Origin of the sequence: Alteromonas lipotrueae (assembly GCF_019249255.1) — a bacterium.
GTDB lineage: Bacteria > Pseudomonadota > Gammaproteobacteria > Enterobacterales > Alteromonadaceae > Alteromonas > Alteromonas lipotrueae.
Genome location: NZ_JAESDJ010000001.1, coordinates 1 through 57,671 on the forward strand (window position 1 = coordinate 1; position 57,671 = coordinate 57,671).

The window sequence follows — 57,671 nt, forward strand, 5'->3', positions numbered from 1 at the left end:
TCTGCATCAATAACCTAGTTCAGAGTCGTCAAGCATGCCACTTTTCCATTTCTTAAGGTGCCTGTCTTGTTACAGTACTCGAACAATGGCTAATTTTAACCACGCAATTTGAAACCTGCTTTAAACATGCCGCTGGCAAAGTGATACACCTTGAACAGTATGCCCACAATCAATATCAGCAACGGGTTCAGGGGCGACAAAGTGCTAGGCGGTTACTGGGGTAGCGTTGCGCCTGAGCAGCTAGATCTATTGCCACTTCACGCGAGTGAAGGAATAAATACCGTTAAGTTAAAATTAGACTTACGCTCACATCCAGATTTAATGACAATCTCCAAAACAGATAAATTTATCTGCATCAATAACCTAGTTCAGAGTCGTCAAGCATGCCACTTTTCCATTTCTTAAGGTGCCTGTCTTGTTACAGTAGTCTTGTTACAGTAGCATTCTGTATTCTACTGAGAGTGCGCCTTTTTGCATTTAATGAGGATGATTTTTACCCGATACTAGTCAATATGCTCAACTTGATAGCGGCCGGTGGATATATAGCGTTTAGTATCATCAGAAATATCACCAAAGCGAATAAGTGCAGGGCCTGTTGGATCAAATAGCACGTAAGTTTTACCTTCAATCTCTAATTTTTCATCGCTGTCGATGGCATTAATATCTACACCTAACAAGGCATGGTGAGGTAAAAATATCATGACTATATGAGCGGTTGGCAGAAATGCGCGCACTAACGCGCCAGTGAGTACAGCTTTGCTGTCACAGTCTCCCCTATTTTGCGTCAATAGCCCTAGAGGTGGCGCGAAACCCGAACCATTACTAGCCACTCGGTCTTCCAGTGTGTCGTAAGGGATAGTTTGTATCCATCCAAGTAATAATGTTAAGTATGCACGGTTATTTTCCACTCGACCGATTTTGTCGTAAAACGCTTCTGAGATAGGTCGCATTGCTTCGTAGGTTTGTGCAATATAGCGAAGATGGTCGGGTTTAACCGCTTGCTCGTTAAATAATGTAGTGAATCGAGTGTAGTAGTGTTTTTCGAGGTAGTCGTTATAGGCAGTTCGTTGCACGTCTTTTAATTGGCTAAGTATCTGGTCGCTCATGTTGGGCTTGGTCGATTTAACACTAATGGTGATGTCATCGTTTTTTTGCTTTACTGAAACAATCGCCTCGCGGGGATTTATCTTTTTTGCCTCTTTCATCAATGAGACAGTCACGTACCGCTGAGCTATGTCAGGTTTATAGTTAGCCTGTGTGGTAGGGGCTACATGTAATGCTTCGCTCGGCAACGAAAATTCAACGTTTTGCTCGGCCCCGTCAGCATCTAACCAGCGATACGTAAATTGAATATCACTAGGCGAAACCGATTTCTGAAAAGAGAGTTGTGACGCGTAAGTATTAATAGGGTAAATACAAAGCAGAAGCAAAATGAAAAGTAGTGGCAATATAAATGAAGTGAGAACAGTCCTAGTCAGCAATTGTGCTTGCTTACTAGCATTATTTATTTGCGTCTTTATTGGAAACGTACAGCTTAATGCTACTACCAATTTGCTAATGCCAATTTGTGGTCAACCGATTATTTCAGTATGCGTATGGATGAGCAAATTGCAACAAAATCGTTAAGACGTTTCATTGCTACTTTGGCTAGCTAGCTGGTTTAGTCCCCAAACCAATTCAGCTGTTTATGTAAACTCACCACAGTGCCTACGATGATTAACGTTGGTGGTTTTAATTCTGACGTAGCAGGCTTTAGCGTGATATCGCTTAGCGTGCCTGTCACCACTACTTGGTTTTCAGTGGTAGCCGACTGAATAAGGGCAATTGGCGTATCTGGGGTAAGGCCATTTTCAATCAGTTTTTCACAGATAATGGGTAAGCCAGTTAATCCCATATAAAACACGATGGTTTGGTTTTTATGCGCTAACGACTGCCAATTCAAATCAATCGTACCATCTTTTAAGTGGCCTGTAGCAAACACCACAGATTGAGCATGATCTCTATGGGTTAGAGGAATGCCTGCATAGCTTGAAGCGCCATTAGCTGCGGTAATACCTGGTACAACTTGAAACTCTATTCCATGTTGAATAAGGGTTTGAATTTCTTCGCCGCCACGACCAAAAATAAACGGGTCTCCGCCTTTTAAGCGCACCACTCGGTTACCTTTTTTCGCTTCATCAACCATTAACTGGTTTATGTCATCTTGCGGCAAGCTATGGTTGCTCTTCGCTTTACCAACGTAAATCTTTTCGGCATCGCGGCGAACGAGTTCTAAAATCTGTGGCGACACCAATCTATCGTAAACCACCACATCGGCTTTTTGCATTAGGCGCAATGCGCGAAAGGTTAATAAATCAGGATCGCCAGGGCCTGCGCCAACTAAATAAACTTGACCTTGAACTTGGTTATTTTCAGCCGCTGCCGTTAGCGCAGTCTCAAACGCCGCATCGGCTTTACTGTCTTGGCCTTTTTCAACCATTTCAGCTATATCACCGTCTAACACGTCTTCCCAGAAATATCGCCGAGCAGTAACACCATTCAAAGATTGCTTTACTTTTTCTCTGAATTTTTCAGAGAAGGCACCTAGTTTACTTAAATTAGCGGGCAATACGGTTTCTAGTTTTTGGCGTAAATAGCGCAATAATACGGGGGCTACGCCGCCACTGCTCATAGCAATTATGATGGGGGAACGGTCTACAATAGAAGGGGTGATGAATTGGCAAAGTGGCGTGTTATCAACCACATTTACGAGCACTTTTTGTTCGCGCGCTAAATCGTGAATAGCTTGATTGGTTTCAGATTTATCGGTGGCGATAAAAACCATGTCTTTATCGGTTAAATCGCTGTCGATAAATTCCCGTTCAATAAGCGTTACTTTCTCGTTTTTAGCCAAACGTTTTACGGTGTCGCAAGCCCACGGCGCCACCACAGTGATGGTGGCAGGAGTTTTCATGATGAGCTCAAGTTTGCGGGCAGCGACTTCTCCAGCGCCAACAATTAAACAGCGAAGAGAGCGAGCATCTAAAAATAGGGGAAAGTAATCCATTAAGGGGCACATAAAAAAAAAGAACTAACGCTATTTTGCGCTAATTCTTTTTATTTATAAACAACGAAATCAGCCTTTATATTCACTAATGTTATATAAAGGTGAAATTTGCTTGTTTTTCGTTCTTACGACTTGCGACGTGCGCGATTATCACGGCTACGGTTTTCACCGCGGTTGTCGCCTCGTTCACGCTTTGCTGGTGGTGTGTCTGACCATTCGCGAATAGACAAACGCTGACCCGCTACGCGAGTACCTTGAAGCTTGTCTTTAGTCTCTTTTGGCATGCCTTCCGGCAAATCAACAGTACTGAAGTTATCATAAATTTCGATAGCACCAATGTGCTTAGAATCCATGTTACCTTCGTTTGCGATTGCGCCAACGATATTACCAGGCTTAGCACCGTGTGTATGACCTACGTCGATACGGAAGCGCTGCATACCTGCTTCTGGCTTACGACCAGTGCGAGGTGCTCTAGGCTTACGTTCACGACCGTCACGGCCACCATCTCTGCGGTCGCCACGAGGTTCACGGCTGTCACGAGGTGGCTTGCTGTGAAGGTCAGGGCGGTCGCTTTCTTTTAAGATAAGCGGCTCATCACCTTGTGCAATCTTAAGCAATGCTGCCATTAGCACTTCAGGAGAAGCTTCAGCTTCTTCTTTAATCATCTCAACTAATGGAATAAGTGTTTCAATGCTGTCATCTTGCGTAGCTTCAATAACAGATTGCTTGAAACGGCTTAAACGCGTTTCGTTGATTTCACTAATTGAAGGAATTGGCATTGCTTCAATTGGCTGCTTAGTCGTTTTCTCGATAGAGAAAAGCATACGCTTTTCACGATGCGAGATGAAAAGGATTGCATCACCAGTACGACCTGCACGGCCTGTACGACCAATACGGTGAACATAAGATTCACTATCGTAAGGTACGTCGTAGTTGATAACGTGGCTAACACGTTCAACATCAAGACCACGTGCAACAACATCAGTTGCCACTAAAATATCGATGTTACCTTGCTTAAGTTTATCAACAGTGCGCTCACGAGCGTTCTGAGGAATGTCACCATTTAGCGGTTCAACATCGTATCCACGTGCAGAAAGTTTATCAGCAAGTTCAACAGTAGCTGTCTTAGTACGCACGAAAATAATCATGCCGTCAAAACGCTCTACTTCCATGATACGTGTAAGTGCTTCAAGCTTATGATGAGGCGCTACTTGGCAGTAACGTTGACGAATAGTACTTGCAGTACTTACCTTAGACGCAATTTTTACGTGCTTAGGATCTTTAAGATAACGCTGAGTAATCTTCTTGATTGGACCTGGCATGGTTGCCGAGAACAACGCCGTTTGGCGTTCAGCTGGCGCGTGGCTCAAAATAAGCTCAACGTCATCAATAAAGCCCATGCGTAGCATTTCGTCGGCTTCATCAAGTACGAGGAATTTAAGTTCACTTAAGTCCAACGTTTTGCGTTTGATATGGTCGATAACACGACCTGGTGTTCCTACTACAACTTGAACGCCGCGCTTAAGCTGGCGAATTTGGTTGTCGTAAGATTGACCGCCGTAAACAGGCAGTACTTTAATTTTATGGCTGAAACTAGCGTACACTTGGAACGCTTCTGCTACCTGAATCGCTAATTCGCGAGTAGGTGCTAGTACCAGTAATTGCGGCTTACGTTGCTCAGGATCGATATTTGCCAACATTGGAAGGGCAAACGCTGCGGTTTTTCCTGTCCCTGTCTGGGCCTGACCGAGTAAGTCGTGACCTTCAAGCAGTAATGGAATACTCTCGGCTTGAATAGGTGACGGTTTCTCGTAGCCAACTTTTTCAAGGGCTTGTAAGATAGGTTCTGGTAGTTTTAGATCTTTAAATGTCATGTCGACAGTTGTTGTCATTAAGGGTCCTGATGCTTTAAGTAAGGAGGGTGCGGCATACTGTAGGACGCCTTCAAACGTCGGAGTGTGCTCGCGGTATTGCAAAAAACGTTATTATATTCGAATAATGGTCAGGTTGCCACGAAATTGCACAATAATGACGAAAAAATGCACAATTGATAGTGTAAACTTCGGGTATACCTCGAAATTCAAATGATGTAGGGCAAAGGAACGACAATGAATAAGAATTACCCACAGCAGATTTTTAAGCGATCTACCATTGCTGTCCTGCTTTTGAGCAGTCTGTTAGGTGGATGCGGTGATAAGTCGATAGATGCTCACCTAGAGGACGCTCGTGCTTATGCACAAAATCAAAATAATGCTGCTGCAATCGTTGAATACAAAAATGCCATTCAGGTAGATCCTGATGCAGCGGTACCCCGTTTTGAGTTAGGTAAATTATACCTTCAAAATGATAATTATGTGTCAGCTGAAAAAGAATTAAATAAAGCGTTAGAGCTAGGACACCCAGCCAGTGATGTCATTCCTTTACTCTCTGTGGCCTATCAACAATCGGGAGCGGAAAACGCATTAGGGGAAGTTGATTACCGCGCAGAGGGCATGACCGCCGTAGAATCTGCCGAAGTGGGTTTTTATAAACTTCAAGCCTTAGTGCAGTTGGAAAAACTGACAGAGGCAGAAGCGCTACTCGGTGATTTGCTTACCCTCGATACCCAGTCTGTGTATAAGGGCTTAATCGAAAGTTACCAATTTGTGCTTGTAGAAGACTATGCACAAGCACTTATCGCCACGGAAACACTACGAGAGCAAGCACCAAGCAACAAAGATGTTTTACTACAGCTTGCCCGCCTTTATCTGCTAGAACAAAAGCAAACAGAGGCCATTGATGTTTACGAAGATTACACTAAAGCCTTTCCTAAAGACGTGACCAGTAAATTCGCTTACGCTGCTTTGCTAATAGAGCAACGCGATTTAGCACGTGCTGAGCCAGTGGTGGATGAACTATTAACGCTGAATGAAGCCCATCCATTGCTTAATACGTTTAAAGGCATAATTGAATCAGCTAATGGTAATCATGCAAAAGCCTTAGCGCATTTGGAAACCGCAGTGCAAAATGGTCGTAACGATCAAGTGGTGCGATTGGTTGCCGGTTTCAGCGCATATCAAATTCAAGATTTTGAAGCGGCCCAACGACACCTTACTATGGTGGCATCACGGTTACCTGAAAATCACCCAGGCTTAAGAATGCTGGCAGACAGCATGTTGCAACTGGGTGAAAATGACGAAGCCCTTGCCGTATTAAACCGAGTAGAAGGCGGTACGACCACAGACGCAGCGTTATTTTCAAAAGCGGGGTATCAATTACTTCGTGAAGGTAACGTGCTTGGTGCTAAACAAATGGTTGAAAAAACCGAAGCGGTTGTGGATACCTCTCCAGAAGACCTCGCCCGTTTAGGCGTGCTACAACTTTCATTAAACGATGTGACCGGGTTGGTAAATATTGAAGAAGCGGTTCAACGAGCACCAGAATCTACAGCCTCTCAAAATACTTTGCTGCGCGCTTACATCGCTACTGGGGAGCTTGAAAAAGCCAAAGTTGCTGCCAACGAATGGCGTGACCAAGCGCCAAACAACGCCTTGCCGTTGGTTTATCTAGCCAGCATTGCAATTGTTCAAGAAGAGTTTTCTAACGCGGATGAGTTACTTAATAGTGCCGAAAAACTAGACGGCGTTGAAAAAGAAGTCGCGTATGCAAAAGTTAAGTTATTAATTGCCCAGAAGCAGTTTGCAGATGCTATCACGCTTGTGAAGTCTCATATAAAAGACAACGCTTCTGACGTGCAAGCGTTAACGATGTGGTATGCCCTAGAAGCACGAGATAAAAATGATGCGGTAGTGGTTGATTACTTAGAGAAGCAACTTACAAAGCAATCAGACAATATTGATTTGCGTTTATTATTGGCGCGTATTTATTCGAGAATGGGTGAAGTAGCCAAGAACAATAGCTTGCTAGCCTCTGTGGATGGTGATGAAAGCACCCCAATGGCGTTTTGGAATTTAAAAGGCCAAGGGCTGATTCGTGCAAACGAAGTTGGAAAAGCTAAAGCGTTGTTTGAACGTTGGGTTGAGTTTTACCCCCAAGATAAAAACGCGGTATTGGGCATGCTGCTTATCCTAGATTCTCAGAACAACTACCGCGACGGTTTAGCGCTTACTGAAAAAGTATTGGCGAAACGTCCGGATGCCCAGATTAGTCTATTAAAAGCGTATTTCCATGCCATGATGGGGCAAAGTAAACCGGCATGGGAGGTTATCAATAATACCTCTGATGAGGTACAAGCACTGCCATTCGTACGCGGTATTCTCGCACGACTGTATGTTATCGATAAGCAACCAGAAGAAGCATTGGAGCATGCAGAGGTGGCTTATGATGCTACGCCTAACTCAGACATGGCCTTGTTGATGGTAGCCATTTATGAAATGACAGGTAAGCAAGCCGAAGCATTTTCATTTCTTGAAAAGCATGTGGATAACACGCCAAACGATGTACGCAGTGCCATGCTATTAGCTGAACGCCAAATTGGTATCGACAAGCAAAAAGCTATAGCAACCTACGAAACTATTTTGACTAAAACCCCAGATAATTTTGTGGTGTTGAATAACTTAGCGTTTTTAAGTTTTCAAAATGGAAACTTAGATAAAGCTGAAGCCATGGCGAGAAAGGCCGTATCTTTACAACCTGAAAATGCAGATTCAGTAGATACGCTCGCACAAATACTGATTGCCAAAGGTGATAAAGAAGCCGCCCTTACGCTGTATTCAGATATTGCAACTCGGCCTATATCGAACGAAGAGGTTTATCTTAATCACGTAGAGCTGTTATTGCAGATGGATAAAAGTGCGTTAGCTAAACGCCGCCTAGCAAGTAGAGCGTTCGAAAAAGAAGTATCACTTAAGCGTATAGAAACGCTAAAAGCGCGCTTCGGGTTATAAAAGGGTTTTCGTTACCATAAAAGCTAATAGCCAAACTAAAGCTAAGCTAATAAAAACGAAAAAAGCGCCTAGGTTATATCTTCCCTGGGCGCTTTTTTATTGGCTGTTAATTATTACTACAGGTTATTGTTTTTCGAACTTGGTTCGAGTTTGGCCTTAATAGCGGTGAGCTCTGCCATTACGTCTTGTAGTGTAGGTTCACAATGGCCTTCAGCTTCTAATTCTGCTCTTAGCAGTGCTTCCTTTTCTTCCCTGGCTTTTTCGTTCTCACGCTCCATCACGTTTACCACAATACCAATCACCATGTTCAAAAAGGCGAACGCAGTAAAGAAGATAAAGGTTAAGTAATACACCCAGCTTAGCGGATAAACCTCCATGGTTTCGTACATAACATCGGTCCAATCTTCGAACGTCATTACCCTGAACAGCGTAAGCAACGAAATAGTGATGTCGCCCCAAAGCGTTGGGTTGATATCGCCAAACAAAGTGCTGCCAACCGCGGCGTATATGTAGAAAATGATAAACATGAGCAACATAACGTAGCCCAGTTGAGGTAATGCTTTTACCAGCGATACTAACAGTATGCGAAGTTCTGGAATGATAGAAATCATCCGCAGCACTCTAAATACCCTAACTAATCGTGCAATCAAGGCAAGTTCAGCATCATCAGCAGGAATAAGGCTAATGATGACAATTAAGGTATCGAAAAGATTCCAGAAGCTTTTAAAGAAATCTCGTTTTCGTCGTTCGGCTAAAAAGCGAATAGTAATTTCAGTTAAGAAAAATGCGCTGATAAACCAATCTAGTAGCAGGGTAACACTGCCAAAACCGGCGGGCAGTTCATAGGTTTTGGCGCCAACTAATAACGCTGAGATGACGATAACGCTAACCACAAAGGCTTCAAACCATTTATTAGCGCGAATGCGTTCAAATCGACTTTGTAACTCAGAAGCTTGCATGTTTTTCTTTGCTCACATTACAAACAAATAAGCGCTGCCAATCATTTACGATAAATAGGCTTATTTAGGGATAATAAAAAAAGGGGCAACATCATGGACGGTGCATTGTGCTTGATGCAAGTAAAATTGTATTACCGGCTTAAAGTGCCTGCCATTATGTTCTGACATTATATCATTTACAAAGAAGGCGGCTAATGCCGCCTTCTTTAATCACACTGGTTAAATCGCCAAGTTTTATTCAGTTTGTGTTGCCGATGACTATTCAGTGTCTTCCAAGGGCTTTAAGCCGCGGTTGATAATCGCCACATCTTCACCGGTTAAGGTACCAGCCGCTTGCTTTAAGGTAACAACCGATTGAATAAAGTCGTAGCGCGCGCCAGATAAGTTGTTGCGTGCATCAAACAAATTACGGGTGCTATCAAGTACATCCACAATAGTACGCGTTCCTACATCAAAACCCGCTTCAGTTGCTTTTAATGCACTGTTAGCTGAAACCACAGACTGTTCAAGGGCGCGAATGGTTGATATTGACGCTTTTACGTTATTAAACGAGCTGCGAATAGACTGTACGGTTTCACGATACGTTTGTTCAGCCGCTTGGCTGGCAGAGACGTAAAGGTATTTCGCTTGGTCAGTTTGCGAGCTTACACGGTGGCCAGAGTAAATAGGTACTGACACTGATAGGCCAATTGACTGGCTATCAAGGTAAGGCGTTTCGTACTGAATAACTTGCGAGTCTACGTCATTTTTCGAGCGACCAACGCTTGCCGATAAATCAAGGGTCGGTAAGTGGCCTGAACGGGCAGCCGCGATATCTTCTTTAGCAATATCCATCGCTAAACGGTCAACCAACAATGCTAAGTTTTTATCTTGCGCTGTTTCTAACCAGTTATCGACTTTCGCAGGCACTGGCATAGTGGCAGAGAACGTTTCTTTATCTAAGCCAAACAAGCGGTCGTGGTATTTGCCGGTGATCACACGTAACGCTTCAAGGGCAAATTCTAGCTGGTTTTCAGCCTGAATCTCTTGGGCGACAGTACTATCATAATTAGCTTGTGCTTCGTGAACATCGGTAATAGCAGTTAGACCAACTTCAAAGCGCTGACGAGTTTGTTCTAACTGACGTTCAATGGCACGTTTTTCTGCATTAACAAATTCAACACTGTCTCGTGCACGCAATACATCAAAATAAGCAGTAACCGTACGTACAATTAGGTCTTGCATGCTAGCGGCTAATTGCGCATCGCTTTGTTCTGCCACTTTTTCGGCACGATCTAAGCCAACCCAGTTTGCGTGGTCGTACAACGACATAGACAACGAAATACCGTAATCGATATTGTCATTGTCTGTCTCAAAGGTGACTACTTGTAGGTCGTCTGCGTTAGTACCTAATGTCTGTGCACTCTCTGTGGTAGAGGTGGTGTATGACACGGAGCCAGAAATTTGAGGAAGAAGGTTTGCACGACTAATGCTGATCCCTTCAAATGCAGCATCACGCTGCGCTTTCGCTTGGTTTACCAAAGGGTCATTGGCCAGTGCTTGTTGATACACTTGCGTCAGATCATCGGCAAGGGCACCGGTTGTTACTGAGAAACCGATTGCCAGCGACAGAAGTTTTCGATTCATGCTTACGTCTTCCTGTTATGTCTAGATGAGTCTAAGTGACTGCTAATAATTATAAATAATATGTGAAGTGTATAAATTTTATTCGTAAACCGAAACAGTACAGTCGTAACAGTATTGCTTTAACTGTAACAGAATATGTGATCGACCTTGTTCATCGACAAGTATTCACATTTATCTCAGAAAATTCGGTGTTAACTTTTTATGCTTTCGTCCGCGGTTAGGGCGCGTATACAAAAGTTGTATGTCTATGTACTATGCATGATAAATCGTTTCAAACCAAAAGTGTCTGCAGATGAGCAAGAAAATCCTTTCATTTACCTCAAACGACGTTGAAATCACGAGTGTAAAACCGGTTTATCGTGGTTTTTTTACCATGCAAGAATATCTGTTTACGCACAAATGCTTCGACGGCACCCATAGCGGTACAGTGAAACGAGAGTTATTTGAACGCGGTCATGCTGTAGGCGTATTGCCCTACGATCCTGTATTGAAAGAATTTGTGCTTATTGAGCAATTTAGAATAGGGGCGTTGGCGACATCTTCAACCCCTTGGTTGATAGAAATAATTGCGGGCATGATTGACGAAGGGGAAACCGAAGTAGACGTATGTCATAGAGAGTCAATGGAAGAGGCCGGTATTGAGCTTGAAAATCTCACTAAAGCAATGAGTTATTTATCTAGCCCTGGGGGCACGACCGAACGTATTCACATCTTTATTGCAAAAACCAATGCAGAAAAAGCCCACGGCATTCACGGATTAGAAACCGAATCGGAAGATATTAAAGTTCATAGAGTGCCTGAAGCAACAGCCCTTGAATGGCTGGAAAACGGCCATATAGACAACGCTGCCGCAGTAATTGCGCTACAATGGTTCTTTATGAACAAATCCACGCTAATGGAGCAATGGAAGATATCGTGACACAACGTACCCACAGAAAATACGTCCCTCATCTACCCACAATGCAGGCATTGTGCGAGCTAAACTACGCGCACATTCTTCGTATTTTGCCAGATTGTGATACCGAGGAACTTAACTACGTATTTACCGTGGGCGACACGCTTACGTACGAAATTAAGATTATTGAGTCTGCACGTTACACCAGTACGTTAAGCCTTAAACAAACGTCCGACGATATGCCCAGTTATTTAACGCCATCAATGACGGTACGTTTGTACCACGATGCCCGAATGGCCGAAGTCATAAATAGCCAAAATACAGGGGCTCTACAACCCTCTTACGAATACCCTAACTTAAAAATGCGCCAGCGCAATGAAAAGCAAATGGTGAATATCTTCCTTGCTGAGTGGTTAGATTTTTGCCGCAAATTGCGTCCTAAGGTAACCTCGCTAGCGTGAGTACCCTGCTGCATATTAGCGACTGCCATTTATTTGGTGATACCACTCGCCAAGGCTACGGCGCAATTAACCCTTATTACAGCTTAAAACAAATATTGATTGAAGCTTTCGAGCACTGCGAAAATATTAGCGCGGTAATCGTAACCGGTGATATTAGCGGCGATGATTCCTTAGCAAGCTATCAGCATTTTACTACCTTGATGGAAAACCACGTCACAACACCGGTTTATGTGATTGCGGGCAATCATGATAATAACCCTCACTTTGATACATTATCTGCTTACCTCCTTGTTGCTGGCGTGCCTGTTGAATTAAATGGTTGGCAAATTCACGGCCTAGATACACGTTTTGAAGGTGCAAGGGGGCAAGTAGATATTCATGAGCTTAAGGCTATAGGCAAGCAGGTAGCTGAAAATTCTCATCGCCATCATTTACTTGCTATGCACCACCATGCTTCGCCATCAGAGAGTTGGATGGATAAACACGACGTGTCTAACGCCGGTGAGTTTTTAAACTGGGTAGAGGAGGGCATTTCATTAGCGGCGATTATTCATGGCCATGTTCATTCCCCCCTTCGTTATACGCTTGGTACAAATAATCCGGTACCAGTGATGGGCTGCCCTGCGAGTTGTTGGCAGTGGGAAATGACGCCTGAATTTGCGGTAAGTAATGAACAGCCCGGTTATCAACTAATTAGGTTACACGGCGATGGAACGTTAACCTGCGACATAAAGAGAATAAAAACAAAATGAAACACGTGTTATATCTTCATGGCTTTTTAAGCTCACCAAAGTCTGTAAAAGCGCAGGCCACCAAAGCCTATTTCAAGCAGCATCATCCCGATGTTACCTTGCATATTCCCGCGCTTTCGAATTACCCAAGCCAAGTAGAAAGCCAGTTAATGGCACTGATAAAAAGTAACCCCGCGTTAATTAATGATGGGCTGCGTGTTATTGGCAGTTCTATGGGCGGTTATTTATCTACGTTTTTGATTGAAAAGTTCTCGGGCAAAGCAGTATTGATAAACCCTGCTGTAAAACCTTATGAATTACTGCAAGGTTTTATTGGTGAACATACCAACCCGTATACGGGTGAAGTGTTCCACATCGTTGAAAGCGATATTGCTGTAATAGAAAAGCTAGACGCTAAAGAATTACGGCATGCACCTGCGTATAAAGTGTTATTGCAAACTGAAGACGAAACGTTAGATTATCGTTTAGCAGAAACCAAATACGCATCGAGCACGCTAGTCGTTGAAGAAGGCGGCGATCACAGCTTTATTGGCTTTGAAAATCACTTGCCCGCTATTGCAGACTTTCTACTTAACGATTAGAAGCCGTTAACGAAGTCGTGCTTCTCGTTGTTGCGTTACTACTTGTAGTATTAATTTTAGCAGTATTAGCGTCATATCGTACCCACCAAGCTTGCTGACTTTCGCCTTTTCATTGCGAGGGTAGGCTAGCCTTGGTAACATCAATTTATCTTGCGTTGCAGTTGTCTTCTGCGTACGTTAACCCTTGTTGCTGGCTTAAATAATAACCATAACTATGTCAAATCAATATAACTCTGATGCAATTGAAGTCTTAAACGGTCTCGACCCGGTTAAGCGCCGCCCAGGCATGTATACCGATACCACTCGACCCAACCATTTGGGCCAAGAGGTTATCGATAACAGTGTGGATGAAGCCCTAGCAGGTCATGCATCCAACATTAAAGTTATCTTGCATGAAGACCAATCTCTTGAAGTCATTGATGATGGCCGTGGCATGCCGGTGGATATCCACCCAGAAGAGAAAATCTCTGGTGTAGAACTTATTTTAAGTAAGCTACATGCTGGGGGAAAATTCTCCAACAAAAACTATGCGTTTTCTGGGGGGTTACACGGTGTGGGCATTTCAGTGGTTAACGCCCTCTCCACACGGGTAGAAGTCACTATTCGTCGTGACAGTAACGTGTATCAAATTGCCTTTGCCAATGGCGATAAAATTGAAGAACTCGCGGTAATAGATACGTGCGGCAAACGTAACACTGGTACCCGGGTACATTTTTGGCCCGATCCGCAATACTTCGATTCAGCAAAATTCTCAGCCAGCCGTCTTATTCATAATCTTCGTGCAAAGGCCGTACTAAGCCCAGGTTTACGTATTCGTTTTGACAATAAAATCGCCAAAGATTCACAAGAATGGTACTACGAAGATGGTTTGCAAGATTACTTGTATCAAGCGGTACAAGAATACGAAACACTGCCTACTGATGTCCCTTTTGTCGGTAGCTTTAAAGGTAACACTGAAGGCGCTGATTGGGCGGTAATGTGGCTGCCTGAAGGTGGTGAGTTAACTACCGAAAGTTACGTTAACCTTATCCCTACTGCCCAAGGCGGTACCCATGTAAATGGTATGCGCCAAGGCTTGTTAGAGTCTATGCGCGAGTTTTGTGAATTTAGAAACTTAATGCCTCGTGGGGTGAAGCTGTCACCGGATGATATCTGGGACCGATGTGCTTATATTTTGTCTACCAAAATGCAAGATCCACAATTTGCAGGGCAAACCAAAGAGCGCTTATCGTCACGCCAAGCGTCTGCCTTTGTATCTGGCGTGGTAAAAGACGCGTTTAGCTTGTGGTTAAACCAGCATACCGAAGTGGCAGAAGCCTTGGCAGATATGTGTATTAACAATGCACAACGCCGTTTACGCCAAAACAAAAAAGTGGCGCGTAAAAAGGTCACCCAAGGGCCAGCACTGCCAGGTAAATTAACCGATTGTTCCTCTCAAGACATTTCCTACTCTGAGCTTTTCCTAGTGGAAGGAGATTCAGCAGGTGGTTCTGCCAAGCAAGCTAGAGACCGAGAATTCCAAGCTATCATGCCCCTTCGCGGTAAAATCCTAAATAGCTGGGAAGTAGACTCTTCACAGGTATTAGCATCACAAGAAATTCACGATATATCAGTAGCGTTAGGTATCGATCCAGATTCTACCGATTTATCTGGCTTACGGTACGGTAAAATTTGTATATTAGCGGATGCCGACTCCGACGGACTGCATATTGCTACCTTGCTGTGTGCGTTGTTTGTGAAGCACTTTAGAACGCTAGTCGACCAAGGCCATGTTTATGTAGCCATGCCGCCTCTATTTCGTATCGATGTGGGCAAAGAAGTATATTACGCCCTCGATGAAGGTGAAAAACAAGGCATACTAGATCGTATAGAAGCCGAGAAGAAACGCGGTAAAGTAAACGTTCAACGCTTTAAAGGGCTAGGTGAAATGAACCCGTTGCAGCTTCGTGAAACTACGATGGATCCTAATACCCGTCGGTTGGTTCAACTCACTATAGAAGACTCGGCAGAAATGCTAGAGTTGATGGACATGCTGTTAGCTAAAAAGCGTTCTGGCGACAGAAAAGTCTGGCTTGAAAGTAAAGGAAACATGGCGGAAGTCGGGGTTTAACTCTTACTTGCCTGTTAGCCATATCGGTATCGATATGGCTTTACTCTGTCCAATACCCTTCGTTGTTCACGTATTAATTCCTCAAGCAATTCGCCTATCAATAAGTATGCATTTACCCATTACTTTCAAGCTTCTTTGCTGCTCCCCTTCACTAATATCTTCCTGTTTAGCGCCTCGAGTTCAAAACTATATTTAACGTGATGAAATAGTTATCAAATAATATTGATAAATTATTTATCTAAGACCAGCGAGTTATCGTGATTTTTACGTTAGTTTTCAGCATCAACATTGGGGTTTTTGAACCTTTTAGGCGCATAACACGTTTTATTTAACGTAATAATATTAGACTTTAGTATATTTCTGGAGTGCTAGTTACTGGTATAGTAAGCGTATTAGATGCGGTGAAGATGCCGCAATTACTGAGTGTTCGCATTGGCATTCAGTTAACTCAAACGGAGCTAAATGTAGTATGGAATCTTTACCGTCATCGCGGGTGACTAAGCCTGAGATAGCTCCTTTTATTGTTGGCGTAGGCTCTTCAGCGGGTGGAATAGAAGCATTAATCAACTTGGTAAGCGAATTACCAAAAGCCATCAATGCGTCTTTTATTATTGCTCAGCATTTATCTCCTACCCATAAAAGCCAAATGACGGAAATATTGGCGCGAGAAACTGAATACCCTGTGGTTGAGGCTACGCCGCATTGCAAAATTAAAGCAAACACCATTTATGTGGGCCCACCGGGTTACCACCTTAAATACAAAGAGGGGTATTTACACCTCGATAAATCACCGGATGAACTATCTCCTAAGCCCTCCGTAAACCTCTTGTTTGAATCATTAGCTGATGAAATTGGCGATCACGCAATTGGCGTTATCTTATCGGGTACTGGCAGCGATGGTGCCAGAGGGCTGAAAGCTATTAAAAGCGTGGGTGGATTTGCCTTTGTACAAGACCCTGCCTCAGCAAAGTATGATGGCATGCCCAAAGCAGCTCTCGAAAATGTGGCTCTGGATTCAATTCTTGAGCCCCAAGAAATGGGGCAAGAAATAGCACATATTTCTCAGAACATAGCACGCAATTTCTTAGCTGTGCAGGAAGACACTCGAAGTGAATTAATGAGTGAGCTCTACGGAAAGATAAGAACGGCTACAAAAATAGACTTCAGTTTTTATAAACAGTCGACCTTATTGCGCAGAGTGAACCGCCGTTTAATTGCCACACAAACTGAAGATTTGCCGTCTTATCTGGCTTATTTAGATAATAACGCTGACGAAGTCATTGCGTTGTCGAAAGAGCTACTGATTTCAGTTACCGACTTTTTCAGGGATAACACGGCATTTAAAGCTATCAATACACATATTGAGAGTATTGTAGAGCGTAAAAACAGTGGCGACGCTATTCGGTTATGGGTAGCAGGATGTGCTACAGGGGAAGAGGCATATTCATTAGCCATCTTGTTTCTAGAAGCTATTGAGAAGCAGGGTATTGATGCCAACTTACAGGTTTTTGCGACTGATATCGACGAAAATGCGCTCTCAGTTGCTCGTAAAGGTGCTTATTCTGTTCAAGCCATAGCGAGCCTTTCATCGGATTTAACCGACAAATACTTTCGATATGCAGACAATGCATATTATCCGCAAAAGCGACTGCGTGATGTGATCACCTTTTCTCGTCAGGACATCACTCGCGATCCGCCGTTCTTACACCTTGATATGGTGTCGTTTAGAAATGTACTTATCTACTTTAACAGCGAATTGCAGCAGCGGGTTTTATCGCTGTTTCGCTACTCGCTAACCAAAGAAGGTATTCTATTTCTAGGTAAGTCTGAATCGATTGGCTCAACAGAAGATATGTTTGTTGCCCTTGATAGGCGCAGTAGAGTTTTTAAAGTAAGCGAGGCGTCTAAGCCTCCCGCACTCCCGAAAATGTTAAAAAGCCATGTAGATATCACCAAAACGAAAACGGCTATCACTAACAGCTACGAAAATATTTTCACTCGTTCCGTTCTAGATAGTTTTGGCCCAAGTTTACTAATAAGTGAAAGATTTGCCATTTTGCACTCGCATGGCAACTTACAACGCTTTATTACTTTTCCATCTGGGGTGCCCGATCTTAACTTATCGAAACTGATTGCTGCGCCTTTTGCCGCAGACTTAATCTCTTGCGTAAATAAGGCAAGTCGAACAGGTGAAATAGCGACAAGCCGAGCTAAGCGATTGGCTGACGATGACAGTCAACTGTGGAAGTTACGGGTACTGCCTCTGGAAAATCAAAGTCCTCAGCATTACTTGGTTAATTTTTACGAAGACGACACTATTATTGATGTCGAGCCTAAAGAGGCAGTGGCAAACAATGAGGCTGATGTGGCTGAGTTGATTGCGGCCCGTGAGCAACTACAAACGCTTACCGAAGAAATGGCTGCCTCTGCAGAAGAAATGCAGGCACTTAATGAAGAAGTGCAGGCTGCTAATGAAGAGCTACAAGCGAATAACGAAGAACTTGAAGCTACTAATGAAGAGCTTCAGGCTACCAACGAAGAACTCATTAGCGTCAATGAAGAAAGCATGCGTAAGTCTGCTGATTTAGGGGCGATAAACAGTGAATTGATGAGCGTTTACAACACGTTAGATTTTCCAATTTTGGTATTTGATACTGATACCTGTTTAAGCCGAACTAATGACGCCGCCAATCGCCGTTTTCACTTGAATAACGGTTCGTTTAAAAAGCCGATGTACTCGCTAAATTTCCCTGACTATTTTGAAGACATTGAAAAGCGTTTAAGTAAAACCCTGCGCAATGGGGTAAATACCAGCATGGTGATCAAGCCATCTAGCCAAGAAACTTACAATGTGTTCATTACGCCAATTCTAAACAACCGAGACCGCATCACTGGGGCTATTTTAGTTATTATTGATAATTCAGAGTTGGTTATTGCCCACGAGCGAATTGAAAAAAGCCAAGAGCAGCTTCTATCTATCATGAATAACTCATTGGCGTTAATTGCACTTAAAGATAATGCGGGCCGATATGAGTTTGTTAACTCGCGGTTTGAGGACGTCTTTGGCGTAACCGCAGAGGATGTGATTGGCAAAACCGACCTTCAAATCTTTGAGCGAGATACGGCTCGTCAGTTCCGTGAAAAAGACTTAGATACTATGCGTAACTTGTCTCCGGTAGAAACCCTTGATGAGTTCACCTTACGGGCCGGTAAAGTTATTATAAAAAGTGTGCGATTCCCTATTTTTGATGCCGAAGGCACGATTAAATCAATTTGCACACAAGCAACTGATATTTCAAAAGAGCTACATGCCAATGAACAATTACGTTTAGCCGGCAAGATATTTGAACGTACCAGTGAAGCGATTCTTGTCACCGATGCAAACCAGCGCATTCTTACCACTAACGAAACGTTTGCTGAGTTGACGGGCTTTTCTCAGCAAGAGTTAACTGGCAAAACGCCAAAAATGCTGGAATCAGGGGAGCACTCCGAAGATTTCTTTGTAGCAATGAAAGCCTCGTTGAATGAACGAGGGTTTTGGCAAGGTGAGGTCATTAACAAAGTTAAAAATGGTAGCCACGTAAAAATGTGGTTAACGGTTAATGCGGTGAAAGGTGCCAATGGCGATATTGTTAACTACGTGGCGGCCTATAGTAATATTGACGAAATAAAGAATATGCAGCGCCGTATTGAATATCTCGCTACCCATGACGAGCTTACAGGGCTACCCAATAGAACCGTGTTGCTTGAACGCCTGGAATTAATGATTAGTGGGGCGAAGCGAAGCAAACAATTATGCGGTGTACTCTTTGTTGATTTAGATAACTTTAAGCCGGTTAACGATAACTTGGGCCATAAGGTAGGCGATTTGCTACTCAAGCAAGTCACGAAGCGTCTGCAACAATGTATTCGCGACACAGATATGTTGGCACGAATAGGTGGCGATGAGTTTGTAGCCCTAATATCGGCATCTCATATTGACGAGGTTGATGATATTGCAAAGCGTATTATCAGTCAGGTTCAAAACGAGTTTGATGTATCTACCCATTCTATTTCAGTTTCTGCGAGCATTGGTATCGCCGTTTACCCTGCTGATGGGATCAGCTCAGAAGTACTCTTGCAGCACGCAGATGAAGCCATGTATTTAGCAAAATCTTCTGGTCGCAACCAATATCAGTACTTTACTGCTAAGATGAAAGAACAGGCATTGGCGCGGTTAGAAGTTGAGAAACAGCTTAAAGTGGCGCTAGAAGGTAAACAGTTTTCTATGGTGTACCAGCCACAGTACGAGTCTACTTCGAACGTCATAGTTGGCGCCGAGGCATTGTTGCGCTATAAAAATAGCGACGGTGAAGTACTCAATGCTGAGTCATTTATTAATATTGCCGAGCGTGGAAAACTGATTGAAACAATTGGCTTTCATGCGGTTGAGTTGGTAGCGCGAGAAATTGCTCAATATATTCAGCTTGGTAGTAAACTGCCCGCCATAGCGATTAATTTATCTGGAGCGCAGTTGGTTACATCTGATTTTATTAAAAACTTTGTGGCAGTACTTGAGCGTTATGAACTAACCGCAGGCCTATTTAAATTCGAAGTATCAGAAAAAGATATTGAAAGTGGTGAAGAGCGAATTTTCCATCGGTTGAAGACTTTGGCCGCCATGGGCAGTATGATCAGTATAGATGACTATGGTCTGTACAACAGTGCGATATCTCAGCTTCAGCGAAGCGGTGCGAGTGAAATTAAGCTTTCCAGCCGATTAATGGCCGACGCTAGCGACAACAAAGACACATACAAACTCATCCAAGCATTGGTTAATGCAGGAAAAGCCCTAGGCCTTAAAATCATCGCGGATAAAGTTGAAACTCAACAACAACTCGAATACTTACGAGATATCGGGTGCGATGTGGTACAGGGGCTGGTTCTTTCACCTATGCTTACTTGCTTAGAGCTTAATAAAAAAATTAGCTAACAAGATTATGAACACTGATACGATTACCCTAAATAAACACGATGCTGAGATGGACACCTTGGTTGAAAATTGCGAAAAAGAGGCTTTGCACTTAAGTGGCAAGGTACAGCAATTTGGTGGTGCGTTTTTTATCGATAGTGAATCCCTACAGGTAACTGCGGCTAGCAGTAATTTGGCCCGTTTCATTCAACTTTCGCCCTCTGAACTGGTGGGCTGCCCGGTAAAATCACTCGACTGGTTGCCGTTAAGTTTACTGTATAACTTAGGGTCAAAGCCTGGCGACAGAGCTTATGCCTTTAACGAGCCCGTCAACGATGATGTGATGAATTTTAGAAGCCATCGTAGCGACGAAGGTATTTTAATTGAGATAGAATCTAGTATTACCAACGTCTCTCAGCGTCAGTACTTACAATTAAGATCCTCAATACTTCCGACTATCGAACAGCATTGGGAAGATAAAGATTTTTGGGAGCAACTTATCTCAACCCTTGATGAGTTTTTGCCCTGTGAGCGTATACTGCTTTATCGCTTTAATGAGCTTTGGAGCGGCGAAGTCGTGGCCGAAAAGGTGATTGAAGGGGCAGCGAAGTATCTCGGACTAAAATTTCCAGCATCGGACATACCTGCTATTGCCCGTCAAATGTATTATGAGAATCCGTCACGATATATTGCTAGCAGTGTTACACCGCCAGCTCACTTTCTGAATCAAGCAGAACAACCGCTAAACTTAACTTACTCAGACTTACGAAGTGTGTCGCCAATTCATGGCGAATACATGCAAAATATGGGGGTGGCTACGTCATTTTCTATTCCTATCATTCAAACCGGTAAGCTGTGGGGCATAGTGTCCTGTCACAATAGCACCGAATCGCACATTGATGCGCAATTGCGCCATCAAGCTGAAATGCTGGTTAAGTATTTTTCTATGGTGTACTCCACGCACAAATCGAAAAAGCGCCTGCAATTACTGACATCTTTGGACGAGAAGGTTGGCGCCATTACGCATAAGCTTCGCTTGAAAGATGCCCAAGCAACCCAAGCTTTCCTAGAAGACGTAAAGCGAGATTTCACCGCATGCGGGGCGGCCATTTTTATTAATGGGGAGTGGTTTTTCAGTAACGATGATGGTTATGATAAAAGGCAACTAAAGCGTATCGATAAAGTCTTTCAGTCAGACACCTCTGATGTGATTCTGCATACACAAGATATTCGCCAGTACACAGGGCTAGAGACATTAGACCCAGAAAATGTAAGAGGCGTGATGCTAATTCGTATGAACTACGAATTAGCCAAAGCACGATTGTATATTTTTAGACAGCCCGAAGCGCAAATAACACACTGGGCTGGTAAACCGGAAAAAGGCGTTAACGAACAAGGCATGCTATCGCCACGTGCGTCTTTTGAGCGGTGGAGTGAAGTTGATGGTGAGCAAAGCTTACCGTGGACTAAACGAGATATTTTGTTTTCCAAAAAACTGCGGGCATCGTTAATCCGAACGCTAACACGTTAGGTATTTAGTCTGACAATCTATCTAGAACCTCCTGATTGGAGGTTCTTTTTTTCAAGTACAGTTACCACTACATTTTTCAACAATCTTTCACGCAAGAAGTCGAAAAGTCGTTTTAATATTTGTTCATATTCGAGGTGAACCGATGGCAAATTCTTCCGTTTCCAATAACACTACCACGCTATTGTTTGATCACGATGGTACCTTGATTAATTCAGAACACGTCCACTTTGCACTGTGGCAAGAAATAGTGGCCAGTTATGGTGCAGAGCTAACAGATGAATTTTACTGCAAAGCAATGGCGGGTATACCGGTTAAGCAAAATGCCAAAGATGTCGTTGAGCATTTCTCATTAGACGAAACCCCTGAGCAATTGGCCAAAAAGAAACACGAAAAAATTGAAGCGTATCTTTCTCAGCAAGCTTTCCCACTTATGCCACACGCTGCTGAAACCATCAAGGCGTGCGCAAATGCAGGGTACACCATAGGGATAGTAACGGGGGGAAGTACATTATCAGTTGAAAAAACATTGACTGATTATGGCCTAGCTAACTACATTTCATGTGTGGTGGCGGTAGAAGATGTTACTCACAGTAAACCTGCACCCGATTGCTACCAGTTAGCAATGGAGAAGTTAGGTGTATCCCCAGCCCAGTGTATTGCCATTGAAGATACTCACACTGGCATGCAGTCGGCGTTGTCGGCTGAATTAGCGTGTGTAGTTATTCCTACTACGCAATCGGCTACCCACGATTTTACCAACGCCACTTCCCGTTACGAAAGCTTACAATTATGGGTGGAACAAGAGATCACAGGTCGCTAGTCATAAACACTAGATTTAGCTACTATTTCTATTCTTCACAACGTAGCGTGCTGGTAATGTCACGGTTGTATGTATTCATGGTGTTTGGGGAAGTGATTAAATCATGAGAAGTGTGGGTCGTTGGGTTCTTGGTGTTATCGTTACTGTATTCGTGGTTACTTTTATCATATTGATAGGGGTGAGCGTTGCTGTGGTTCAGCGTTCGCCGTTAGTGGTGGCTAGTGCACCAAACCAATTAGATGGCGCAGATAGCGTGAACGACTTACTGTCTCAGTTACAAAATGCGTTCACTGAGCGCAGTTCTAACCACGTTATTCATTTGACAGAAACCCAAATTGAAAGCTTAGTAGGCGTATTGCAGCGAGCCGTGCCTAATTTTAGTGGCGTAGTGAACGTTACCGAAGTGGGCAGTACTATTACCTTTACCTTTTCACCCAGTAGTGTTGATTTATATTTCAATGTATCAGCATTGATTTTACCCGGCGACAGCCTGCAAATTGATTATATTAGTGTGGGCGATTTGTCTTTGTCTGGGCCTCTCATGCTAGCATTTGCTGAAAAGGGTATAAATTATTGGACAAAGTCTGAAATTGCCACTATTGCCCTGACGCGGGTTGAAAAAGTGACGATGCGCCGCGGTGAGGTGTCTTTACATACTGCGCCACTGGCCTCTTTGTTAGAAGAGCTTACCGTGGTTTCTAACAATATGGGCGTAGAAGAAGAAACAGAGCTTCAAACCCTTGCGGCTTATTATTTGCGTTACATCTCAGGGCGAGATTTAGCGCTATCAAAGCAGCCAGTGCCTCTTATTGAGTACTTACGGGAAGGTATGGCCCGTGCAAGAGAGCAGAGTAATTCTGCACAACAGGCTGCTCTACATAACAAAGCGGTGATTTTGGCTCTTGCAGCGTATGTGGGGCACTATCGTATTGGTAGCTTAGTGGGCGACTTACAGCCCGATCCGACAAAAGCATTAAAGCCTCGTGCCCCTGCTATTTTACTAGAGCGTAACGACTTAGCCCGTCATTTCATTATTTCCGCCGCCCTAGAGTTACTTGCCGAGCAAGACATGTCGTGGGCAATTGGTGAATTTAAAGAGTTAATGGACAGAGGCACAGGTGGTTCAGGCTACAGTTTTGTGGATTTAGGTGCCGACATGTCGGGCTCACAATTTGCCCGAGTGGCGACCATGCCTGAGCATGCCGAAAGTACGCAAAATGCTGTGGCACGAATCCAATCTGATTCCGATATTGTTCCAGCGATAAAAGCCTTTCCTGAAGGATTAAGTAAGCAAGCGTTTACCGAGAAGTATGGACGTGTAGACAGTGAAGCTTATTTAAATGAAGTGGCTGAGATTAAGCGCCTTATCAAACAAGTGCCTATGTATCAGAAGGCGCATGCTGAAGGGAATTTAATAAATCAAATTGAAGCGGGTGAGGTCGGGGAACACTAATAGCTTGCGCTAGCCCCCAAACCTAAAAACAAGCATGCTAGTTTAGATGTGAGCCAAGACAGCATCGGTATTTTCAGCATTGAAATGCTCGTCTATTTACTTGCTAGCGACTGCTGAAATTGAGATACGGTAGTGAGTGCCAATTCAATCTTTTTAATCAGTGCGGGCAGAGCTGCTTTTGCTTCTTCCTCTGTCATGTCTTTCAAAGCTTGCCAATCTAACGCAATCTCTTCTACATAAGGGCCAAAGCGTTTTGCTTGTGTGGTGAACGGACTATCTTCAGCAAATATGGCGGCAAACTTGCCTTGACTGTCTTTTTGCAAACGATCCAATGCCTGATCCGCATCTACCGCCTTTCGGTAAAGGGTCTGGATAGTATCCTGAAGTTGCTGGTGAATAGCTTGCATATATATCCTCAAAAAGCGCCTCAAAAAGACGTCTCACAAATTTTGCCTAAAAAGCAGTGTAAAATTAGATTAAAGTTTCAGCATACTGAGCCGATAACCTCGAAGGTGGGCAATTTTGCCTATTTTTTTACTTTGCTTCAAGCAACAAAGGAAAACGGTATGGATCTACAAGGTGCTAGTGCCTCTGGAACGTCCGGTGCGTCACTTGAACTCGCTTCGCTTAAGTTGGCCAAAGGGCAACAAGAGCAAGAAGGAAAAGCGGCGCTTCAGCTATTAGAAAATTCAGCTGACGTACCAAAATCAACATCTTCTAACCCAGCGGTAGGCGCAAATATAGATACTTTCGCTTAAGGTCAGGGATGTAAATGTAAGTCGATAGGCGTTTTGCCAGGCTGAGCGCCTATCTCTCTAACGAGTTTAGGCACAAGGAAGCCTGGTAGGCGCTTTATCGCTTCTTGCATAATCTGTCTTGCCATGTCGTCACTTACATAGAAATGACTTGCCCCTTGTACTTTATCAAGTACATGCAAATAGTAGGGCAGAACCCCCGCATCAAATAAACGCTCACTTAATTCACACAATGCATCTGCTGAGTCATTCACATCTTTTAGTAACACCGATTGGTTTAACAGGGTAACACCGTGAGTGCGCAATTTCTCTAAGCGGCTCTTAAGTGCTGGTGATACTTCATTCGCATGGTTAACATGCAACACGAGTATTTTTTGAATAGGCAGCTGAGTAAACCAGTCAAAAAAAGCATTATCGAGGCGTTCGGGTAGTACAACCGGTAAACGGGTGTGAATACGAAGTCGTTTAATATGAGGTATTGCGGCGATTTCTTTTGCTAATGCGGCTAGGTGATCATCTTTTGCCATTAGCGGATCGCCGCCCGAAAAAATCACTTCGTTAATCGCTGGGTTGCCCGCAATGTATTCTAATGCCTCTTGCCACTGGGTATTATTTACCGCGTTATCGGCATAAGGAAAGTGTCTGCGAAAGCAATAACGGCAATTAACCGCACACCCAGTACGTACCATTAATAATACGCGAGAGTCGTACTTATGTAGCAAACCTTTACCAGCAGTGTCGTGTTCTTCTAATGGGTCTTTCGTGTAACCCGGTTCAATACTAAACTCTTGTTTAAGCGGCATCACTTGCAGAAAAAGCGGGTCGTTCGGGTTTCCTTTTTCCATTAACGAGGCAAAGTGCCGAGGAACACGCATAGGAAAAAGGCGTCGTGCTTTACTGTCTTGTTCGTAATCTTTGCTAGGTAAATCTAAAAAAGACAACAGCTTTTCAGGGCTGGTAAAGCTATTAGCTAATTCTTTTTGCCAGTTATGCTCTACAGAAATCGCTTTTTTAGGTATTATTTGTTCCACGAAATTTTTTGTACCTTATGTTTAGACAGAGGAATTATGGCTAATTACAGCACTAACGAGTTCAAAGCCGGCCTGAAAATCATGCTGGACGGTGAACCTTGTAACATTTTAGAAAACGAATACGTGAAGCCGGGCAAGGGTCAGGCATTTAACCGCGTTAAAATTCGTAAACTTATTTCAGGTAAGGTTTTAGAAAAAACCTTCCGCTCTGGTGAGTCAGTAGAAGGCGCAGATGTTTTAGACACTGAGCTTGCTTACTTGTACACCGACGGCGAATTCTACCACTTTATGAACAACGAAACATTCGAACAAATCGCGGCTGACGAAAAAGCAGTAGGCGATAGTGTTAAGTGGTTGGTAGAAAACGATGTGTGCGTTATCACCTTGTGGAACGGTACGCCAATTACAGTAACGCCACCCAACTTCGTTGAACTTGAAATTACTGAAACTGACCCAGGCCTTAAAGGCGATACAGCGGGTACAGGTGGTAAGCCAGCTACACTAACAACGGGCGCAGTAGTACGTGTTCCTTTGTTTGTGCAAACAGGTGAAGTGATTAAAGTAGATACTCGCTCTGGTGAGTATGCGTCTCGCGCGCAAAAGTAAGTAACAAAAGTAAGTTAGAAATAAGAAACAGCTGCAGTTAGCCGATGCCGTATTTGGCATCGGTAACTCGCTTACTGTTACGCATTTTTTCCTATGCGTTATTCGCCAAATAAAGCTTGCTAATCGATAGCCCCAAAGCTGTTTATCATATTTGTCATCATCCTTATTAATAAGCAAAGACACCTCTGTTCATGAACGACTGGCACCCTACCTCATCACATGATTCTCGAATTGCGCGAGCCAATTTACTGCGTAGCATAAGACACTTTTTCTATACCCGAGATGTGCTAGAAGTAGAAACGCCATTATTGTCCAGCGGCACGGTAACCGATGAACATCTCGATGCATTCCTTACAAAGTTCAATCATTCGCAGGATGGCGCACCGGTAGACCTTTACCTGCAGACTTCACCTGAATTTGCTATGAAGCGCCTATTGTGTGACCAAAGTGGTGCTATTTATCAAATCTGCAAAGCATTTCGACACGAAGGGGAAGGGCGCTGGCATAACCCTGAATTCACTATGCTGGAATGGTATCGACCGGGCTTCGACCATCATGCCCTAATGCAGGAAGTTGATGCGTTATTAATACAAACGCTAGGCACAGATACCGGCGAGATGATCAGTTATCAAGATGTGTTTAAATTTCAGTTGGGTATTGACCCGCTAACCGCTACAGATGAGATGCTTCTGGCTAAAATGGCTGACTGCACTATCGATATTTCAAGCCCTGAACAGCTTGATAAAGACAGTAAACTACAACTGCTGTTTTCAACGGCGATTGAACCGGTTATTGGCCAAGAACGGCCATGTTTTGTGTTTGGGTTTCCTGCTTCACAAGCATCTCTTGCCCGTATCAATAAACAAGACTCACGTACTGCCGACAGATTCGAAGTGTATTTTAAAGGGGCAGAGTTGGCGAATGGCTTTCATGAATTAAACGAGGCTTCGGAACAAAAGCAACGCTTCGAGCACGACAATCAAAAGCGTCGCAGCAATGGCCAGCCTACAAAGCCCATTGATACACGATTTTTGTCTGCGCTGAAAAGCGGCTTGCCACACTGCGCAGGGGTAGCGTTAGGTATAGATCGGTTGTTAATGCTTAAATTAGGCGCGTCGCATATTAAAGAGGTGCTTAACTTTCCAGTGAGTAGGGCGTAAATTTTTATTTTCAGTCTCAGATATTATTGGTTCAAGATCTTATCAGTACCCGCTTAACCCAGAGCGCTGCGTACACTAATCAATTACTTATTTACATAATAAACATTGTCGTTGAATGAAGTTAAATCATAGACAAGTTGCCATTGACAATAAACGCCCTAACCTACAAAATGTTATAACATCACAAAAGTGACCATGCAAATGGTCAAAATGAATAAAAATTTGTTAGGGAAACCGTTATGAAAATGCGTTCACTGCTAAGTCTTACGATAGCAGGTCTACTTTCGTCTCCATCCTTTGCGACTGTTATTAGCGGTAAAGTTACCGATGTATCAGGTCAGCCCGTTGAAGGTGCCGAGGTTAGCATTGAAGGTACTCGCCGAGTCGTTACCACCGATGAAAATGGTGTTTACCGTTTTAGCGATGTTAAGCAAACTCATGTACATCTTCACGTATTTTCAAGCCAATATATTCATGGTGACAACGACCTTGGTGAAATCGTGGGTGACAAAACCGTTGATTTTTCACTTATCCCTTCGTCAGTTGAAAATATTGTTGTGACGGCTACTGCATTACAATCTTCAGTGCTTGAGTCTGTTACGCCCGTTACCGTGATTGGAGCAGAGCGCCTTAGACGTATTGAAGCGCCTACATTAGGCGAAACCTTAAAGAATACGCCTGGGGTACAAAGCACGTACTTTGGCCCAGTTTCAAGTAGCCCAATTATTCGTGGTAACGATGGCCCACGGGTTAAAATTGTTCAAAACGGGTTAGATGTTTCTGATGTATCTCGTGTTGGCCCTGACCACAACGTCACGAGCAACCTGGCAAGTGCCACACAAGTAGAAGTGCTTCGTGGTCCTGCAACATTACAATATGGAAGCGGCGCCATTGGCGGTGTGGTTAATATTGTTGATAAGCGTATTGTGCAACATCAAATGGACGGTGTTGAAGGCGAGGCTGAAGTTAGCTACAGCACAGTAGATAACGGTAAATACGCTCGCGGTGATATCACTGGTGGCAGCGGTAACTTTGCATGGCATATCGATGGTTACTCTCGTAACACAGATGACACTGATATTCCTGGTTATGCCTCAGTAGAGCCTGATGAAGACGAAGCATACGGTGTATTAGAAAGCACTGCGATGGAAACCAGCGATATAACGGCTGGCTTGTCTTATATTGGTGAGGAAGGTTACTTTGGCTTTGCGGTAGAGCAACTTGATAACCGTTATGGCGTGCCTGGTCACAGTCACGAACATGAAGAAGAGCACGATGATGAAGATCATGACGACGAAGCTCACGATGAAGAAGATCATGATGAAGAGTTGCACGAAGAAGAAGGCGTATTGATTGACGTAGACATGACACGTTATCAAGCGGCAGGCGAATGGCATTCACCTATCAGAGGGTTAACCAATGCGAAGTTTGCCGCGGCTTATACCGATTACGAACATGTTGAAATTGAAGATGGCGAGCAAGGGACTATCTTCACTAACAAATCTAGCGATATTCGCGCTTCAGTGTCGCACGAAGAAGTGGATGGCTGGCATGGTGTGCTAGGTGTTCAATTCCAACACAGTGATTATGAAGCAGAGGGGGAAGAAGCCTTTACCCCTGCAAATACCTCTTCTAACTATGCTGTCTACCTTGTAGAGCAAAAAGTCGTGGGTGATGTGACCTTCGAATTAGGTGGTCGTGTTGAATACACCGAATACGATGCCGATGACAGTGAATTATCTCTTGAAGTGACCCATGCTGATGAAGAAGAGCATGAAGAAGAAGAGGATCACGAAGAACATGAAGAGCAAGTCACGTCTTATAGCTTCAATAAGTATGACTTCACCAGTACGTCTTTATCTGCTGGTTTAAACTGGGAATATGCAGAAGGTCGCTCAATTGCCACTACACTTTCACGTAGTGAGCGTGCGCCTAGCCAACAAGAGCTGTTTTCTGCAGGTCAGCATTTGGCCACACAAAGCTACGAGCTAGGTTTGGTTTTTGACTTAGATGAAGACGGTCATATTGAAGAAGGCTTAAAAGACGTAGAAAAAGAAGTTAGCACTAATATCGATGTTACTTTCCGTAAATTCACCGGCGATTGGGGTTATACGGTTTCATTGTTTTATAACCAAGCGGATGATTATATTTATCAAACGAATACTGGGTTATTGGCAATAACTGAAGAGCACGAAGATCACGAGGAAGAAGAAGAGGAAGGCCATGAAGAAGAAGGCACACCTATCTACTACTTCCAGCAAGCTGATGCGGATATCTGGGGCTTAGAAGCCGAAGCCTACTACGATATAAACGCGCAAGTACGCGTGACGGTATTTAGCGATTACATTAACGCAGAAATTGATGATGATAACCTGCCTCGAACGCCACCTATGCGATTTGGTGGTAACATCAGTTATGTGAGCAATGGGCTAAGTGCTGATGTTGGCGTAACTTGGTATGATGACCAAGACGACGTTGCGTCTTACGAGACACAAACCGATGGTTATACCTTGTTAGATGCTAGTGTTCAGTACGAATTTGGCGGCCAAGGCGTTGAGTGGATTGTTTATGCAAAAGGAAACAATTTAACAGACGAAGAGGCTCGCGTTCATACATCATTTTTGAAAGATCAGGCGCCACTACCTGGCCGTAATCTTACGCTAGGAGTACGTGCGCTGTTCTAATATTGCAGCGAAAACGGGGTGCGCTTGGTAGACGTAAAGGCAGAATCGGTGAAAGAATCAGTGAAAGACAGTTGGTTAGCTACCTTAGCTAGCCAAAAAAGTAAGCATATTGTGCTAGGTTACGGCAGTTTGCTTAGTCGAGATTCCCGAGAGCGTCACTCCCAAATATATACTCAAGGTTTACCCGTGCGTGTTTCAGGTTTTAAGCGCGCATGGGTTACCCGTAGTCTGCAAGAAAAGCAAACCTATGTAGGCGCCGTTGCCGATAAAGCATCTCAATTAAATGCACAGCTTATTCCCGCCGAAGTAAACCCTTCATTACGCGCGCGAGAAAAAAACTACCGCTTTGTCGAAGTACCAGCCAGTGCAATCGAACATGTAAGTTCCTCCTTGTGCAATCAACCTTCTTTCACCCCTGCGCTTCGCGATGCGTTAAGCCATCATCAACTCTGGTTATGTGAAACCTTACTTTGTCATCACCCCAGCACCGACTTTCCTGTTTCACAAACCTACATTGATACCTGTCTTGTGGGCTGTTTAGAGCATGGTGGAATAAGTGAAGCTACCGCTTTTATTGAACACACCCATGGGTGGAATCACCCTAGTATTGATGACAGATCAAATCCTGTTTACCCGAGAGCCGCCGCTATTTCTAAGCAACATTTAACGCAAATAGACACGCTGCTAAAAAAGGTAAAACAACCCACACAGAGGCGTACTCATTCATGTTGTTACTAACTGAACGGTTGGAATTAAGCCCACTGACGCAAGCAGATAAACTGTGGATAGTTGAAATGCACCAAGACCCGTTATGGAAGCAGTTTATTGGTCATCGTGGGGTGGCGAGCGTTGAAGATGCCGCTGATTATATTGACCGGGTTAACGCGCAGGTTAATGAGTGGGGATATGGCTTATTGGCAATAAGAAATAAGAAAACCAACGCGCCTTATGGTGTTTGTGGGCTTATTAATCGCTTTGTTTTCAGCTGCCCTGATTTAGGCTTTGCACTGCTACCGAGTGCGCGTAAACAGGGAATTGCGATAGAAGCAGCTAAAGCGGTTATTGATTGGGTGGAGATGGAAGAAGATATGCATTTCATTACCGCCTCTACCCACCCCGAAAACGCACGTTCTCAACATCTATTACACCAGCTAGGGTTTGAAAAACGCGGCCCTTACTTTATTGATAAGTCCACACCGGTTCAAACCCTATTCTGGCGCAACAGTGATTTCGCTAGCCGTTAGAACGGTGGAAGCACCGTAACCTTTTTAATGATGATAGGTTCAATAGGTACATTGTTGGTGTTTAGCATTAGCGAATACTCGGTTTCTACTTCAGACATCGCATCTACAATATCTTCACCTTCTACAATCATGCCAAACACCGCATAGCCCCAGTCTCGCCCTGGGTTTAGCGTTTCGTTGTCATTAACGTTAAAGAAAAACTGACGATTTGCAGTATGCGGATCATCTTGCCGAGCCATAGCGATGGTGTGTAAGTCATTGGTTAGCCCATTTCCCGACTCATTGAATATTTCAGGGTAGTTAGACTTACCTTCAAAATCGGTGGTATAGCCTCCGCCTTGCACCACAAACCCCGGCACAATACGATGAAAAATGGTGTTTTCATAACTGCGCTTGTCTACATAACGTAAAAAGTTATTCACGGTAATGGGCGCGCGGCGACGGTCTAATTCCACCACAATATCACCCATGGTGGTTTCAATTTTAACTCTTGGGTAATAGTTATCAGGCTGAATTTGTGAGCCATCATCTTTTTTAGCCGCCAATGCATTAGGGCTAATTGCTGCAGACGTAAAAACGAAAGCTGAGAAGATTAAGGCCGTTATAAGCGGTTTTAACATGTGCATTCCTTATCGTTTAGCGGTGCCCAAAATAACAAATTTTTTGTCGCTTGCCATTACGTCTGAACCACCAAACATGCGTTTAAGTTTAACGTGATGTTCAAGATGCCTGTTTCCAACCACCACTAACTGGCCACCTTTTACTAACGCGTGTTTCGAATCGTTAAACATTTGCCATGCAATATGGTCGGTAATGGCATTTTGTTGATGGAAAGGGGGGTTACACAATATCTTAGTTACCCAAGGCGATTGTTGCTGCTCTAGCAAGCTCTCAAGGCAGTTACTGGCCATAAACTCACATTGATCAATCTTGTCTGGAAAATTCTCAAGTACATTTAATCGTGCACTTTCCACTGCCATAAAAGACTCATCAATGAATATTACCTTGCAGTCGCCTGCTAAGGCTAAAGCGTTTACGCCTAATATTCCATTGCCGCAGCCTAAATCGACCACGGTTTCGTTAGCACTTACCGTCATATGCTCAAGCATTAAACGGGCACCAATATCTAATGACTGACGAGAAAATATATTCGCGTGATTTTTAAGTGTAAAAGTTTGGCCTGTGGCGCCCTTACATTTCCATATTTCAGGATAAGGCGAAGGGATGGGGGCAATACTTTCATCAAGGGTACTAAAAACCAATCTCGACTTTTTCTTTGCCAAGGATGTTTTAGCAGGGCCAATGATTTTCTCGAACAAGGCGGATACCGACTTGGTCACGGCTTTTATTTTACCTGCCGCCACAATATGCGTACCAGGCGCTGCATAACGTTTAATATCGATAAGCTGTTGTTCAAGTAACGCTAGCGTGCGCGGCACTTTAAGCATGATAACGCTTGGGGCACTCTCTGGCATGAAAGTAAGACTTTCAACACTGGTTAAACTGGTTACGGGTGACGTTAGCGCACCTTCCTCATCAATAACCGGTTTTAAATGGTTACGCCTAAGGTTTTCTTGTAATGATCGCAAGCTAATATACGAATCTGAAATCCAAATAGGACTATACTGCGTAAACCAACATCCAAGGGTACCAAAGTCGTCATTAAAAATGAGTATGGGGCCCAAGGTAGATGACGTTTCAGGTTGGTTTTCGTCTTGGGCTTTATTTAGGGCTTCAACAAGCGCATCAAGGTGCGCTTCTACATGCTCAATAAGCAGCTCATCGGCACTATCCCACGCTTGTAGGCTTTTGTGCTGATGTTTTTCAGGGTAGCGTATTAAGGTAAACTGGCGCTCTGCCATTGAAAATTCTGTATTCATTATTTTCTTGTCTAAAGTTATCGGGGGGTTATGCAATTACCACTTTTTACTGACGCGAAAGCAGCGAAAAACTCACCCATTACGCTACCGTTGCCAGAAGCTGAGGTGCGCTATTATCCGCAATGGCTTAGCTCAGAGCAAGCGAATGACTACCAAGGTGTGTTTGAAAGCACTTTGCCGTGGCGACAAGATACCATTCGTATGTATGGAAAATACCTCGATGTGCCTAGGTTACAGGCTTGGCACGGTGATCCTGAGTGTCTTTATAAATATTCGGGTATTAAGCTTGCACCACAACCTTGGACCCCTGAATTAGCGGTCATTCGAGATAAATGCATTGAGGTTTGTCATATTCCTTTCAACAGTGTGTTGGCAAATTGGTATCGACATGGGCAAGACAGTATGAGTATGCATGCTGATGATGAGCCTGAACTCGGACCTAATCCCGTGGTAGCGTCGGTCACTTTTGGTGAGTCTCGCCCTTTTGTGTTTAAACACAAAGAAACCGGTGCCCGTTTTACCCAAATATTAGAGCACGGTAGTCTATTAGTCATGGGGGAAACCACTCAATCGCAATATCTGCACGGTATTGCTAAGACGACTAAACATATCGGTGGTAGAATTAACCTTACTTTCCGGCACTTAATTACAACCAAGTAGTTTTCATATGAATGTTAAAGAATTTATAGAATCGACCCTAACACGCGCGCTTTCGCCAGCGTTGTTGAACGTGGAAGACGAGAGCTTTATGCACAACGTTCCAGACGGTGCGCAAAGCCATTTCAAGGTAACCGTGGTCACGGATGCCTTTGAAGGCAAACGTTTAATTGCCCGTCATCGTGAAATTAATACGTTGGTCGATGAAGCCTTGAAAGGGCCTGTGCATGCGCTAGCATTACATACTTATACCCCAACAGAGTGGGTGGCGCGAGGTGGCGAAGCGCTCACTTCGCCAGCCTGTTTAGGTGGCAGTAAGTCGTAACGCGTTTTTATATTCGTTTCATTTTTCAATTGAGTATTTATTTTAATTTTCTATAGCCCCAACAGGAGCGCTTGGTAACATGGAAGTAAGAAGTTCGGTAAACGCGTATTTGCAGATAGTAAAAACACCCACGGTGCAGGTGGTGTTATTAGGGGGGGGCTTTTTGCTGCTAATGCTATTTGCTTCTATGCAGGTTCTAGCGCCTTTCGATAACGCCGTCATTCAGATTCTGGTGTGGGACGATATGCCCGGGGTGATTCAACGCTTCTTTGAAAATTTCACTGCGCTTGGCAGTAACGAAGTACTTATCTTTTTTTCACTTGCCGTCGCCGGTTTTTTGAAATTAACCGGGCATCCCAATAAAGCATTTACGCTATTAATAGCGGTAGCTGCAGGATTGGTGATTACCTTTGTACTTAAAGTCGGTATAGACCGCCCTAGGCCGCCGCTGTCTGGCCATCAAGTTACCGTATTAACGCAAAGCTTTCCATCTGCACATGCCATGATGTCTACCCTTGTTTACTTCTGTATTGCTAGGCTTTTTTGCTTTTCTATTACAAAAGTTAAATTGAAAATATGGGTATATTCTCTGACTACACTATTGGTATTTGTTATTGGCCTGAGTCGAGTACAGCTAGGCGTGCATTGGCCTACCGATGTCATTGCTGGGTGGCTCGGTGGCGGAACCATTGCCGCGTTTAGTTTTTATGTGATTAAATGGCAAAGAAATCTGCGCATTCGAAATAACCCTTAGTTTTCTAGACGTGGAAGGCCAAACTGCTAGGGGAAATTAGGGCGGCCACAATACGAAGACCAAACTAGGTACAAGTTGTGAACATATGCGATCCTAGAGAAAACCCAGAACACGCTAAGCAAGCCGTTATCCGTATGATGTCTCACGACTTATACCGGATGCAATGCTTGGCTGCATTAAAATCGCTACAGTTACCCCAAGGTTATTTAGCGGCGGGGTTTCTGCGTAATGCTATATGGGATGATAGTCACGGCTATAAGAAACCAACGCCGTTAAATGACATCGATGTTATCTACTTCAACCCATCAGATACTTCAAAAGAATCAGAGCTCCACATAGAAAATGCGTTGTCTGCGCAGGTACCTTCAGCCCACTGGCAAGTGAAGAATCAGGCTCGTATGCATGTGCACCACGGTCACAACGCGTATAAAGACTGTGAAGAAGCGATTAGCTATTGGATAGAACAAGAAACCTGTGTGGCTATTAGGCTTTGCCCAAATAAAGAGGGCGATAAGTTTGATATGCTTGCACCCTATGGGCTATCAAGTAATTTTGCCGGTACGATTTCGATAAACCCCCGCCATCCTAGAGGCGATGTATTTACCCAGCGGGTGAAAACGAAAAACTGGCTAGTAACGTGGCCGCAACTTACTTTAGATTCAGCGTTGGTTAGCGCTATTTGATATTTCAACCACGGTCGCGGCTATGTCGGTCAGCTTTTTATGCTCATTCATGGCCTGCTTTTGTAGTTTTCGATACGCATCATTTTCATTTAGTTGAAATTGCTGCATCAGAATGAGTTTGGCTCTATCCACCAGCTTGTGCTCGGTAATGGCGCGTTTAGCTTCTTCTAACTCACGACTCATGTCTTCAATATACTGTGCTTGCCCTCTCAATAAATCGTAAAATGAGCGATGTGCAGACAAGGTTTGTGTCTGTTCGCTAATATCAGCATTTTTACTCGAGCCAGTCATATCAGTCTGTAGCAACGCGAGCTCACTGTCTTCCACCAAACCTGGCATGCTAGGGTCGAACAGCATAGTGAGGGGGGAGCCATCTTGTGCGTGTTCATCGGTAAAGCTTTCAATTAACCGCTGATGGTTTTTCATTTCATGATGGGCGTTACTTACTTTGGTTTGCGCTTCTTTCGTTAAGCTGTCGGTCAGCTTATTTTCAATTTCTTGCATTGCATCAATACGCCGCGTGGCTACATCGAACCACACTTCACTAATTTCAGCCGCAATGGGGCTACCATCAGCAAGCTGTGCAATCATTTTCCGTAATTGATTAATATCATGTGCGGCAGGGCTGTCATCTAAAAGCTCGTAGGCGTCTTTATGGCAAGTCCGTGCGAATTCATTGAACACGGTAAAGTGATGTTGCTGAGCGTGCTGTAGTGCGCTGAGCTTGTCGCACAGGCGTTTATCAAAATGCGTCTCTGCAAAGCCAATAGCCCCCCATGCACGTTCTTGCCCTGCATACTCTTTACCCTGCATGAAATTAAATAGTGCAACTAAAAGGCGGGTAATTACTGGATCGCTGGCAATGTCTGCCGCTTCAAAAATTACCGTAAGTAGCCCTGCCACTAAGCGGCAATAAGCGCGGGTGGAGTCTAACGGAGACAGCGTGAGTTTTTTCGCTTGTTCACGAAGAACCGGGAGGTAGTCAATACCTTGAAGCGCTAACGTAATGCTGCTTAATAAGCGAGGGTTTGCGGTGTCATGACTTTCGGTTAAATACAATGATTTAAGTTGGCTGCGCAACATAGATTCGGCTTCACAGCTGGCTTCAATATGGGTAGCACGTTGCTGCGAAAATCTTTCGCCTTTAGACGCTAAATAAATGTTGGTGGCACCACGCTCCCGCTGTAGGGCATGCACCATGTTTCGAACGGAAATAACAATGCGGCAGTTGCTGGATAGCTGCTCAAGCACAGTAATTTCAGCTCGTTTAGCGGCAAGCAAGAAACGCTTAGTGGCATCGCTATAATGCGTAGTGGCCGTTATTTCATGGTCTGTTTGCATGATACATCTAGGAGTTTAGCGGACTTAGCTTCTAACAAAAGCAATGCCTATGCCTTAACGAACCACTCTTGATGAAGTTGATTTAAGTTACTGTTTTTATGCGAATAATTTTTTCGTTTGATTCAATGTTGGGGGATTTTCCAGCAAATATTAATCAGCAATACTGAGCGTCTCATCATAGATGCTCAATAATGGTGCAAGTTGAGATGATCTTAGCCTTGCACCTACTTCAATATTTGGTATTACGCCCTTACTACTCGGAGAAACCAGCCAACAAAAATAGAAATAAGAAGGCCGAAGAAAGACATCAAAGCAGTAATCATCAATAACTTTCCTGAAAAGTCAGGATCTTCACCGGTTTCAGTCATTAACATGCCGGATGCTTTGAAGATAAATAATGCGGCAATAGAAAACAGTAAAATGACTGCAGTAGACATTAACGTAGATTTCCAAAAGGTTTTTGGAAACGCCCAATGAATAGCGCCGGCCACCAGCACGCATAAAATTGTGAGTAAATAAGGGACCACTTCCACTCCTTATCGGTTGGTCAAATACACCTCGCCGCCAACAAAAGGATCAGCAACGTAGATTGAAACAGTCAGTGTGAATACAACTGAGAGCGCCAATGATGAATCAATGGCAAATCAATTGCTCGGCAAAAACTAAGCTTATTACGATGCCATGGAAAGTCAGCCTTGTCAGCTTAAAATCCTCTGTACGATTAACATTCTATTAAAAGATTTTCAGCATTATTAGTGGTAGAATCGCACGCAAAATTTGTGCATGACAGTGATTTACAGCATCCACAGCTAATCTGGCAACGCACGACTCCTAAAACCTCTAGACTCCTGAGAAAACATGTTTGATTTAATTACTAATCGAGATAGTAATGTAAAAAATGACGTGCTTTCTGGTATTACCGTTGCACTTGCACTGGTACCAGAAGCGGTTGCTTTTGCATTTGTTGCTGGCGTTGAGCCCATGATTGGGTTGTACGCCGCATTTATGATGGGACTTATCACGTCGGCCATTGGCGGACGTCCGGGAATGATTTCTGGTGCGACAGGTGCCATGGCCGTGGTCATGGTGGCATTAGTGGCACAGCATGGCGTTCAATATCTGTTTGCCGCTGTTATTTTAGCCGGTTTACTGCAAATACTCTGCGGAGTGTTCAAGCTCGGGAAATTTATTCGACTGGTGCCTTACCCGGTAATGCTCGGGTTTGTAAACGGCTTAGCAATTGTTATTTTTCTTGCCCAATTAGGTCAATTTAAAGTAGTGAATGCCCTCGGTCAGTTGGAGTGGATGCAAGGAACCATGTTGTACTGGATGCTTGGGTTGGTTGCGCTTACTATGGCGATTATCTACTTACTGCCTAAGTTAACCACTGCGGTACCAGCGTCTTTAGTGGCTATTGTTACCGTAACGGCTATGGTGCACGGGCTAGATTTAGAAGCCCGTACGGTTATCGATTTCGTGCGTGATTTGCTACCTGAAGCACAGAAAGCTAGCGCTACCCTTGCCGGTGAACTACCTACTTTTGCTATCCCTATGGTGCCGTTTACCTGGGAAACTGTGATGATTGTTCTGCCTACTTCAATCATTCTGTGTCTGGTTGGTTTGATTGAGTCACTCCTTACATTATCGCTTATTGATGAAATGACAGATACCCGTGGCCGTGGCAACAAAGAATGTGTGGGTCAAGGTGTTGCTAATACTGTAAATGGCTTCTTTGGCGGCATGGGCGGTTGTGCCATGATTGGTCAAAGCATGATTAACATCAACTCTGGTGGTCGTGGACGTTTATCAGGTATTACTGCAGCATTGGTGCTTCTTGCCTTTATTCTTTTTGCTGCGCCATTAATTGAAATGATCCCGCTAGCGGCATTGGTTGGCGTTATGTTCGTGGTGGTTATTGCTACCTTTGAATGGGCATCGTTCCGCATTATTCGTGGTGTAAATAAAGAGGACGCTTTTGTTCTGTTCTTAGTGACCGCAGTAACGGTCATTGCTGACCTTGCGATTGCGGTTGTGGTGGGTGTAATTGTGTCTGCCTTGGTATTTGCGTGGAAGCACGCTCGTCATATCGAAATTAAGAGCCACATTGATAGCGATGATTGGAAAGTGTATGAATTAGAAGGACCATTGTTCTTCGGTTCAGTGACCCACTTCAAAGACTTGTTTGATATTGCCAATGATCCTGAGCACGTGGTTATCGACTTTAAAGAATCGCGAATTTGGGATTCATCAGGTATTGATGCCTTAGATACGTTAGCTGATAAATACGAACAGCAAGGCAAGAAGCTGCATATTCGCCATATCAGTGACGAGTGTCGCAACTTACTGCGTAAAGCTGACAAGTTCGTAGAAATTAACGTGAATGAAGATCCTCGTTATCGTGTTGCTACCGATAAGCTGGCTTAACAGTTGGTGGCAATCGCCTTGGTGTGAATGCTCAGGTGCTTGCCAGGGCTGGAGAGTAAGGTAGAGCAATGTGAGTGCACCAAATGATATCGCAAATGCTTTTGTTTGGTGCAAAATAAGGTGACTCGAAAAGCCGGTTTTTTAATAAATCTATATAAAACAGGCTAGTAATGACATGGCACTAATATTGGATATACTTTGTAGTGTGAAAAATTGTGTGTATGTTTAGAGCAACCTAGCTCACAAAAATTTGATAGCTATGAAAACTCGTAGCGCTTGATAGGCAATGAAGCCCGCAACAACGAAAGTTGATGCGGGCTTTTTTTTGTCCCGAATAAAGGGAGAGACCATGACATCTTTGGCATCTAAAACGCGAATTCTCGTCGTTGGTAACGGAATGGTAGGGCACCATTTTGTTGAACAGCTTCATCAAAGTAGCGATAACGTTGATATCACCGTGTTGTGTGGTGAGTCGAGACTGGCCTACGATAGAGTACATTTATCCTCTTACTTTAGTGGCGCTAGCGCAGATGACTTAGCGCTGACAACCGCTGATGTATATCGTGATTGGGGCGTTAATGTGGTAACGAACGCCATAGTAACTGACTTGCTGCGCGACGAAAAAAAGGCGTTAACCGAAGATGGTCAGGTATTTCCCTACGATAAATTGGTACTTGCCACCGGCTCTTACCCGTTTGTCCCGCCTATCCCCGGAAACAATCAAGAACATTGTTTAGTGTATCGCACTATTGATGACCTGATTGCCATTGAAAACTCTGCTCGAGAAAGCAAAGTCGGTGTGGTAGTGGGGGGCGGCTTATTGGGCCTTGAGGCGGCAAACGCGTTGAAAGAAGCCGGACTTGAAACCCATGTGGTGGAATTTGCGCCTCAGCTGATGGCCGTGCAGTTAGACGAAACGGGGGGCGACGTACTTCGCAGTAAAATTGAGTCGTTAGGGGTAACCGTTCATACCCAAAAAGCAACACAGGTTATCGAAGCTGGGGAGCAAGCACGTTATCGCATGGTATTTGCCGACGGCACTTTTCTTGAGACCGATATGGTGCTGTTTTCAGCGGGTATTCGTCCATCAGATCAACTGGCCAGAAAATCCATGCTAGCGCTTGGGGAGCGTGGGGGTATTGTTGTCGATGACAACTGCTTAACTTCCGATCCTGACATTTTTGCCGTGGGCGAATGTGCGCTTTGGCAAAACCGCATATTTGGTTTAGTTGCGCCAGGTTACACCATGGCTCGCGCAGTGGTAAGTGCGTTAACTGGTGGTGATACTGTATTCACTGGCGCCGACATGAGTACTAAGCTTAAGTTGATGGGTGTAGAAGTAGGTTCTATTGGCGATGCACACGAACGTACTACTGGCGCACAAAGCTACACCTATTTTAACCAGCCTGAAGGCGTGTATAAGAAGTTGGTGGTAGATGAAAGCCAGCAGAAAGTATTGGGTGCGGTGTTAGTCGGTGATACCAGCGACTACGACACCTTATTGCAGTACGCCTTAAACGGCATTGATTTACCAGAAAACCCTGAAACGCTTATTCTGCCAAGTTCAGGTGCTGCGCCAGCGTTAGGGGCTGATGCATTACCGGACACCGCCACAATTTGCTCCTGTCACAACGTGGCAAAAAACGACATTGTATCGGCTATTGACGAGGGCTGTTGCAGCCTTGGCGAAGTTAAAAGCTGTACGAAAGCCAGCACCGGTTGTGGTGGGTGTACTGCTTTGCTTAAAAATGTGGTTGATAGTGAGCTTGAAAAGCGAGGGGTAGAAGTCTCGAAAGCCATTTGTGAGCATTTCAATCATACCCGCCAAGAGCTATTTCATATTGTAAAAGTGAACGGCATCACTTCGTTTGACGAATTACTCGACAAGCATGGAACTGGTCTTGGCTGTGAAATATGTAAGCCAGCAGCAGGCTCTATTTTAGCGTCTGTGTATAACGATTACGTACTTAAACAAGAGCATTTACCCCTGCAAGATACCAACGATATTTATCTTGGTAATATGCAAAAAGACGGTACTTATTCTGTGGTTCCTCGCGTGGCGGGGGGAGAAATTACGCCAGAAAAGCTAATTTTATTAGGCGAAGTTGCCAAGAAATACAGCCTGTATACCAAAATCACCGGTGGTCAGCGAATTGATTTATTTGGCGCACGGGTCGATCAACTTCCTGATATTTGGGAAGCCCTTGTCAAAGGCGGCTTCGAAACTGGGCATGCATACGCTAAAGCCCTTCGTACGGTGAAGTCGTGTGTAGGTAGCACTTGGTGTCGCTACGGCGTTCAAGATTCGGTGAAAACCGCCATCGATTTAGAAAACCGTTACAAGGGCTTACGCGCGCCGCACAAAATTAAATTCGGCGTGTCCGGCTGTACGCGGGAATGTGCAGAAGCCCAAAGTAAAGATATTGGTGTTATTGCCACCGAAAATGGCTGGAATTTATATGTATGCGGAAACGGCGGTATGAAGCCTCGTCATGCCGATTTATTCGCCACCGATTTAGATACCGAAACGCTGGTTAAGTATATCGACCGGGTCTTGATGTTTTATGTACGCACCGCCGACAGATTGCAACGTACATCGGTATGGATGGATAACTTAGAAGGTGGTTTGGCTTACCTGCAAGATGTTGTTATGAATGACTCGCTTAACATTAACGCTGAGTTAGAAGCTCAAATGGAAACCGTTGTTGGTGCTTATCAGTGTGAGTGGAAAACCACGCTTGAAAGCGAAGCATCGCGTAAACGTTTCCGTCAATTCGTTAACACAGATGGCACCGACACAAACATTCAGTTTGTCTCTGAGCGAGGTCAAGTTAGGCCTGCCACTGAATTAGAGAAATCTAAAGGTGCCGACAACCTCATTGCGGTTGACGTAATTTAATAAGGAACAAACTGATGACAGCAAATACAGAAGTGGCGCCCCTTTGGCATGACGTGTGTGGCATTGATGACGTGGTAACAAACAGCGGTGTTTGTGCACTTATTGAAGGTCAGCAAGTGGCACTGTTTAGTGTGATGAGAGGTGGCGAGCAGTTTCTTTACGCCATTAGCAACTGGGACCCCATCGGCAAAGCAAACGTGCTATATCGTGGCCTTATAGGCTCCATAGCGGATGATATTGTGGTGGCATCGCCTCTTTATAAAGAGCACTACGTGTTGGCCACAGGCAAGTGTATTGAACGTGATGACGTAAGCGTAGTGGCGTATGACGTGAAAGTGGAAGGTGAGCGAATACTCGTTGCTGTCTAACCCACTTTTCTATGTTGTTTTGTTTATTAAGAGAGTTTATCCATGAATATGGCTACACCAAAAACCACTATGCTGGAACCACGACTACGGCAAAAGCAAACCACCTGTCCTTATTGTGGTGTGGGTTGTGGTGTAGATATCAGTTGCAACGTTAGCGGGCGTATTACCTCCCTGGACAAGGTTACTGGTACGCCCGAGCATCCGGCCAATTATGGTCGTCTGTGTGTAAAAGGCACAAACCTGCTCGAAACAAACGATCTTAGCGGCCGTTTGCTTCATCCAACCATGGCAGGTGCGAAGGTAGATTGGGACACGGCTACCCGCGCGGTGGCTGATAAAATCACCCAGACTATTGCTGAACATGGGCCGGATGCCGTTGCGTTTTATGTTTCAGGGCAATTACTCACTGAAGATTATTATGTTGCTAATAAGCTCATGAAAGGGTTTATTGGCAGCGCCAATATAGACACGAACTCAAGGCTTTGTATGTCATCTGCCGTTGCCGGTTATAAACGTGCGTTTGGTGAAGATGTGGTGCCTTGCGATTACACCGATTTGGAATGTACCTCATTATTGGTGCTCACAGGCAGCAACGCTGCGTGGGCGCACCCTGTGCTATTCCAGCGTATTCAGAGGGCTAAGCTGCGCAATCCAAACATGAAAGTGGTGGTGATTGACCCCAGAGAAACTGAGACCTGCACTATCGCAGACTTACATTTACCGCTAAAAGCAGGCAGTGACGTTGCGTTATTTAATGGGTTACTTCAATTTGCTCACAACAATGGGGCAATAGATAAGATTGCCGTTAGCGCATTTACCCAAGGGCTAGATGAAGCCGTCAGCAGTGCCAACGCCATTGATGCAAAAGACGTGGCTAGTCTGTGCGGTTTAAATGAGGCGGATTTAACCACCTTTTATGATTGGTTTATCAATGCTGACACTGCAGTTACTTTCTATTCCATGGGGGTTAACCAATCTTCAGCTGGGGTAGATAAAGCCAACGCGATAATTAATTGTCATCTTGCGTTAGATTTTATCGGCAAGCCAGGTTGCGGCCCTTTTTCTATAACCGGTCAGCCCAATGCCATGGGGGGCAGGGAAGTGGGTGGTTTAGCCAATATGCTGGCGGCCCACTGTGATATTGAAAACCCCAACCACCGTGAAAATGTAAAAGCGTTTTGGCAGTCTCCGGCTATGCCAGAGTGCGGCGGATTAAAAGCAGTAGACTTGTTTTCAGCTATGGATGCGGGGCAAATCAAGTTTGTGTGGATAATGGGCACAAATCCTGTGGTGAGTATGCCCTATCGTGAGCAAGTTGAATCGGCGCTGAAAAAGTGCGACATGGTGGTGGTATCAGATATTGTACAAAGTAACGATACCCTTGCCTTTGCTGATATTGCACTGCCGGCAACCGGGTGGTCTGAAAAAGACGGTACCGTCACTAATTCCGAGCGCAGAATTTCCCGTCAACGAGGCATTATGCCGCCTCCAGGCGAAGCCAAACACGATTGGCAAATTATGTGTGATGTAGCTAATAAAATGGGCTTTGCCAGCGCGTTTGCCTACTCTCACCCTAGCGAAATATTTGATGAACACGCCCGGTTAACGGCATACAAAAACGACGGCACGCGATTGCTCAACCTTTCCCTCTTAACCGGGAAATCTCAGGCTCAATATGATGCAATGGCGCCTGTACAATGGCCACTTAATACCAATAGCGATAAAACGCTTTCAGCTGTTCGCCCCTTTTATAACAAAGTGTTTTTTACCCCATCGGGCAAAGCAAATTTTGTCGCCGTGCAGTTTTCTCTTCCTATTCAAGTTACCTCGCGTGAATTTCCGTTTGTGCTTAATAGCGGGCGAATGCGTGACCAGTGGCACACCATGACTCGAACAGGCAAGGCGCCTTTACTTCATGCCCATACTGCGCACGCCAATATTTATATTCATCCCGAAGATGCCAAAGCATTGTGTGTGGCCGCAAATGACTATGTTTCTCTCAGCAGTAAAGTGAGCGGCGAAACACCCTGTATTTTCCCTGTGCAAATCGATAAACGTCAGCGCCAAGGCGATGTGTTCGTTCCTATTCATTGGTCTGGGGGGTGGGGTTCGCACAGCAAGCTGGCAAAACTTTATGCGCCGGCAACCGATCCTATTTCAGGGCAGCCAGAACTAAAACATGGTGCGGTATCCATTACGCCCCATAACTTTTCAAGCTACGGAAAGCTCTATATTAGTGATGACATTCAAGTGGCAAATGGCGAATTGGATATCGTAAAAGTGCTGAGCGAGGTAGTGGAAAGTAATAACGGCTACTGGGCTAAATATTTAATCGATAATGGGCTGGGCGTATCCATTGCCAGCCAACTTGAATCGCAAGCAGTAATCAAAGGGTTGCTAGAAAAACTACCTAAAACTTGGGTGTGCTATCAACACAAAACCGCCGACAGCCAAGTGCTTATTTGTACTTATCAAGATTCGTTTTGTTTTATGGCGTTTTTTGGTGCGCACAGCCCCAGTACGAAGCCAAAGTATGATGTACCAAATTCATGGGTAGACAGCGCATTAACGCAAAGTTTCAACCCTGAAAAACTCGCTAATTTTTTACACTGTGAAGTCGACGAAGAATTTTTAAATGGCCCTGTGGTGTGTAGTTGTTTTTCTGTGAGGGAAAAAACCATTAATAAAGCGGTAGCAGCAGGGTGCTCATCAGTTTCTGCATTGGGCGATTCGTTAAAGTGCGGCACAAATTGCGGTTCCTGCAAACCGGCTTTAGCAACATTAATTAACGAATATGCCATCCCAGTAGAAGACGTCGCTCGTGAAAGTTAACACCAAGCGCGTAGCTGATAAGAAGGCTACACAGGATACTATCGAGAATGCTACTGGCAATGTTACTAGCAAAGCATCTTGCATAAACGTGACTCCTACAATAGCTATTATCACAAGAGCGACGACGAACTTTGCTCTGGAGAGATTATCATGAACACTTTAGTTAACACCTTTGGGCTGTTGTTTCGCAATGCATTATCGCAACCTGCTAGCTACTCCACATCAGGTTTTTTAAGTGGATGGTTAGGCAACGGAAAAAGCGCGCCACGTAGCAAGAAAGAAGGCAAAGTGTACATTGTTGGGGCTGGCCCAGGCGATGTTGAATTACTCACCCTTAAGGCGCTTAGATTAATCAAACAAGCTGATATAGTGTTGTTTGATGCATTAGTGGGCAAAGATGTTATTGCGGAAATTCCCCGTCATGTGAAACGTGAATATGTGGGTAAACGCTGTGGTCAGCACAGTATGAAGCAGCAAGAGATTAGCGCGAAGGTGGTTGAGCTAGCGAAGGCAGGTCATTGTGTAGTGCGACTTAAAGGTGGCGACCCTGCATTGTTTGCTAGAACCTGCGAAGAAACCATAGCGCTGACAGAAGCGAGCATTCCTTTTGCTATTGTACCTGGCATTACGGCGGCTTCAGGCATGTCTGCTTATACGGGGATCCCACTTACTGATAGGCGCTGTGCGCAGGCAGTGAGCTTTATTACTGCACATTTTCAAAACCCTGAAACATGGCCAGATATGACCCAATTGGCTAAAAGTGTTGCCTCTCAAACCGTGGTGGTTTACATGGGGTTGAGTCGTTTGTCTTTGCTATGTGATGCTTTGGTAAAACACGGCATTGCCGATGATTGGCCTGTAGCCGCAGTAGAAAATGCGACAAGTCCACAACAGCGGGTGATAGAAGGTACTGTGATTACAATTGGTAGTATAGTCTCTAACGCCAATGTTAGCGGCCCTACGTTACTTATTTTTGGAAAAGTGATAGAGTCACGACAACTCGTCAATACATCACTTTTACACAATAAGCAGCATGTCTCAGCAATTTAGCAACTATATAAAAATCATCGGCAAGGGCCAAAAAGGTGGGCGCAGTCTTACCCGCCAAGAAGCTTACGAGTCTATGAAAATGGTACTGTCTAATCAAGTTACCGGCGATCAACGTGGTGCATTTTTAATGCTCTTGCGTACGCGAGAAGAAACCCCAGAAGAAGTCATTGGGTTTATTGATGCATGCCGTGAATTACTGGAGCCTGAACTTGCTAACTTAACACCCACATTAGATGTGGGCTGTTATGCCGGTAAGCGCCGCCAGTTACCTTGGTATCTATTATCGTGCGCGGTGCTGGCTAAAAATAATTATACCATTATGCTGCACGGCGCCCATGAGCCAGGTTCGGGTCGGTTATATGCTAGCAAAGCGTTACCTGCATTGGGGCTTGTAGAAGTAAACAGTATTGCCGATGCCTCTCGCCAAATGCGTGAATTTGGTGCCACTTATCTCGATTTGTCGCATTTATTGCCAGCGCTCAATACCATCATAAAATTACGTGAAGTATTTGGGTTACGCTCATGCGCAAATACCTTGGCGCGCTTGCTGAACCCGACGTCGGCCCCTTTTTGTGTGCAGGGGGTTTATCACATGCACCTTGATCATAAACATTGTCGTGTGAATGAAAGTTTTCCCGCGTTCGAAGCGCTGTGCTTTCGTGGCGATGGGGGAGATCCGGAAGTAAACAGTGAACGAAAAACCGAACTCTATGTCACGCGCAATGGAAGTACCGAAGAAATCATACTTCCTGAGTTAACAGAAAAAATGGCTCTTAAAGATACGCAAATGAACGTGAGCGATATGCTTGCGGTCTGGCGGGGCGATACTTCGCATCTTTATGGTGAACAAGCTATTCACGCTACCTTGGTGAGCTACCTTATTTTACTTGAAGGTTGTGACGTAGATGAAGCGAGAGGCCTTGCCACAAATCTGTGGGTACAACGAGATAAAACCGCGTTACCCTTCACTCAGCATTAGGCCATTTGGGGTTAATGCTGTTGTCTAAGAATCAAATCATTTCCAAATTATTCTAATAATTAAGTAACTTGTAAATCCTCTGCTATCTTTAGATCAACCAATTTAAGCAATAACGACTTTGTATCCTCGCTCGCTCTCATGAGCGTTATGAGAAGTTTATGTGAGCGAGATGCTATATCCGAATGTCGAGGAGTACGGGATGTTTTTTAAGAATAAGCAATTGTTAGAAGAAGTGGAGCGCTTACGCAAAGATGTTGAATCATTTCATACGGTGGAAAGTGAACTCAGAGCTGAAATGCTCTACATCGAATTAGATAGAAGCGGAAGAATCAATCGAGTCAACGACAGCTTTTCAGATGTAATGGATTTTTCATCCAATGCACTTGATGGAAAAACTATGGATAGTCTCATTCCTCAGGGAGTAATGAGTCAAGCCGCCACGAAAGAGTTTATTTCTGCGATAAAGCAAGCTCAGCATTGGCATGGTGCGATTAATCTTGCTAATGCTAACAGCGAGGACCGTTGGTTTAGAGGCATACTGCACCCCATTCTTAACGACCGCGGGGCGGTCGAACGGCTTGCCTTGTATATGGCAGAGCAAACCTCAAATATCAATAAAAGCCGTGAAATGAGAGACATGCTTGAGGCCTTGCATCGCTCCACTGCAGTGATTGAGTTTGACCTAACGGGTATTATTCTTAAAGCCAACGATAACTTTCTATCTTCTATGGGCTATTCATCAGAGCAAATAGTCGGTAAGCACCATAAAATATTTTGTCCTGCAGATGAAGTTGACACACCAGAATACCGACAATTTTGGAGCGACCTTGCGCAGGGGAAAATGTTTTCAAGCCGCTTTAAGCGAGTGGATAGTCGCGGTAATGAAGTGTGGTTAGAGGCATCTTACAACCCCATACGAAACGACAAAGGCGTACTTTACAAAGTGGTTAAGTTTGCCACCGTTATTACCGAACAAATGCAACGGGAGTTTGCTATTTCCGAAGCCGCTAATGTTGCCTTTAATATATCGGAAGGTACGGGAGAGCAAGCCCAGAAAGGTAAAGAGGTTGTGGGGAGCATGGTGCGTATTATGGGGGAACTCACCTCGCAGATGGGGACGGCAAGCGAGGGTATTCGTGAACTCGATGAGCAGTCGCAAAAAGTGGCAGATTTAGTTAAAAGCATCAGTGGCATTGCCGATCAAACCAACCTACTGGCGCTGAATGCGGCAATTGAAGCGGCCAGAGCGGGTGACCAAGGAAGAGGCTTTGCCGTTGTTGCGGATGAAGTGCGTCAACTTGCGTCAAGAACCAGTACTGCCACCGAAGAAATTGTAAGTGTAGTAAATGAAAACAGAAAGCTCACTGAAAATGCGGTGCAGCTCATTGAGGCGGGGCAGGAAAAAGCAAGAGAAGCGCTTGAGTATTCAACAGAGTCAGGCAAAGTTATGAACGAAATTCAAAATGGCTCCTCAGAAGTCGTAAACGCCATTGGTCAATTCACCCAACGGCTATAGCCTCAAACGACAAATAAAGCACTGAGGGAGAGTGTGGTGTCTCCCTCGTGTTTCTATTCTCTTCCCCGCTGTGCATCAATCATCCCTATGCCGTGCATCGAACACTTCTAGTGCAATAAACGCACTGTTATTGTTCATGTAAAAGAATGATTACCATTTGCGATTTTGTTAAATCCCGTAAATTCAATGGGTTAAGGTTCTGGCACGAACTCTGCTTTATCAGGCGTAGATACACTATTAAGCGACACCAAAACAAAAAAGTACATTAAGTACTGGTAGCAACAACCAACACCCAAACAATAAGTTCGCCTGTATCTCATTAATTAATGATTACAGGCCTGGCATCGAAGCCCACCAAGCGCGACGTTTATTCGTCTACGCTGGTGGGTTTTTTTTTGGCTAAAGGAAACATAAATGACCAAGTTTAAAAACGTTTCAGTGCTCAAACAAATAAAGAAAAAAATGGCAGCAGGCATAACCGCTGCGATTGCCCTTTCCTTCACCTTAGGCGCGCCACTCGCTAGCGCACAAAGCGATGAAAAAGTGGGTTGGCCAGAAAAAGAAGAATTAAAATTTGGTTTTATTAAACTGACCGACATGGCGCCATTGGCCATCGCTTATGAAAAAGGTTTTTTTGAAGACGAAGGTTTATATGTAACCTTAGAAGCCCAGGCAAATTGGAAAGTATTGCTTGATCGAACCATCGACGGCCAACTTGATGGTGCTCACATGCTGGCAGGGCAACCGCTTGGCGCAACCATTGGTTTTGGTACTGAAGCACATGTTGTGACGGCGTTTAGTATGGATTTAAATGGGAATGGCATCACTGTTTCAAACGAAATATGGGAAAAAATGAAAGCCCATATTCCGGTAGAAGATGGCAAGCCTGTTCACCCAATCAAAGCTGATTACTTAAAGCCAGTGGTTGATGAATATCGTGATGCAGGTAAGCCATTTAACATGGGTATGGTATTCCCCGTATCGACGCATAATTACGAACTTCGATACTGGCTTGCTGCCGGTGGTATTCACCCAGGCTACTATGCACCTCACAAAGGCGATAATGCTGGCCAAATTGATGCTGAAGCTTTGCTATCAGTTACACCACCTCCTCAAATGCCAGCTACGATGGAAGCGGGCACTATCTATGGGTACTGTGTAGGCGAACCTTGGAACCAGCAGGCGGTATTTAAAGGCATTGGTGTTCCGGTTATTACTGATTACGAAATTTGGAAAAATAACCCAGAAAAAGTATTTGGTGTGAGCCAAGCATGGGCTGAAAAGTATCCTAATACCCACATTCGTGTAGTAAAAGCGTTAATTCGCGCCGCCATGTGGTTAGACGAAAATGACAATGCTAACCGCCCAGAAGCAGTAAAAATCTTAGCGAAAAGTAACTATGTTGGCGCTGATGAAGATGTATTGGCTAACAGCATGACAGGCACCTTCGAATACGAAAAAGGCGATAAGCGTGAAGTACCAGACTTCAACGTATTCTTCCGCTATAACGCTACTTATCCATTTTACAGTGACGCGATTTGGTATTTAACGCAAATGCGCCGCTGGGGACAAATTTCAGAGCCTAAACCAGACGACTGGTATAAAGAAACGGCACGCAAAGTGTACAAGCCTGAGGTTTACGCGATGGCGGCAAAAGCGCTTATTGCCGAAGGAAAAGCAAAAGCAACGGACTTCCCTGCGTTTGCCACTGAAACTGGTTTCAAACCACCTCAATCTGAATTTATCGATGGCGTTACCTACGACGGTAGCAAGCCAAATGCTTACCTTGAACAGTTTGGTATTGGGCTAAAGGGTGAAACTGTTCTTTAACAGTTTCACTGTCATACACAATTAGCGGAGAACAACATGAGTAAGATGGCAAATATATTAAGCTTTTCGCCAGCCAAATCACCAATGAGCGGCACCATGGGGGCGGTTTATAGTCGAGCGCCCGCTTTACTACTGCCTCTCATTGGCCTTTTGATGTTCCTCGCTATTTGGAATGGTGTGGCAAAAAGTATTGATACCTCACTCGGGCAATTTCCTGGCCCTGCTCAAGTGTGGGAGCAGGCAGGCTCGCTTATTACTGAGCACAGTGCTCAGCGAGATAAAGCTGACGCGTTTTACACAAGACAAGAAGAGCGCAACGCCGCGCGGGTTGCACAAGACCCAACTTACGAACCAAAAACTCGCGAGTTCACCGGTTCACCGACCTTCTTTGATCAAATATGGACAAGTCTTTATACCGTCATGGTGGGGTTTCTCATTGCCTCAGTGATTGCCGTCCCTGTCGGTATTTTATGTGGGCTAAGTAAATCAGCTTATGCAGCTATCAATCCGCTGATTCAATTGTTTAAACCCGTGTCACCTTTAGCATGGTTGCCATTGGTAACTATGGTAGTGAGCGCGCTGTACGTTAGCGATGATCCTATGTTTTCAAAATCATTTGTTACCTCGGCACTCACGGTATCCTTATGCTGCCTTTGGCCTACGTTAATTAACACGGCGGTTGGGGTGTCTGCTATCGATAAGGATCTAATTAACGTGAGCAAGGTACTGCGTTTAACGCCTACCTCTCATTTAACAAAAATTATACTACCTTCTTCCATCCCTATGATATTCACAGGGTTAAGACTCTCCCTTGGCATCGGGTGGATGGTATTGATTGCGGCAGAAATGCTGGCGCAAAACCCAGGCCTTGGCAAATTTGTTTGGGATGAATTTCAAAATGGTAGTTCAGAATCTTTAGCACGCATCATGGTAGCGGTGCTCACTATAGGTGCCATTGGTTTCATACTAGACAGAATAATGTTGTCGGTTCAACGTGCAGTGAGCTGGGACAAAACCAGCTTATTACGGTAATTAAGGAGAAAGAACATGCAAGCTAAACACTTGGAATTAGAACAAGTAGGCATCGATTTCCCTACACCGAAAGGCCCGTTTACGGCACTTACTGATGTAAACCTTAAAATTTCGAAAGGTGAGTTTGTTTCATTAATCGGTCACTCGGGCTGTGGTAAATCAACCGTGCTAAATATTGTGGCGGGTTTACACCAAGCCACCACGGGCGGCGTCATACTCGACGGTGCTGAAGTAAAAAGCCCCGGGCCAGAACGTGCGGTTGTTTTTCAGAATCACTCGTTATTGCCCTGGTTGAGCGTTTATAAAAACGTGGAACTGGCGGTAAAGCACACCATGCGTGGTAAGTCTAAAAAGGAAATGCGAGATTGGATCATGCATAACCTAGAACTTGTGCATATGACCCACGCTCTTGATAAATTACCCAGTGAAATATCTGGGGGTATGAAGCAACGTGTTGGTATTGCTCGCGCGTTAGCCATGGAGCCTAAAGTCTTACTCATGGATGAGCCCTTTGGGGCACTAGATGCGCTAACGCGCGCGCACTTGCAAGATTCATTGATGGAAATCCATGCAGATTTAGGTAATACAGTGATTATGATCACGCATGATGTCGATGAAGCAGTATTGCTTTCCGATAGAATAGTGATGATGAATAACGGCCCAGCAGCGACTATAGGTGAAATACTTGATATTGAGCTGCCCAGACCCCGAGACAGACTTAAACTTGCTGACAACCCTCAGTACAACCACTATCGGCATGAAGTGCTGACCTTTTTGTACGATAAGCAAAAAAAAATTGAGCCAGTGTCTTCCCATATCAAATCTAACCAAGCTGGAGGTGGTTCTGCAAAAAAAGCGAACAGTAAATCCGACGCAGCTTGAGTTAGGCGTCTAACGCTAATTCAAAGCGCGACAACATAAGTCGCTAAAACTTATTTAAACCCTTAGGTGCTTATCCCATTTTTTACTGGGAGGGAGCCCCTTAACTAAAAATCGTCAATAAGAACGCTAACCAACAAACGTTAACATCGTTAATAACAAGGGAACGCACATGAATACGCAAGATATAAAAGCATCAGCATCGCTGACAGAAGCACCGTCATATAGACTTAAACCGGTACAAAAGCGCTTTGCTCAAGCAGCACTGACAAGTGCTATGTTGGCGTGTTTTAGTGCGCCATCAATGGCGCAGAGCTGGCATGATGTACTTAGTGAAGCGTCTGCATGGGCAGACTTGAACTTACGTTATGAATCAGTCGACCAGGATAATGCACTTGATGATGCTAGCGCATTAACACTTCGTACTCGCCTAGGTTTTAAATCCGGAACGTTGAACGGGTTTTCCTTTACCGCAGAAGTGGAAGATAGCCGTATTGTTATGGGGCAGGGCGATTATACAGTAGGCCCTACTGGCTATAAAGTAGGTGAGTATTCAGTGATTGCAGATCCTGAAACCACAGAAGTGGATCAAGCCTTTATTCAGTATAAGAATGAAAAGCTAACACTCAAAGGGGGCAGACAAGTGATTGCCCTCGATAATCACAGATTCGTTGGGCATGTGGGATGGCGTCAAGATAGGCAGACCTTTGATGGTGTTACTGCTACCTATGCGCTTAACGAGAAAGTGAATTTCTTTTATGGATACCTCACCCAGCGAAATCGAATATTCGCAGAAGCCGCCGACTTTGATTCAAAAGACCATTTATTTAACGCAAGTTTCAAAACAGCGGTAGGAAAATTTACCGCTTATGGCTATTTGTTAGAAATTGACAATGACACCGATAATGCGCTTGATACCTACGGTATTCGCTATAACGGCAGTATGAAAGGTGAGACGGTGAACTGGGCATACGGCGCTGAATTTGCTACGCAAAGCAGCGAGTCAGGTTCAGGCGACACCGCTACCGATTATGATGCTAGTTATATTAATGCCAACCTTGCTGCTACTTTTTCAGGCATTACCGCAAAGGTTGACTATGAATTGCTGGGTTCTGACGATGGTGCATACGGCTTTGCCACGCCACTGGCCACCCTGCATAAATTTAACGGTTGGACTGATCAATTCTTAGGTACGCCTGCACAGGGACTTCAAGATATTACTTTTTCGGTATCCGGAAAATTAGCCGGTGGTAAATGGTTGTTGGCCTACCATGATTTTAGTGCCGATGAAGCTTCCGCAGAAGTGGATGATTTAGGTAGCGAGATTAACGTGCAGTACGTGACTAAAGTGATGGATAAAGTCACTCTCGCGGTGAAGTATGGTAGCTACTCTGCGGGTGACACTAAGGTAGATGCCAACAAGTTGTGGATGTGGGCAAGTACGCGTTTTTAATCGAGCTCAAAGGGTGTTTGATGGAGATTTTATAAAAAGCGACATCAACTAAGCGTTGCCAACAGGTTGCACCAAAAAAGCTCATAAAAAAGGTGCTAGAGAACAGATTCTCTAGCGCCTTTTTTGTCGCTTATAAGTGTGAACGTCAGCGCGTTTTACCGTTTTAGCTTTGTGCTGGAAGTAGCCAATTATTTTGTACCGCGGTATCTAATTGACGAGTGACGTAATCCCATAACTTAGGCGCACAATGCTTCAAATGTAAGTTACGCTTTTCTATCTTATCTCTGGTAACAGCATGTTTATTCCAACTACCACCTTGGTTTTGCATGTTTTGAAACACAGGAAGCACCCGGTCCATCGCCTTGGCAAACTCGGCATCAGGGGTTTTCGCTTCTTCAAACTCTAGCCATAATGACAGTAATTCATCGGCGTAGGTACTGGGCAGTAATCCAAAAATACGCTTCGCCGCATCAAGCTCTTTTTGTGCTTGCGCGTCGTGTTCTGAGTCCTCGTTGAAGGCAAACAAATCGCCTGCATCAATTTCCACTACATCATGAATTAAAATCATACGTATAACCCGAGCGACATCTATAGGCTTCTCGGAATAATGTGCCAAGGTACTGGCCATCAATGCAACATGCCAACTGTGCTCGGCAGAGTTTTCCTGACGATCGCCATCACAAGGCAAGGTTATTTGGCGTTTAACGCTTTTTAGTTGGTCTAATTCGCAAATAAAGGCACTGAAATCTTCGGGTAGAAACGACATGAATAGCTCCGGCTTTTTTTCGCATTGAAAAATGAAAATGGGCCTTAGCGTTAACCGCTACGGCCCATTTAATCTTGTACTGAAATAGGCATGTTGGGGCCTACTTCAATAATCCTAGCAATTACTTTTGTTCAGATAACCAAACAATCAAATCAGCAATATCATCAAATGTCATTTCAGCAGTAAATGTAGGCTGATATTTACCATTAATAACGAAGCTTGGTACGCCTGATAAGTAATCTCGGTTCTTGTCGATAAGCTGCTGGTTCTTACGAATCATGTTGTTTACACCAAAGCTGGTGGCTAACTTATCAAACTCAGCGCCATCAACACCGTTTACCACAAAGATGTTTCGCAAATCTTTAAGGTTGGTAATGGTTGCGCGTTGCTTATGAATGTAGTTGAATATAGCCGTGTTCATCGCATCTTCCTGTTTCATTGCGCGGGCAATCAACATGGCATGGGTGGCGGCATCTTGAACATCAGGGCCTGTAAAGCGCATAAAGTTAACATGCACTTTTTCGAACTTAGTGTTCTCGCCTTTTTTCTCTTTAATTTGTTTTACGATTGGCTCAAATTGGAAGCAATGTGGGCACCAGAAAGAGAAGTATTCCGTGATAACTGGCTTTTTGGTCGCTTCTTCATCTAATACCGTGTAATGGGTACCTTCTTTCCACTTTGCTGCGCCTTCTTGGGCGCATGCGGTTAATGGCAAAAGCATTGCCATTACAAACAATACTACAAACTTCTTCATGTAATTGAATCCTTTGATTTCAAATCTATCTATCAGTGTTGAGGTTACCACAGGCTTTTATTGGGCACTAGTTTACGCGACAAGCGAGCGGAAAAATGCAACGAATGGATGATATAAGACCAGAAAGTTTCGCTTCTTCTTAAAGAAGAAGCGAATGAAGTATCGCTATTTGAGTCTATAAAGCGACATATTCGGAGTTACTGGTGGTTGTAGCTCACCGATAACAATGCACGACGTTCTTGGCCTGCATAGCCTACGATATCCTCGTAGTCATTATCAAAAAGGTTATTCACTTTTAATGATAACGCCCACTTTTCAGAAATATTATAACCAAGGTTAACTGACGCCAGTGTGTAAGCTGACAGCCCCAACGTTTCTGCATTAGCTGGGTAGGGTGGGAAATAAGTATCGTAATGTGTTCCGGTATAGGCCAGTCTTGCATAAAGGCTAAATTTCTCGGTACCTAAATCAGACAATGCCGATAATGCGCCTTGGTGTCGTGCACGTCGAAGCTCGGTGTTAGCAATACCATTATCGTTTTGCTCGGCGTCTAAATAGCTATACGACGCCGATACCTTCGCTAAATCGCTAAGCCACGTTACTTCAACGTCTACGCCGTCACGGCTACTTTCACCGTCTGTATTCGCAGCGGTATACACGCCTTGAGTGGTGTCAAAAACGAAGCCATTAATCTCATCTTCAAGTTGGGCACTATAACCGCTTACTTGTGCCGAAACCGAATTCCAATGTGCTTTTACGCCAACTTCCCATTCTTCACTCTCTTCAGGCGTTAAGTCTGGGTTGCCAATAAAGCTATCTGGGAAATAGCCAAATCGCTCAGTAAAGGTTGGGGTTTTAATGGCCTTGCCGTAGCTAGAAAATAGCGCATAGCTTTTTGATACTTGCCATGTAAGGCCCGCGCGATAACTAACGGCGTCATCAAATTCACTGTTGTTATCGAATCGTGCGCTTAAGGTTGCGAAAACATTCTCAACAAGGTCACCTGTAGCTTCACCAAATAGGCTGGTGGTATTGTCATGTTGCTTTTGATTAGGATCGCCAAACACCACAGGGCCACGTTGTTCAAACAAACGTTGTAAGTATTCAGCACCACCTGCCACTTGCCAATTGTCGAAGCGATAAAAGCTTGTCCAGTTAAGTGCTAGTCGCTCGCCAGTCGTGCCACCCGCATCGGCACCCGATGTGGTATTTTCATTATCATCTTTTCGGTAATCGAAAGACACAGTAGATGCATAAGCCGATGCATCTGGTGCGAAGCGCCATGCTAGCTTAGTGCTCAGTTGGCTACCATCAGTCACATTGTCGGCATCTGCAGGCAATCCGGTGGTAACATAGTCAGTACCATCGTAATCATTTTCGTATTGGGTGCTGCGGAATTTCGCGCTCAATGTGTGTGCATCTGCCAATGCGTAATCGATGTTGATGCCTGCGGTCATGTTGTCATAACCATCATCTTCATTACCAATGCGTGAGATGTTATCGCCATCTGTTTTTAGGTAATTGGCGTAGGTGCGCACTGCCACATCGCCATTTTTGGTGGCGGCATTTATGCTGCCGTGGTAAGTACCTTGTGTGCCTATTCCTGCACTTAAATTAACACTGGGTTTTGTGCTGGTTCCTTCACCTGCTTTGGTGGTGATACTCAATACGCCACCAATCGCACCACTGCCCCATAAG

General features: G+C 44.4%; 46 protein-coding genes (1 of these 46 running past the window's edge). 32 read left to right on the forward strand and 14 right to left on the reverse strand.

The window, feature by feature from the left end:
* Positions 1 to 150: 150 nt before the first annotated feature.
* Positions 151 to 405 carry a hypothetical protein gene (locus KYS23_RS00005; RefSeq protein ID WP_218417858.1) on the forward strand — a complete coding sequence of 85 codons (255 nt, stop codon included), beginning with the start codon at positions 151 to 153 and terminating at the stop codon, positions 403 to 405.
* Between the two features lie 98 nt (positions 406 to 503).
* Here the strand turns inward: KYS23_RS00005 and KYS23_RS00010 are convergent, their stop codons facing one another.
* The 3 genes from KYS23_RS00010 to KYS23_RS00020 form a co-directional block, all read right to left on the reverse strand.
* Positions 504 to 1,481 carry a hypothetical protein gene (locus tag KYS23_RS00010; protein WP_246604256.1) on the reverse strand — a complete coding sequence of 326 codons (978 nt, stop codon included), beginning with the start codon at positions 1,479 to 1,481 and terminating at the stop codon, positions 504 to 506.
* A gap of 179 nt (positions 1,482 to 1,660) precedes the next feature.
* The gene (gene cysG / locus KYS23_RS00015; RefSeq protein ID WP_159528602.1) at positions 1,661 to 3,046 is read right to left on the reverse strand and encodes a siroheme synthase CysG; all 1,386 of its coding nucleotides are present in this window, start codon (positions 3,044 to 3,046) and stop codon (positions 1,661 to 1,663) included.
* Between the two features lie 125 nt (positions 3,047 to 3,171).
* The gene (locus KYS23_RS00020) at positions 3,172 to 4,938 is read right to left on the reverse strand and encodes a DEAD/DEAH box helicase (RefSeq protein WP_126873180.1); all 1,767 of its coding nucleotides are present in this window, start codon (positions 4,936 to 4,938) and stop codon (positions 3,172 to 3,174) included.
* 216 nt (positions 4,939 to 5,154) lie between these two features.
* On the opposite strand from KYS23_RS00020, the gene prsT reads away from it, so the two are divergent.
* Positions 5,155 to 7,932 carry an XrtA/PEP-CTERM system TPR-repeat protein PrsT gene (gene prsT / locus KYS23_RS00025; protein ID WP_218417859.1) on the forward strand — a complete coding sequence of 926 codons (2,778 nt, stop codon included), beginning with the start codon at positions 5,155 to 5,157 and terminating at the stop codon, positions 7,930 to 7,932.
* A gap of 116 nt (positions 7,933 to 8,048) precedes the next feature.
* Here prsT and KYS23_RS00030 read toward each other — a convergent pair whose 3' ends face one another.
* Both KYS23_RS00030 and tolC read right to left on the reverse strand, forming a co-directional pair.
* On the reverse strand, positions 8,049 to 8,891 hold the full coding sequence (locus KYS23_RS00030; protein WP_159528606.1) for an ion transporter: 843 nt from the start codon (positions 8,889 to 8,891) through the stop codon (positions 8,049 to 8,051).
* 258 nt (positions 8,892 to 9,149) lie between these two features.
* Positions 9,150 to 10,517 (reverse strand): outer membrane channel protein TolC, encoded by a 1,368-nt coding sequence (tolC, locus tag KYS23_RS00035; RefSeq protein ID WP_159528608.1) that lies wholly within the window; start codon positions 10,515 to 10,517, stop codon positions 9,150 to 9,152.
* Between the two features lie 292 nt (positions 10,518 to 10,809).
* Here tolC and nudF point away from each other — a divergent pair, with 292 nt between their 5' ends.
* The 9 genes from nudF to KYS23_RS00080 all read left to right on the forward strand — a co-directional run bounded on the left by nudF (position 10,810) and on the right by KYS23_RS00080 (position 24,071).
* A complete protein-coding gene (nudF, locus tag KYS23_RS00040; protein WP_159528610.1) occupies positions 10,810 to 11,436 on the forward strand; it encodes an ADP-ribose diphosphatase in 627 nt (208 codons plus the stop codon).
* A gap of 41 nt (positions 11,437 to 11,477) precedes the next feature.
* The gene (locus tag KYS23_RS00045; protein ID WP_171008969.1) at positions 11,478 to 11,873 is read left to right on the forward strand and encodes a DUF1249 domain-containing protein; all 396 of its coding nucleotides are present in this window, start codon (positions 11,478 to 11,480) and stop codon (positions 11,871 to 11,873) included.
* Positions 11,870 to 12,625, forward strand: coding sequence for a metallophosphoesterase family protein (locus tag KYS23_RS00050; RefSeq protein WP_218417860.1), 756 nt, complete (start codon positions 11,870 to 11,872; stop codon positions 12,623 to 12,625). The genes KYS23_RS00045 and KYS23_RS00050 overlap by 4 nt, the downstream gene beginning before the upstream one ends.
* Positions 12,622 to 13,206: a YqiA/YcfP family alpha/beta fold hydrolase gene (locus KYS23_RS00055; RefSeq protein WP_218417861.1), complete on the forward strand. Its 585-nt coding sequence runs from the start codon at positions 12,622 to 12,624 to the stop codon at positions 13,204 to 13,206. Before KYS23_RS00050 ends, KYS23_RS00055 begins: the two co-directional genes overlap by 4 nt.
* Before the next feature lie 214 nt (positions 13,207 to 13,420).
* Positions 13,421 to 15,316, forward strand: a complete 1,896-nt coding sequence (parE, locus tag KYS23_RS00060) for a DNA topoisomerase IV subunit B (protein ID WP_159528616.1) — start codon at positions 13,421 to 13,423, stop codon at positions 15,314 to 15,316.
* Between the two features lie 469 nt (positions 15,317 to 15,785).
* Positions 15,786 to 20,288 (forward strand): chemotaxis protein CheB, encoded by a 4,503-nt coding sequence (locus tag KYS23_RS00065; RefSeq protein ID WP_218417862.1) that lies wholly within the window; start codon positions 15,786 to 15,788, stop codon positions 20,286 to 20,288.
* 7 nt (positions 20,289 to 20,295) lie between these two features.
* Positions 20,296 to 21,798: a GAF domain-containing protein gene (locus KYS23_RS00070; RefSeq protein ID WP_218398091.1), complete on the forward strand. Its 1,503-nt coding sequence runs from the start codon at positions 20,296 to 20,298 to the stop codon at positions 21,796 to 21,798.
* 142 nt (positions 21,799 to 21,940) lie between these two features.
* Positions 21,941 to 22,618, forward strand: a complete 678-nt coding sequence (locus KYS23_RS00075) for an HAD family hydrolase (RefSeq protein WP_159528622.1) — start codon at positions 21,941 to 21,943, stop codon at positions 22,616 to 22,618.
* Between the two features lie 103 nt (positions 22,619 to 22,721).
* Positions 22,722 to 24,071: a YfiM family lipoprotein gene (locus tag KYS23_RS00080; RefSeq protein ID WP_159528624.1), complete on the forward strand. Its 1,350-nt coding sequence runs from the start codon at positions 22,722 to 22,724 to the stop codon at positions 24,069 to 24,071.
* A 92-nt stretch (positions 24,072 to 24,163) separates the two neighbouring features.
* Here the strand turns inward: KYS23_RS00080 and KYS23_RS00085 are convergent, their stop codons facing one another.
* Entirely contained in the window at positions 24,164 to 24,478 is a 315-nt protein-coding gene (locus KYS23_RS00085; protein WP_159528626.1) for a hypothetical protein, read from the reverse strand.
* A gap of 159 nt (positions 24,479 to 24,637) precedes the next feature.
* Between KYS23_RS00085 and KYS23_RS00090 the strand changes: the two genes are divergently transcribed.
* Positions 24,638 to 24,829: a hypothetical protein gene (locus KYS23_RS00090; protein ID WP_013785486.1), complete on the forward strand. Its 192-nt coding sequence runs from the start codon at positions 24,638 to 24,640 to the stop codon at positions 24,827 to 24,829.
* A gap of 2 nt (positions 24,830 to 24,831) precedes the next feature.
* Here the strand turns inward: KYS23_RS00090 and epmB are convergent, their stop codons facing one another.
* Positions 24,832 to 25,857, reverse strand: a complete 1,026-nt coding sequence (epmB, locus tag KYS23_RS00095) for an EF-P beta-lysylation protein EpmB (RefSeq protein ID WP_218417863.1) — start codon at positions 25,855 to 25,857, stop codon at positions 24,832 to 24,834.
* Between the two features lie 36 nt (positions 25,858 to 25,893).
* Here epmB and efp point away from each other — a divergent pair, with 36 nt between their 5' ends.
* The 5 genes from efp (at position 25,894) to KYS23_RS00120 (ending at position 31,551) form a co-directional block, all read left to right on the forward strand.
* Positions 25,894 to 26,463 (forward strand): elongation factor P, encoded by a 570-nt coding sequence (gene efp / locus KYS23_RS00100; RefSeq protein WP_013785484.1) that lies wholly within the window; start codon positions 25,894 to 25,896, stop codon positions 26,461 to 26,463.
* 191 nt (positions 26,464 to 26,654) lie between these two features.
* Complete coding sequence (epmA, locus tag KYS23_RS00105; protein WP_218398087.1) at positions 26,655 to 27,623, forward strand: elongation factor P--(R)-beta-lysine ligase; 969 nt, start codon at positions 26,655 to 26,657, stop codon at positions 27,621 to 27,623.
* A 239-nt stretch (positions 27,624 to 27,862) separates the two neighbouring features.
* Positions 27,863 to 30,307: a TonB-dependent receptor gene (locus tag KYS23_RS00110; RefSeq protein ID WP_218417864.1), complete on the forward strand. Its 2,445-nt coding sequence runs from the start codon at positions 27,863 to 27,865 to the stop codon at positions 30,305 to 30,307.
* Between the two features lie 24 nt (positions 30,308 to 30,331).
* Entirely contained in the window at positions 30,332 to 31,045 is a 714-nt protein-coding gene (locus tag KYS23_RS00115; protein WP_159528634.1) for a gamma-glutamylcyclotransferase family protein, read from the forward strand.
* Positions 31,033 to 31,551, forward strand: coding sequence for a GNAT family N-acetyltransferase (locus KYS23_RS00120; RefSeq protein WP_218417865.1), 519 nt, complete (start codon positions 31,033 to 31,035; stop codon positions 31,549 to 31,551). Before KYS23_RS00115 ends, KYS23_RS00120 begins: the two co-directional genes overlap by 13 nt.
* On the opposite strand, the gene KYS23_RS00125 is transcribed toward KYS23_RS00120, so the two are convergent.
* Both KYS23_RS00125 and KYS23_RS00130 read right to left on the reverse strand, forming a co-directional pair.
* Positions 31,548 to 32,171 carry a peptidylprolyl isomerase gene (locus KYS23_RS00125; protein WP_159528638.1) on the reverse strand — a complete coding sequence of 208 codons (624 nt, stop codon included), beginning with the start codon at positions 32,169 to 32,171 and terminating at the stop codon, positions 31,548 to 31,550. The two genes, KYS23_RS00120 and KYS23_RS00125, sit on opposite strands and share 4 nt — an antisense overlap.
* Positions 32,172 to 32,180: 9 nt before the next feature.
* A complete protein-coding gene (locus tag KYS23_RS00130; protein WP_218417866.1) occupies positions 32,181 to 33,431 on the reverse strand; it encodes a methyltransferase in 1,251 nt (416 codons plus the stop codon).
* 30 nt (positions 33,432 to 33,461) lie between these two features.
* On the opposite strand from KYS23_RS00130, the gene KYS23_RS00135 reads away from it, so the two are divergent.
* The 4 genes from KYS23_RS00135 (at position 33,462) to KYS23_RS00150 (ending at position 35,850) form a co-directional block, all read left to right on the forward strand.
* A complete protein-coding gene (locus KYS23_RS00135) occupies positions 33,462 to 34,091 on the forward strand; it encodes an alpha-ketoglutarate-dependent dioxygenase AlkB family protein (RefSeq protein WP_159528642.1) in 630 nt (209 codons plus the stop codon).
* Between the two features lie 7 nt (positions 34,092 to 34,098).
* Positions 34,099 to 34,413 (forward strand): BolA family protein, encoded by a 315-nt coding sequence (locus KYS23_RS00140; protein ID WP_159528644.1) that lies wholly within the window; start codon positions 34,099 to 34,101, stop codon positions 34,411 to 34,413.
* Between the two features lie 79 nt (positions 34,414 to 34,492).
* Complete coding sequence (locus KYS23_RS00145) at positions 34,493 to 35,167, forward strand: phosphatase PAP2 family protein (protein ID WP_218417867.1); 675 nt, start codon at positions 34,493 to 34,495, stop codon at positions 35,165 to 35,167.
* 77 nt (positions 35,168 to 35,244) lie between these two features.
* Complete coding sequence (locus tag KYS23_RS00150; protein WP_232370566.1) at positions 35,245 to 35,850, forward strand: nucleotidyltransferase family protein; 606 nt, start codon at positions 35,245 to 35,247, stop codon at positions 35,848 to 35,850.
* On the opposite strand, the gene KYS23_RS00155 is transcribed toward KYS23_RS00150, so the two are convergent.
* Positions 35,827 to 37,191: a nitrate regulatory protein gene (locus KYS23_RS00155; RefSeq protein ID WP_159528648.1), complete on the reverse strand. Its 1,365-nt coding sequence runs from the start codon at positions 37,189 to 37,191 to the stop codon at positions 35,827 to 35,829. The two genes, KYS23_RS00150 and KYS23_RS00155, sit on opposite strands and share 24 nt — an antisense overlap.
* 242 nt (positions 37,192 to 37,433) lie before the next feature.
* A complete protein-coding gene (locus KYS23_RS00160) occupies positions 37,434 to 37,718 on the reverse strand; it encodes a hypothetical protein (protein WP_057793943.1) in 285 nt (94 codons plus the stop codon).
* 331 nt (positions 37,719 to 38,049) lie between these two features.
* Between KYS23_RS00160 and KYS23_RS00165 the strand changes: the two genes are divergently transcribed.
* From KYS23_RS00165 to KYS23_RS00215, 11 genes are all read left to right on the forward strand, one after another.
* On the forward strand, positions 38,050 to 39,615 hold the full coding sequence (locus KYS23_RS00165; protein WP_159528650.1) for a SulP family inorganic anion transporter: 1,566 nt from the start codon (positions 38,050 to 38,052) through the stop codon (positions 39,613 to 39,615).
* Between the two features lie 349 nt (positions 39,616 to 39,964).
* Positions 39,965 to 42,514 (forward strand): nitrite reductase large subunit NirB, encoded by a 2,550-nt coding sequence (gene nirB, locus KYS23_RS00170; protein WP_218417868.1) that lies wholly within the window; start codon positions 39,965 to 39,967, stop codon positions 42,512 to 42,514.
* A gap of 14 nt (positions 42,515 to 42,528) precedes the next feature.
* Entirely contained in the window at positions 42,529 to 42,882 is a 354-nt protein-coding gene (gene nirD, locus KYS23_RS00175) for a nitrite reductase small subunit NirD (protein WP_159528654.1), read from the forward strand.
* A gap of 42 nt (positions 42,883 to 42,924) precedes the next feature.
* A complete protein-coding gene (locus KYS23_RS00180) occupies positions 42,925 to 45,714 on the forward strand; it encodes a nitrate reductase (RefSeq protein ID WP_218417869.1) in 2,790 nt (929 codons plus the stop codon).
* Positions 45,715 to 45,864: 150 nt separating this feature from the next.
* Complete coding sequence (gene cobA, locus KYS23_RS00185; protein WP_218417870.1) at positions 45,865 to 46,764, forward strand: uroporphyrinogen-III C-methyltransferase; 900 nt, start codon at positions 45,865 to 45,867, stop codon at positions 46,762 to 46,764.
* Positions 46,748 to 47,743 (forward strand): glycosyl transferase family protein, encoded by a 996-nt coding sequence (locus KYS23_RS00190; protein ID WP_159528660.1) that lies wholly within the window; start codon positions 46,748 to 46,750, stop codon positions 47,741 to 47,743. The genes cobA and KYS23_RS00190 overlap by 17 nt, the downstream gene beginning before the upstream one ends.
* A gap of 199 nt (positions 47,744 to 47,942) precedes the next feature.
* A complete protein-coding gene (locus tag KYS23_RS00195; RefSeq protein ID WP_159528662.1) occupies positions 47,943 to 49,259 on the forward strand; it encodes a methyl-accepting chemotaxis protein in 1,317 nt (438 codons plus the stop codon).
* Between the two features lie 414 nt (positions 49,260 to 49,673).
* Positions 49,674 to 51,089 carry a CmpA/NrtA family ABC transporter substrate-binding protein gene (locus tag KYS23_RS00200; RefSeq protein ID WP_159528664.1) on the forward strand — a complete coding sequence of 472 codons (1,416 nt, stop codon included), beginning with the start codon at positions 49,674 to 49,676 and terminating at the stop codon, positions 51,087 to 51,089.
* Between the two features lie 36 nt (positions 51,090 to 51,125).
* Positions 51,126 to 52,121, forward strand: coding sequence for an ABC transporter permease (locus tag KYS23_RS00205; RefSeq protein WP_218398073.1), 996 nt, complete (start codon positions 51,126 to 51,128; stop codon positions 52,119 to 52,121).
* Between the two features lie 15 nt (positions 52,122 to 52,136).
* Positions 52,137 to 53,003 carry an ABC transporter ATP-binding protein gene (locus KYS23_RS00210; protein ID WP_159528668.1) on the forward strand — a complete coding sequence of 289 codons (867 nt, stop codon included), beginning with the start codon at positions 52,137 to 52,139 and terminating at the stop codon, positions 53,001 to 53,003.
* A gap of 274 nt (positions 53,004 to 53,277) precedes the next feature.
* Positions 53,278 to 54,453, forward strand: a complete 1,176-nt coding sequence (locus tag KYS23_RS00215) for an alginate export family protein (RefSeq protein ID WP_232370714.1) — start codon at positions 53,278 to 53,280, stop codon at positions 54,451 to 54,453.
* Positions 54,454 to 54,616: 163 nt separating this feature from the next.
* Here the strand turns inward: KYS23_RS00215 and KYS23_RS00220 are convergent, their stop codons facing one another.
* The 3 genes from KYS23_RS00220 to KYS23_RS00230 form a co-directional block, all read right to left on the reverse strand.
* On the reverse strand, positions 54,617 to 55,219 hold the full coding sequence (locus KYS23_RS00220) for an HD domain-containing protein (RefSeq protein ID WP_159528672.1): 603 nt from the start codon (positions 55,217 to 55,219) through the stop codon (positions 54,617 to 54,619).
* 121 nt (positions 55,220 to 55,340) lie between these two features.
* A complete protein-coding gene (locus tag KYS23_RS00225; RefSeq protein WP_159528674.1) occupies positions 55,341 to 55,973 on the reverse strand; it encodes a thiol:disulfide interchange protein DsbA/DsbL in 633 nt (210 codons plus the stop codon).
* A 197-nt stretch (positions 55,974 to 56,170) separates the two neighbouring features.
* A protein-coding gene (locus tag KYS23_RS00230; protein ID WP_218398071.1) for a TonB-dependent receptor plug domain-containing protein crosses the window boundary here: on the reverse strand, positions 56,171 to 57,671 show its 3' portion. It continues 428 nt past the right edge of the window; only the last 1,501 of its 1,929 coding nucleotides appear in the window; the start codon falls outside the window, past its right edge; it ends in the stop codon at positions 56,171 to 56,173.

Coding starts and splice junctions, on each gene's coding strand:
- cysG (WP_159528602.1), bottom strand. CDS start 3,046: ATGGATTACTTTCCCCTATTTTTAGATGCTCGCTCTCTTCGCTGTTTA.
- KYS23_RS00020 (WP_126873180.1), bottom strand. CDS start 4,938: ATGACAACAACTGTCGACATGACATTTAAAGATCTAAAACTACCAGAA.
- prsT (WP_218417859.1), top strand. CDS start 5,155: ATGAATAAGAATTACCCACAGCAGATTTTTAAGCGATCTACCATTGCT.
- KYS23_RS00030 (WP_159528606.1), bottom strand. CDS start 8,891: ATGCAAGCTTCTGAGTTACAAAGTCGATTTGAACGCATTCGCGCTAAT.
- tolC (WP_159528608.1), bottom strand. CDS start 10,517: ATGAATCGAAAACTTCTGTCGCTGGCAATCGGTTTCTCAGTAACAACC.
- nudF (WP_159528610.1), top strand. CDS start 10,810: ATGAGCAAGAAAATCCTTTCATTTACCTCAAACGACGTTGAAATCACG.
- KYS23_RS00045 (WP_171008969.1), top strand. CDS start 11,478: ATGCAGGCATTGTGCGAGCTAAACTACGCGCACATTCTTCGTATTTTG.
- KYS23_RS00055 (WP_218417861.1), top strand. CDS start 12,622: ATGAAACACGTGTTATATCTTCATGGCTTTTTAAGCTCACCAAAGTCT.
- parE (WP_159528616.1), top strand. CDS start 13,421: ATGTCAAATCAATATAACTCTGATGCAATTGAAGTCTTAAACGGTCTC.
- KYS23_RS00065 (WP_218417862.1), top strand. CDS start 15,786: ATGGAATCTTTACCGTCATCGCGGGTGACTAAGCCTGAGATAGCTCCT.
- KYS23_RS00070 (WP_218398091.1), top strand. CDS start 20,296: ATGAACACTGATACGATTACCCTAAATAAACACGATGCTGAGATGGAC.
- KYS23_RS00075 (WP_159528622.1), top strand. CDS start 21,941: ATGGCAAATTCTTCCGTTTCCAATAACACTACCACGCTATTGTTTGAT.
- KYS23_RS00080 (WP_159528624.1), top strand. CDS start 22,722: ATGAGAAGTGTGGGTCGTTGGGTTCTTGGTGTTATCGTTACTGTATTC.
- KYS23_RS00085 (WP_159528626.1), bottom strand. CDS start 24,478: ATGCAAGCTATTCACCAGCAACTTCAGGATACTATCCAGACCCTTTAC.
- KYS23_RS00090 (WP_013785486.1), top strand. CDS start 24,638: ATGGATCTACAAGGTGCTAGTGCCTCTGGAACGTCCGGTGCGTCACTT.
- efp (WP_013785484.1), top strand. CDS start 25,894: ATGGCTAATTACAGCACTAACGAGTTCAAAGCCGGCCTGAAAATCATG.
- epmA (WP_218398087.1), top strand. CDS start 26,655: ATGAACGACTGGCACCCTACCTCATCACATGATTCTCGAATTGCGCGA.
- KYS23_RS00110 (WP_218417864.1), top strand. CDS start 27,863: ATGAAAATGCGTTCACTGCTAAGTCTTACGATAGCAGGTCTACTTTCG.
- KYS23_RS00120 (WP_218417865.1), top strand. CDS start 31,033: ATGTTGTTACTAACTGAACGGTTGGAATTAAGCCCACTGACGCAAGCA.
- KYS23_RS00125 (WP_159528638.1), bottom strand. CDS start 32,171: ATGTTAAAACCGCTTATAACGGCCTTAATCTTCTCAGCTTTCGTTTTT.
- KYS23_RS00130 (WP_218417866.1), bottom strand. CDS start 33,431: ATGAATACAGAATTTTCAATGGCAGAGCGCCAGTTTACCTTAATACGC.
- KYS23_RS00135 (WP_159528642.1), top strand. CDS start 33,462: ATGCAATTACCACTTTTTACTGACGCGAAAGCAGCGAAAAACTCACCC.
- KYS23_RS00140 (WP_159528644.1), top strand. CDS start 34,099: ATGAATGTTAAAGAATTTATAGAATCGACCCTAACACGCGCGCTTTCG.
- KYS23_RS00145 (WP_218417867.1), top strand. CDS start 34,493: ATGGAAGTAAGAAGTTCGGTAAACGCGTATTTGCAGATAGTAAAAACA.
- KYS23_RS00155 (WP_159528648.1), bottom strand. CDS start 37,191: ATGCAAACAGACCATGAAATAACGGCCACTACGCATTATAGCGATGCC.
- KYS23_RS00165 (WP_159528650.1), top strand. CDS start 38,050: ATGTTTGATTTAATTACTAATCGAGATAGTAATGTAAAAAATGACGTG.
- nirB (WP_218417868.1), top strand. CDS start 39,965: ATGACATCTTTGGCATCTAAAACGCGAATTCTCGTCGTTGGTAACGGA.
- nirD (WP_159528654.1), top strand. CDS start 42,529: ATGACAGCAAATACAGAAGTGGCGCCCCTTTGGCATGACGTGTGTGGC.
- KYS23_RS00180 (WP_218417869.1), top strand. CDS start 42,925: ATGAATATGGCTACACCAAAAACCACTATGCTGGAACCACGACTACGG.
- cobA (WP_218417870.1), top strand. CDS start 45,865: ATGAACACTTTAGTTAACACCTTTGGGCTGTTGTTTCGCAATGCATTA.
- KYS23_RS00190 (WP_159528660.1), top strand. CDS start 46,748: ATGTCTCAGCAATTTAGCAACTATATAAAAATCATCGGCAAGGGCCAA.
- KYS23_RS00195 (WP_159528662.1), top strand. CDS start 47,943: ATGTTTTTTAAGAATAAGCAATTGTTAGAAGAAGTGGAGCGCTTACGC.
- KYS23_RS00200 (WP_159528664.1), top strand. CDS start 49,674: ATGACCAAGTTTAAAAACGTTTCAGTGCTCAAACAAATAAAGAAAAAA.
- KYS23_RS00205 (WP_218398073.1), top strand. CDS start 51,126: ATGAGTAAGATGGCAAATATATTAAGCTTTTCGCCAGCCAAATCACCA.
- KYS23_RS00210 (WP_159528668.1), top strand. CDS start 52,137: ATGCAAGCTAAACACTTGGAATTAGAACAAGTAGGCATCGATTTCCCT.
- KYS23_RS00215 (WP_232370714.1), top strand. CDS start 53,278: ATGTTGGCGTGTTTTAGTGCGCCATCAATGGCGCAGAGCTGGCATGAT.
- KYS23_RS00220 (WP_159528672.1), bottom strand. CDS start 55,219: ATGTCGTTTCTACCCGAAGATTTCAGTGCCTTTATTTGCGAATTAGAC.
- KYS23_RS00225 (WP_159528674.1), bottom strand. CDS start 55,973: ATGAAGAAGTTTGTAGTATTGTTTGTAATGGCAATGCTTTTGCCATTA.